We start from the raw sequence: 56,030 nt of genomic DNA on the forward strand, positions 1-56,030 counted from the left end.
CCAGGTCGATCAGTGTCTTGAGCTTGCGCAGATCCATGGGACTCCATTGCCGGTTGTCCGGCCCTTCGGAAATTAAGTTGCCTGGAGAAAGGTGCGAACGACGCGGTTCGACTTCTTACGTCGACCTACGTCGGCCTACTCCGGCGTTCGGGCGTCAACTGCCGTCGACGGGGGCCGGATTCTAACCGTGAACTCCTGCACGCCACGCATCCAGATCGGCGCGATCGAGCCTGCCCATCTTACGCGCCGACGTCCGGCCGTCGGCTCCGAGCACCAGCGTGAACGGCAGGCCGCCGGCCGTGTTGCCCAGGCGCCGGACGAGGTCGGTGCCGGCGAGTCCGGCGACGCCGACCGGAAAGCTCACGGGCGTGGTCGCGAGGAACTTGCGCACGGCTTCGGGTCGGTCGATCGCCAGGCCTACCACCTGCCAACCGGACGCCGCGTGCTGGCGGAAGAAAGCGTCGATGAGCGGCAGTTCCTCGATGCACGGCGGGCACCACGTGGCCCAGAAATTGACCAGCAACGGCTTGCCGCGCAAGGCAGCGAGGTCGAGTTCGCCGCCTTCGGGGCGTTCGTAGCGCGTCGACCAGAACGCCGGGTCGAGGGCCTCGCCCGCGCCTTCGGACACCGTCCGCTGCCGCCACAGCGCCGTACCCGCGCCCAGGCCGGCGGCCGCCACGGCGACACCGCCGGCGGCGAGCCATCGGCGGCGCGAACCGCCGTCGCCAATCACCGGACGGCCGGTCGCCGTCATGCGACGCCGTCCTGCTCGACGAGCTTCCGCAGCGCGGCGATGTCGCCGCGCGGCGTGCGGCCCTGGGCATCGGGCTTGAGCGCCCCGCGCAGGTCGTCGAAGTCGTAGACCAGCAGGTGCACGCCGATCTCCTCGCCCAGCGCGCGGCTGGGCGCATGCACGCTGAGCGCCTCGACCTTCTCGCCGTGGAAGCCCGTCACCATGCGTGGTTCGTAGTCGACGTGGTGGTCGATGAGCGCGATCTCGGCGGACTTGGAGTCGTCGCAGAACAGCTGGATGTAGACGTCCGACAGCCGCGTCGCGGTGCCGTGCCAGACGGCGCCGCCGACGTGGGGCCGGAAGACCCGCAGGCGCTCCATCCATTCCAGCGCCAGCAGGCGCAGCGCCCGCAGTTCGCGCGGCTGGGTGTCGGCGCAGAACAGCTGGATGTAGTCGCGCACCTCGGCCTCGACCTCGTCGTTGTGGGGCAGCGCGGTGCGCGCGTTCAGTCCCATCTCGCGCAGCGCGCGACGCTTGGCGGGGCCGTATTCCAGCCCCTCCTCGACCACGAGCCGGGCCGCGACGGCGGCGATTTCGCGCTTGGGCGTGTCCATCCGGCCATTCTGCCCTGCGCGGCGCTTCGCGCAGGGATTACCCCAGGGCGCGTCCCTAGAATCGACCGATGCACATTCACATCCTCGGCATCTGCGGCACCTTCATGGGCGGCCTCGCCGCCCTGGCGCGCGAGGCCGGCCACCGCGTGACCGGCTGCGACGCCGGCGTCTATCCGCCGATGAGCGACCAGCTGCGCGCGCTCGGCATCGAACTGATCGAGGGCTTCGGCGCCGACCAGCTGGCCCTGCGCCCCGACGTCTTCGTCGTCGGCAACGTCGTCTCCCGCGCCCGGCTGGCCGACGGCACGCCCAAGTTTCCGCTCATGGAAGCCATCCTCGACGCCGGCGCCGCCTACACCAGCGGCCCGCAATGGCTGGCCGAGCACGTGCTGCAGGGCCGCCACGTGCTGGCCGTGGCCGGCACCCACGGCAAGACCACCACCACGTCGATGCTGGCCTGGATCCTGGAGCGCACCGGCCGGGCGCCGGGCTTCCTGGTCGGCGGCGTGCCGCTGGACTTCGGCGTCTCCGCGCGCCTGGGCGGCTCGCCCTGCTTCGTCATCGAGGCCGACGAGTACGACACCGCCTTCTTCGACAAGCGCAGCAAGTTCGTCCACTACCGCCCGCGCACCGCCATCCTGAACAACCTGGAGTTCGACCACGCCGACATCTTCGACGACCTCGCGGCGATCGAGCGCCAGTTCCACCACCTCGTGCGCACCGTGCCGTCGAGCGGCCGGGTGGTCGTCAACGGCACCGAGGACAGCCTGCGTCGCGTGCTGTCGCAGGGCTGCTGGAGCAAGGTGGTGCGCTTCGGCGGCGAGGACGACGGCGGCGACGCGGACGGCCCCCGGTGGCAGGCCAGAGGCGCGCACGACGACTTCGACGTCGTGCGAGCGGGCGAGACGCTCGGCCACGTCGCCTGGTCGCTGTCGGGCGAGCACAACCGCATGAACGCGCTGGCCGCGATCGCCGCGGCCGAGCACGTCGGCGTGGCGCCGGCCGAGGCCGCCGCGGCGCTCGGCGGCTTCCGCAACGTGCGCCGGCGCATGGAGCTGCGCGGCACGGTCGCGCGTGGGACGGGGGAGATCACGGTGTACGACGACTTCGCGCACCACCCGAGCGCCATCCGCACCACGCTCGACGGCCTGCGCCGCAAGCTCGACGACGCGGGCCGGCGTGCCGACCGCATCCTGGCGGTGTTCGAGCCGCGCAGCAACACCATGAAGCTCGGCGCCATGGCGGCGCAACTGCCCTGGAGCCTGGCGGCAGCCGACCTGGCGTTCTGCCACGCCGCCGGGCTCGACTGGAACGCGGCCGCCGCGCTGGCGCCGCTGGGCGCGCGCGCCCGGGTGGACGTGACCCTCGCGCCGCTCGTCGAGGGGGTCGTGGCCGCCGCGCGACCGGGCGACCACATCGTCTGCATGAGCAACGGCGGCTTCGGCGGCGTGCACGACCGGCTGCTGGCGACGCTCCGGGCACCGGCCTGACGCCGCGCGGTTTCAGCCGCGACGCGACTTCACCGCCTGCGACAGCACGTCCAGCGCGCTCACCGAATCGTCCCAGCCCAGGCAGGCGTCGGTGATGCTCTTGCCGTATTCGAGACCACCGATCGAGTCGCGGCCCGGCGTGAACTTCTGCGCACCGGCGTTCAGGTGGCTCTCCAGCATCACGCCGAAGACGTTGCGGCTGCCGCTGGCGATCTGCGCGGCGACGTCGGCCGCCACCTCCAGCTGCTTCTGGTGCTGCTTGGAGCTGTTGGCGTGGCTGCAGTCGACCATCAGGCGGCACGGCAGCTTGGCGGCTTCGAGGTCGGCGCAGGCCGCGCCGACGCTCTGGGCGTCGTAGTTGGGCGCCTTGCCGCCGCGCAGGATGACGTGGCAATCGGGATTGCCGTTGGTCTGCACGATGGCGACCTGGCCGTTCTTGTGCACCGACAGGAAGTGGTGACCGCGCGCCGCCGCCTGGATGGCGTCGGTGGCGATGCGGATGTTGCCGTCGGTGCCGTTCTTGAAGCCGATCGGCGCCGAGATGCCCGAGGCCAGCTCGCGGTGCACCTGGCTCTCGGTGGTGCGCGCGCCGATCGCGCCCCAGGAGATCAGGTCGCCGATGTACTGCGGCGAGATCACGTCGAGGAACTCGCTGCCCGCGGGCAGGCCCATGCGGTTGATGTCGATGAGCAGCTGGCGCGCCATGCGCAGGCCCTCGTCGATGCGGTAGCTCTCGTCGAGGTACGGGTCGTTGATGAGGCCCTTCCAGCCGACGGTGGTGCGCGGCTTCTCGAAGTACACGCGCATCACGATCTCCAGCGAGTCGGCGTACTTCTCGCGTTCGGCCTTCAGGCGCCGGGCGTAGTCGAGCGCGGCGGCCGGGTCGTGGATCGAGCACGGTCCCATGATCACCAGCAGCCGGTCGTCGGTGCCGGCCATGATGTCGTGGATGCGGCGGCGCGTCCCGGTGATCAGCGTCTCGGCCGGCGTGCCCCGGATCGGGAAGAAGCGGATGAGGTGTTCGGGAGGCGGGAGCACGTTGATGTCCTTGATGCGTTCGTCGTCGGTCTGGCTGGTTTTCTCGACGTGCGCATACCAGCTGTCGCTGGTCGGGGCGGAAGGATGGGTCATCGCGGGGCTCCTGGAAGGTGGGAATCGAAAGGACATGAAAAAACCGCCGGGGCGTGAGCGCCGGCGGTTTTCAGAGGGGGTGTGCGTCGTGTCGTTACGCGCTCGTCTCTGGGCCGCCGGGGGTCCGGAACCAGAAGTACGAAAAGAAGAAAGCGGCGCGCAGCGACATGGAAAGGCAATGTAGCACAGGGTTTTGCCGACGGGACGTCTCGGAAACCCTGTCGGAGCCGTCTCAGGCGGTGCCGCCGACGGTCAGGCCGTCGATGCGCAGAGTCGGCTGGCCGACGCCCACGGGCACGCTCTGGCCTTCCTTGCCGCAGGTGCCCACGCCCGGATCGAGCGCCATGTCGTTGCCGATGAGCGTCACGCGCGTCAGGGCGTCCGGGCCGTTGCCGACGATGGTCGCGCCCTTGACCGGATAGAGGATCTTGCCGTTCTCGACCCAGTACGCCTCGCTCGCCGAGAAGACGAACTTGCCACTGGTGATGTCGACTTGGCCGCCGCCGAAGTTGGTGGCGTAGAGGCCGCGCTCGATGCTGGCGACGATCTCCTGCGGGTCCTTGTCGCCGCCGAGCATGTAGGTGTTGGTCATGCGCGGCATCGGCACGTGGGCGTAGCTCTCGCGGCGGCCGTTGCCGGTGGGCTTAACGCCGCTCAGGCGCGCGTTGAGCGAGTCCTGGATGTAGCCCTTGAGGATGCCGTCCTCGATCAGCACGTTGCGCTGGCTGGCGTTGCCTTCGTCGTCGACGTTGAGCGAGCCGCGGCGGTCGGCGATGGTGCCGTCGTCGAGCACCGTGACGCCCTTGGCCGCGACGCGCTCGCCGATGCGGCCGGAGAACGCGCTCGAGCCCTTGCGGTTGAAGTCGCCCTCCAGGCCGTGGCCGATGGCCTCGTGCAGCAGGATGCCGGGCCAGCCCGGGCCGAGCACGACGGTCATCTCGCCGGCCGGCGCCGGCCGCGCCTCGAGGTTGGTCAGTGCCGCCTTGACGGCCTGGTCGACGTAGTCGGCGATGTGTTCGTCGTCGAAATAGGCCAGGCCGAAGCGCCCGCCGCCGCCGCCCGAGCCGATCTCGCGCCGGACCTTGCCGGCGATGGTCTGCTCGGCGATCACCGTCACCGACAGGCGCACCAGCGGACGCACGTCGGCGGCCAGGGTGCCGTCGGCGCGCGCGACCAGCACGACGTCGTACTCGCTCGCCAGGCCGGCCATGACCTGGGCGATGCGCGGGTCGCGGCTGCGGGCGAGCTGCTCGACCTTCTCCAGCAATTGCACCTTGGACGTGCTGTCGAGCGTGGCGATGGGATCGAGGCCGTCGTAGAGCGAGCGGCTCGAGGCGATCTTGCGGCCGGGGACCTTCGCACGGCCGCCGCGCGCGGTCGCGGCGATGGAGCGCACGGTGCGCGCCGCGTCCAGGAGCGAGGCCTCGGAGATGTCGTCGGAGTAGGCGAAGGCGGTCTTCTCGCCGCTGACGGCGCGCACGCCCACGCCCTGGTCGATGCTGAAGCTGCCGGTCTTGACGATGCCCTCCTCCAGGCTCCAGCCCTCGCTGCGCGTGTACTGGAAGTAGAGGTCGGCGTCGTCGATCTGGTGGGCCTTGATCTCGGCCAGCGCCCGGCCGAGGTGCGACTCGTCGAGGCCGAAGGGCGTGAGCAGGAGCTGTTGCGCCGTGGCGAGGCGCTCGATGGTGGGTTCGCGGGAGATCATTCTGGATTATTGCTCCCCCCAGGCTGCGGCGCACTGCGTGTCGCCTTCGCCCACCCCCTACCGGGGGCAATGGCAGTGGCCCGGCGAAGCCGGTTCCACGCCATTCACGAACGAGCCGCGGCGCGTTGCGCCGGGCTGCGCGCGACCGGGCGTAGCGCGTGATGCTCAGGTCTGCATCAGGCGGCGGGCGCGGGAGATGGACATCAGGATGCCGAGGGCGAGGCCGAGGGTGACCATGGCGGTGCCGCCGTAGCTGATGAAGGGCAGCGGGACGCCGACGACGGGGAGGATGCCGCTGACCATGCCCATGTTCACGAAGGCGTAGGTGAAGAAGATCATGGTGACCGAGCCGGCCAGCAGGCGCGAGAACAGGGTCGGCGCGGACAGGGCGATGGCCAGGCCGCGGAAGATCAGGAAGGTGAAGGCGGCGATGAGGAACAGGTTGCCGGCCAGGCCGAACTCCTCGCCGTAGGCGGCGAAGATGAAGTCGGTGGTGCGCTCGGGGATGAATTCCAGGTGCGTCTGGGTGCCCTGCATGAAGCCCTTGCCGCCGACCCCGCCCGAGCCGATGGCGATCATGCCCTGGATGATGTGGAAGCCCTTGCCCAGCGGGTCCTTGGTCGGGTCGAGCAGGGTGCACACGCGCTGCTTCTGGTAGTCGTGCAACACGCGCCAGTCGACGCCGTCGGCGCACAGCTGGGACTCGAAGCCGACGATCAGCGCCACCGCCACCAGGCCGATGGCCACCGGCGGCACGATCAGCTTCCAGCTCAGGCCGGCGAAGAAGATCACCGACAGGCCGGCGGCCATCACCAGCAGCGAGGTGCCCAGGTCGGGCTGCTTCATGATGAGCCCGACCGGGATCATCAGCAGCACCAGCGCCACGGCGAAGTCGAACGGGCGCACCTGCCCCTCGCGCCGCTGGAACCACCACGCCAGCATCAGCGGCGTGGCGATCTTCAGGATCTCGCTCGGCTGGATCACCATGCCGACGTTGATCCAGCGCGTGGCGCCCTTCTTGGTGATGCCGAAGAGCGCCACCGCGATCAGCAGGCCGACGCCCGCCAGGTACAGCGGCACCGCGAACACCATGAGCCGCTGGGGCGGCACCTGCGCCACGACGAACAGGATGAAGCCCGCGATCAGCATGTTGCGGCCGTGGTCGATGAAGCGCGAGCCGTGGTCGAAGCCCGACGAGTACATCGTCAGCAATCCGGCGCAGGCCAGCAGGATCACCGCGAAGGCCAGCAGGCCGTCGAAGCCCTGGAAGATGGGGGCGATGCGCCGTGCGAGGGAGGGTTGCTGGAAGACGGCGGACATGGGCGCGGATTATCGCGGCGCATGCCGCCGGATCAGGCCAGATCGACCTGGACGACCGTGCGCCCGGGCCGGCTTTGGACGGCGAGCGCCGCGCCGATGGCCTCGGCGCGCAGCGCGAGGGCGCGCGGCGCGCGCGTCGCGTCGAAGCCGACGCCGTCGTCGATCACGCGGATGCACACCGCGCCGCCCGCCGCCCCCGCCTCGATGCGCAGCACCCGGGCGCGCGCATGCTGCAGCACGTTCGACAGGGCCTCGAACAGCAGGAACTGCAGCTGGCGCAGCGCCGGCGCGTCGAGCCGCGCCAGCGGCGGCAGTTCGTCCACCGCCCATTCGAGCATCAGGCCCGAGCCGGCCAGGCGCGGCTCGAAGCGGTGGCGCAGCCCGGCCAGCAGCCCCTGCACGTCGCCCGGCGGCAACTGGAGGGCGTCGATCGACAGCTTGAGGTGGTCCATGGCATCGCGCAGGGTGTGCAGCACCTCGTCCGCGCGGACCGGGACGGACTGCATCTGACGGATCGCCGTGCTGATGTGCGAGCCGACGCTGTCGTGCATGTCGCGCAGGATGCGCTCGCGCTCCCGGGTGCGTTCCTGGGCGCGCGCGGCCGTCTCCAGTTGCTCGTAGGCCGCCGCCAGTTCGCGTTCGCGCTCGGCCACGCGCACGGCGAGGGTGCGCAGCAGTTGACGCGACTGGGCGCTGGCGGTCCGGAAGCGCATCAGCACGATGCCCAGCAGCGCGAGGCCGAACAGCAGCGAGGTGTAGCGCACCCAGGTCGTCTCGCCGTAGGCGTCGCTCATGCGGATGACGAGCCAGTCGCGCACCGCCACCGCCAGCGTCAGCGCCAGGACCGACGCCACCAGCGCGCGCGCGGCCGTCGGCCGCCGCAGCGTCGCGCCGACGAAGAACAGGACGTAGCCCGTCACCGCGACGATCTCCACGCCCAGCCAGCCGGTCAGCCAGAAGGGCTCGCCCCGCGTCAGCGCCACGTGGCAGGCGAGCACCGCCACGGTGAAGATCGTCGCCACCGCGCGCCGCAGCCACCGCATGGCGGGCCGGTCCTGCCAGCCGGCGAGGTGCTGGCAGAACATCACGCACGCCGCGGCCCAGCCGGAATAGCAGACCGTCATCAGCACGCCCCACGCGATCCAGGGCAGGGGCGGCTCGACGATGGCGCCGTCGGCCACCCGCAGCGCCCAGCAGAACTCCGCCAGCGCCGCCCACAGGTAGAGCGACTCGCGCCGTGGCCGGTCCGCGCCGGCCACCATGCCGGTGCCGGCGGTGTCGACCTGGGTGAGCCACAGCCCCAGCGCGATCGTGCCGACCACCAGGCTGAAGGCCGACAGCAGCACCGAGCCCGTGAACCGCCAGGCATAGGCCGGCGCGAACAGGCGCTCGCGCACCGGCGCGGCCGGCCCGAGCACGGGCACCGCCAGCCCGGCGCGTCGGCCGGAATCGGCGCGGATGCGGACCTGCAGCACGTTGGCGCCCGCGTGCAGCAGCCGGGGCGGCACCGGCACGTAGATCGGCGCCTTGGCGTAGTCGGCCCCGTGGGCCCGGGCCAGATCGCCGTAGGTCTGCAGCACGCTGCCGTTGACGGCCACGTCGAACGCGCTGCCCACGCGCGGAATGAACAGGCCCCAGGGCTCCGTCGGCGCTTCGGCCAGGGTGAACGGCAGCGTGAAGCGCGCCTCGCCGGGCCGGCCGGCGTGCATGCGGTCCCAGTGGTAGGGCAGCGTCGCGGGCGCCTCGCGCGCGACGCCGTCGACCGTGCTCGCGACGCGACCGGCCTGCAGCGCGTGCAGGACCGGAACCGAGGCGTCCGGACCGTCCGGGGCGTCGGCTCGGACGGCGACGAGGCACAGCGCCACGGCCAGGAGCACGAGGGCACGTCGCATCGCCCCTGTGCCTGCCGCCGCGCGCATGGCTCAGTCCGGATGCCGCAGCAGCCCGAGCCGCGTCGCCTCGAACACGGCCTCGTTCTTCGAATGCACGGCCAGCTTGCCGTAGAGGTTCTTGATGTGCGTCTGCACCGTGTTCACGCTCAGGTTCTTCAGCCGGGCGATCTCCGCGTAGGAGAAACCGCGGGCGATCAGGTCGAGCACCTCCTGCTCGCGCGCCGACAGGAATCCCGGCCCCTCGGGCTTCGACGGCAGCGGACCGCGCGACGACAGCGTCGCGCCGCCCCGCGCGCCGGCGGTGGTCGCCGCCAGGCTCAGGCTGCGGAACTTGGTCAGCACGCAGCGCGCGATCATGGGCGAGATGGGCGACGCGCCGGCCTTGACGTCGAGGATCGTGCGGGCGATGTCCGCGGGCGGCGCGTCCTTGTACAGGTAGCCGACGGCGCCGGCCTCGATGCTCGCCAGCACGCTGGCGGCGTCGCCGTGGACCGAGATCACCAGCGGATCGCAGCACGGGAAGCGGGCCACCGTCGCGCGGATCACGTCGAGACCGCTGCCGTCGGGCAACCCGAGGTCCGCCAGCAGGACGTCCGGCGCCTCCGTGGCCGCGGCCAGCCAGGCCAGCGCCTCGCTCACCGTGCCGAGGCCGGCCAGCCAGCGCAACCCGGGTTGCGCGCGCACGTTGCGCTCGAAGGCGTCGCGGGTCCGCACGTCGTCCTCCACCACCAGCACCGCGCAGGGCTTTGCACTCTCCGTGAATACCTCGGTATGCATGGGGCTGGAGCATAAGCTTTCGATGCACAGGCCACATCAGGCGATGCGCCACAGCGTCTGCGCCGTCCGTCGGCGCCGCTAGCATGCCGGCATGCCCACGACCCATCTGCTCTACCTCCACGGTTTTCGTTCCTCGCCACGGTCGACCAAGGCGCGCCTGGTCGCCGACCGGGTGGCCCGGCGCCATCCGGAGGCGCACTGGTGGTGCCCGCAGCTGCCGCCCTCCCCGCGCGAGGCGATGGCGCTGCTCATGGACGGCATCGCGGCCTGGCCGCGCGACACCATGGCGGTCGTCGGCTCCTCGCTGGGCGGCTTCTACGCGACCCACGTCGCGGCGCGGACCGGCTGCCCGGCCGTGCTGCTCAATCCGGCCGTCGATCCGGCGCGCGACCTGGCGCGCCACATCGGCGACCAGACCGCCTGGCACGACCCGGCGCAGCACTTCCATTTCCAGCCGGCGTTCATCGACGAGCTGCGCGCCCTGGAGGTCGGCGCGCTGGCCCGGCCGGAGCGCGTCCTCGCCATCGTCGCCAAGGGCGACGAAGTGCTCGACTGGCGCGAGATGGCCGGGCGCTATCCGGGCAGCCGGCTGCGATTGCTCGAAGGCGGCGACCACGCGCTGTCGGACTTCGAGGCACGGCACCTGGACGACGTGCTCGCCTTCCTCGACCCCGTCTGACCTCCGCGAGGGCACCGGAATGGGCATGGGAGAATCCGGCCCATGTTTGTATTGTTCGAAGAAGCCGGCAAGTACCTCGGCGGACGTGTCATCTCGGAGGCCGAGGCCTCGGCCCAGGTCGAGCTCGACAGCGGCAAGCGGGTCAAGGCCAAGAGCGCGCACATCGTGCTGCGCTTCGACAAGCCGGCCCCGGCCGAGCTGATCGCGCAGGCGCGCGAACTGGCCGCCACCCTGGACCTCGACCTCGCCTGGGAGTTCGCGCCCGAGGGCGAGTTCGCCTTCGCCGAGCTGGCCGCGGAGTACTTCCAGGCCGGCCCGACGCTGGTGCAGCAAGCCGCCGCGCTTTTCGCGCTGTTCGACGCCCCGCACTACTTCCGCCGCGCCGGCAAGGGCCGCTTCAAGAAGGCGCCGGCCGAGATCGTGCAGCAGGCGCTCGCGGCCATCGAGAAGAAGAAGCAGGTGCAGGCGCGGATCGACGAGTGGGCGGCGCAGCTAGTGGCCGGCGACTGCCCGGCGCCGGTGCGCGAGCAGCTCTACAAGATCCTCTTCAAGCCCGACAAGAACGCGCCCGAGTACCGGGCCGTGGTCGAGGCCTCGCGCACCGCGCAGCGCGCGCCGCTCGAACTGCTCGAGCGCGCCGGCGCCATCGACTCGCCCTACCAGTTCCACTGGCGGCGCTTCCTGTTCGAGAATTTCCCCAAGGGCACCGGCTTCCCGGCGCTGGCGGCCCCGGCGATCGCCGACGACCTGCCGCTCGCCGAGGGCGTGGCGGCCTTCTCCATCGACGACTCGCAGACCACCGAGATCGACGACGCCCTGTCGGTGCAGGGCCTGGGCAGCGGCACGGTCACGGTGGGCGTCCACATCGCCGCGCCCGGCCTGGCGCTGGTGCCGGGCGGCGCCATCGACCAGGTGGCGCGCGCGCGCATGTCGACGGTCTACATGCCGGGCCACAAGATCACCATGCTGCCCGACGAGGTCGTGCAGACCTACACCCTGCTGGAAGGCGGCGACCGCCCGGCGGTGTCGCTCTACGCGCGCTTCGACGGGGCCACGCTGGAACTGCAGGGCACCGAGACGAAGCTCGAACGCGTGCCGATCGTCGCCAACCTGCGCCACGACCGGCTCGACGGCGTCATCACGCAGGACTGGCTGGAGGACGCGGGCCTCGCCAATCCCGACACGCCCGACGAAGTCGCCGCCCTGCGCGCTCCGCTGTCGTTCCTGTTCCGGCTCGCGCGCCAGCTCAAGGCGCAGCGCGAGGTGGCGCGCGGCAAGCCGGAGAACTTCAACCGGCCCGACTACAACTTCCGCCTCGCCGGCGACGGCGGCGAGCCGGTGGGCGACGAACCGGTGAGCATCACCACGCGCCAGCGTGGATCGCCGCTCGACCTGATCGTTGCCGAGGCCATGATCCTGGCCAACAGCAGCTGGGGCGCCTGGCTCGGCGAACTCGGCGTGCCGGGCCTCTACCGCAGCCAGGCCAGCCTGGCGCCCGGCATCAAGGTGCGCATGGGCACGCGCTCGCTGCCGCACGCCGGCCTGGGCGTGAAGAGCTACGCCTGGAGCACCTCGCCGCTGCGCCGCTACACCGACCTGGTCAACCAGTGGCAGATCATCGCGGCGACCCGCCACGGCAGGACCGCCGCATTGGCCGCGCCCTTCAAGCCCAAGGACGCCGACCTGTTCTCGATCCTGTCGGGCTTCGACGCCGCCTACGCCACCTACAACGCCTACCAGGGCGGCATGGAACGTTTCTGGACGCTGAAGTACCTGCAGCAGCAGGGCATCACCGAGCTGGAGGCGAGCGTGATCAAGGACCTGCCCAACGGCGCGCTGGTGCGCGCCGAGACCCTGCCGCTGGTGTTCCCGGTGGCCGGCCAGCAGCCGCGCGGCGCCCGCCTGCGGGTGAAGCTGGGCGAGATCGACGAGATCGCGCTCGACGTGCACGGCACCGTGCTCGAACGCCTCGACGTGCCCGATGCCGATGCCGCGGCCGGGACCCCGGAGGACGCCGGCGACGACGAGGACGTGGTGGCCGGCCCGATCGCCATCGCCGTGGACATGACCGACGCGGAAGCGCCGGCCGCCGGCACGCCGGCCTGAGATCGCGGGTTCCGGTCCCGCGCAACGCCGACACTCCGCCCGACCCGGCCGCCAACCCCACCCGCCTCGTCCGGTCGCCATGAAGCCGAAACGCCCCGGTGTCCTGCCCGTCGCGCTCGGCGTGTCGGTGGCGCTGCACGCGGCGGTGCTGGCGGTGCATTTCGCCGATCCGCCGGCGACCGCGCGGCGCTTCGACGACGCACCGCTCGAGGTGGTCCTCGTCAACGCCCGGCCCCGGGACGCGACCGACCCGCCCGAGCGGCCCGAGGCCCTCGCCCAGCACGCGCTGACCGGCGGCGGCACGGCCGCCGAGCGCGGCCGATCGACCAGTCCCTTGCCGCGCTCGGCCTTCGCCGCCGAGGGCGACGCGGCCGAGGACGCGCGCCGCCAGGCCGAGGCGGCGCCCGCCGAGACACGCGCCATGCTGAGCCGGACGGCGCCGGCCGAGCAGGCCACCGCCACGCCGCCGACGCCGCCTCGGCCCGAGGCGGCGTCGGTCGAACTCCAGGCCACCCTCGCGCCCGAGGACCGGCAGCAGCAGCTGGTCGACCAGCTCGCCGAGATCGAGCGGCGCCTGAACCGCGACAACGCGCAGCCGCGCAAGCGCTATGTCAGCCCGGCGACGCGCGAGGCCGTCTACGCCGCCTACGTCGACCGCCTGCGCCGGCGCATCGAGGCGCGCGGGACGCAGAACTTCCCCGAGCTCGCCGGGCGCAAGCTCTACGGCGAGCTGACCATGCTGGTCACCGTCGACGCCGAGGGCCGGCTGCTGGGCGCCGAGATCCTGCAGGGCTCGGGCATCGACGTGCTCGACCGCCGGGCCCAGGCCATCGTGACCGGCATCGGCGGCTTCGGCCGCTTCTCCGAGGCGATGCGGGCGCAGGCCGACCAGATCGTGCTGCCCTCGCGCTTCCAGTTCGGCCGCGACGAGACCCTCAAGACGAGCCGCTAGGATCGTGCCCCCCAACCCAAGGAACCTCCCGCCATGGACCTCTACTGCGTGATGGGCAACCCGGTCGAGCACAGCCGCTCGCCGTGGATCCAGGCCCGCTTCGCCGAACTCACCGGTCAGACATTCGACTACCGCCGCCGCCTGGTGCCGCTGGGCGGCTTCGCCAAGGCGGTCGCGGCCTTCCGGGCCGATCCGGCCGGCACGGCGCGCGGCTGCAACGTCACCGTGCCCTTCAAGTTTGACGCCGCCGAGGTCGCCGCCGGCCACCTGACCCCGCGCGCGGCATTGGCCGGCGCGGTCAACACGCTGGTCTTCGACGATCCGGCCACGGGCGGCGCGATCGGCGGCGACAACACCGACGGCGCCGGTCTGGTCAACGACATCGTGCGCAACGCCGGCGTGGCGCTGGCCGGTCGCGACGTGCTGCTCATCGGCGCCGGCGGGGCCGCGGCCGGCGTGCTGGGTCCCCTGATCGAGGCCGGCGCGCGGCGCGTGGCGGTGGCCAACCGCACGCTCGACAAGGCGATCGCGCTGGTGCGGCGGCACACCGATCTCGCGCACGCGCACGGCACGCAGCTCGAGGCCTGCGAGCTGCAGGCGGTGCCGGGCGACTTCGACATCGTCGTCAACGCCACCGCCACCAGCCTCGCGGGTGCCGACGTGCCGGTGGCGGCGCGCGTGCTGCGCCCCGGCGCGCTGGCCATCGACATGATGTACGGCCCCGCCGCGGCCGGCTTCATGGCCTGGGCCGAGGCCCACGGCGCGGTGCCGCGCGACGGCCTGGGCATGCTGGTCGAGCAGGCGGCCGAGGCCTTCGAGCGCTGGCGCGGCGTGCGTCCGCCGGCGGCGCAGGTGCTCGCCGAGCTGCGCGAGGTGCTGCGCGCCGCCACTCCCGTGCCGCCTCCGGCCGTGCCGGCGCACGAACGTTGAACGCCCTGCGCGCCATCGTGCGCTGGCTCGCCTGTCTGGCCGTGGCCGGGCTGGCGCTGCAGCTCTTCTTCATCGGCCGCATCGCGCTCATGACCGTCGTCGATCCGCAGTCGACCACGTTCCAGCGCTCGGAAGCCTGGAAGATCGCGACCCGGGGTCGTGCCAACGCCGATGCCGGCGGTACCGCTTCCGCGCGGCGCGGCGACGCGGCGCCGGCCTGGGCGCAGGAGTGGGTGCCCTACGACCGCATCGCCGACACGCTCAAGCGCGCCGTCGTCGCCAGCGAGGATGCCGAGTTCGTCTACCACCGCGGCGTCGAGTGGGAGGCCATCGAACGCGCGCGGGCGCACAACGCGCGCGCCGAGGAGATCGCCGCCCGCCGTGCCGCGCAGGTGCGCGCGCGCGGCAAGGAGCCGGCTGCGCCGAAGGTGCATGGCGGCTCGACCATCACGCAGCAGCTGGCCAAGAACCTGCTGCTGTCGGGCGAGCGCACGCTGCTGCGCAAGGCGCAGGAGGTGATGCTGGCGACCACGCTGGAGATGCTGCTGAGCAAGCGTCGCATCCTGGAGATCTACCTCAACAGCGTCGAGTGGGGCGAAGGCGTGTTCGGCGCCGAGGCGGCGGCCCGGCACTATTTCGGCAAGCCCGCGGCGCGCCTGAGCGCCAGCGAGGCGGCCCGGCTGGCCGTGATGCTGCCGAGTCCGAAGTCGTTCGAGCGCCGGCCGAATTCGCCCTACCTCAACGGCCGTGCCGCCACCATCGTGGCGCGCATGCCGGCGGTCGAACTGCCTTGAATCGTCGGCGTGGCCGCCGTGCCACCGCCGCCTCCAGCGCCAGCACCGCGACGCCGCCGAGCCCGTAGGCCAGGACGTCCATCCAATCCGGCGTGCTGCCCAGCAGGATGCGCAGCACCGGATGGCCGATGCGCAGGTGCCAGAGCCGGGCCAGGTACTGCGACAGCTCCAGCGCGCAGCCCACGCCGACGGCGGCCAGCGCGAGCGGCCACGGCCGCGCGCCGATCACGGCCTTGACGCAGAGGTACAGCCACACGACCGCCAGGACGTCGCCGAAGAAGCCGCGCAGCCAGCCCGTGCGCGCGCCGGCGGTCGCGAGCAGCACCAGCAGCGCGAAGACGACCAGCGCCCCGAATGCGGCCCGCGCGTCGAAACGCCAGCGGCAGGCGCCGGGCCGCGCGATGCCGGACGGAAGAACATCTTTCATGGTGTCCATGATCGTCGGTGGAGGCGGTGCGGGACCGTGCGGCCGGAGACCTCGGACGACCGTGCGTCGGCGCGATGGCGACCGGATCTCCCCGCGGATCCGCGTTCGGCCGACCACGCTCCGACGTGCGTTCGAGGTGTATCTAGCGGAACGCGCACCGTCGTCCCATCGGGGAAATCGAGTACGTCATGAGAGGGATCGGCGTTACTCATTTCCCCTAAAGTCTTCGCTCGATAACAAGACACAGAGACGAGGTGGAATCATGTACAGGAAATCGCTGTTGGCCAGCACCCTCATCGCCGCGCTGGCGCCCGCCGCCTGGGCGCAGTCCACGGTCCAGCTCTACGGCATCGTGGACGCGGCGATCCGTCACACCACGAACGAGGGCGCCAACGGCGACGGCAAGCTCACGCAGATGATCGGTGGCGGCATGTCGCAGAGCCGCTGGGGCATCAACCTCACCGAGGACCTGGGCGGCGGCCTGAAGGCGCTCGCCAACCTCGAGAACCGTTTCCTCACCGACACCGGCAACCCGGCGACGACCAACTACTTCCAGCAGTCGTGGGTCGGCCTGCAGAGCGCGAGCTTCGGCCGCCTGACGCTCGGTCGCCAGTACAACGTGCTGTTCGACGTCGTCACCACCACGTACGCGTCGTTCCCCTACTCGCCCTACTTCGAGGCCTTCAAGCCCGAGATCGGTTTCTCGCTGAGCGCGCGCGCGAGCAACATGATCAAGTACGTGATCGACTACGGCCCGCTGCGCGCCGGCGTGCAGTACTCGCCCGGCGAGGACGCCCCCACCGGCGGCCGTACCGCCGGCGCCTACCTGCGCTACGCGAGCGGCGGCCTGGCCCTCGGCGGCGCGTTCCAGAACTACGTCTTCGGCTCGGGCCGCAAGATCGAGGCCTGGACCCTCGGCGGCTCCTACCGCGTCAACCAGTGGTACTTCAACGCCGGCCTCGGCCAGAACAAGCTCGACGGCGGGCTGCTGACCTCGCCGGTCGACCTGGCGATCCTGTCGTCGCTCTGGAGCGGCACCTCCCCGGCCAACGGCAACTTCGGCGGCCCGGCCTTCCTGGCGGCCGACAAACGCCAGATCGCCAAGCTGGGCGTGGGCTACCAGATCACGCCCCAGCTCAACCTGGGCGCCCACCTGTTCCGCACCAAGCAGTCCGGCCCCACCCTCGCGGGCGACGCCCGGGCCACCTTCTTCGTCATGGCGGCCGACTACGCGCTGTCCAAGCGCACCGACGCGTATGTCGAGCTCGACACCACGCGGCTGAAAGGCGACGCCAACCTCAACGGCACGACGACCGCCGGCGGCCCCCGCAGCCGCAACGGCTACACGATCGGCCTGCGCCACCGCTTCTGAATCGGCGCACCCGGACGCAGCGCGGCACAGCGCGCTGGAGGGCGTCGACTACAGTCGCAGTCCCTCCACTTCCCTCCCGGCGACCCGCGCGCTCCCGGCGCGCTCGGTCCGTTTCCCGATCCATGCGCATCCTCGGCATCGACCCCGGCCTGCAGACCACCGGCTTCGGCGTGGTCGACGTCGAGGGCGCCTCCCTGCGCTACGTGGCCAGCGGCACCATCACCACCCGCAACATGACCCTGGGCGACCTGCCCGCGCGCCTGAAGGTGCTGTTCGACGGCATCGGCGAGGTCACGGCGCGCTACCGGCCCGACCAAGCCGCCGTCGAGATCATCTTCGTCAACGTCAATCCGCAGTCCACGCTGCTGCTGGGCCAGGCGCGCGGCGCCTGCATCACGGCGCTGGTCACGCGCGACCTGCCGGTGGCCGAGTACACGGCGCTGCAGATGAAGCGCGCCGTCGCCGGCCACGGCCAGGCCGCCAAGGCGCAGGTGCAAGAAATGGTGAAGCGGCTGCTCGACCTGCCCGGCCTGCCCGGCAGCGACGCGGCCGACGCCCTGGGCATCGCCATCACGCACGCGCACGTGGGCAGTTCGATGGCCCGGCTGAGCGAAGCGGCGGGCCTGGCGCGCAGCACCTCGGGGATGTACCGCAGCGGCCGCACGCGCTGAGGCGCTCCCGGACTCAGGCCACGCGCTCGGCGATCAGCACCGCGAAGAAGCCGAAGGCGGCCAGCAGGGTCCACTTCAGCGTGATCCAGCCGAAGCGGCGGTACCGAGGTTGCCCGGTGCCGGCATAGAACGCGAAGGACACGCCCGCGATCAGCAGCAACAGCAGGATCGCCCAGCGGAACAGCAGCATGGCGCGGTGGTCGCGGGCGCCGCCCTACCAGGCGCGCGCGACCTCGGCGAAGCCGCGCGGGGCGCGCCGCTCGTCGTCGAAGGTGACGATCTCGTAGGCGTCGGGGTGCGCGAGCAGTTCGCGCAGCAGCTTGTTGTTCATCGCATGGCCGGAGCGGAACGCGCTGTAGGAGGCCAGCAGCGGCCGGCCGACCACGTACAGGTCGCCCATGGCGTCGAGGATCTTGTGCTTGACGAACTCGTCGTCGTAGCGCAATCCACCGGCGTTGAGCACCTTGGTGTCGTCCATGACGATGGCGTTGTCGAGCCCGCCGCCGAGCGCCAGGCCGCGGCTGCGCATGTACTCGACCTCCTTCGTGAAGCCGAAGGTGCGCGCGCGCGCGATGTCGCGGCTGTACGAGCCCAGGCCGAGGTCGAACTCGAAACGCTGGCCGGTGGAGTCGACCACGCGGTGGTCGAAGTCGATCTCGAAACTCAGCTTGAAGCCGTGGTGCGGCTCCAGCCGCGCCCACTTGGCGTCGGCGTCCTGGCCCTCGCGCACCTCGACGGGCTTCAGGACCTTGATGAAGCGCCGCGGCGCCTTCTGCAGCTCGATGCCCGCGCTCTGCAGCAGGAACACGAACGACGACGCCGAGCCGTCGAGGATGGGCACCTCGTCGGCCGTGATGTCGATGACCAGGTTGTCGATGCCCAGGCCGGCGCAGGCCGACATCAGGTGCTCGACCGTCTGCACCTTGGCACCGCTGCGCGAGACCGTCGAGGCCAGCCGCGTGTCGGTCACGGCTTCGGCCGTCATCGGGATGTCCACCGGCTCGGGCAGATCGACGCGGCGGAACACGATGCCGGTGTCGGGCGCCGAGGGCCGCAGCGTGAGTTCCACGCGCTGGCCGCTGTGGAGCCCGACGCCGACGGCGCGGGTGATGGTCTTGAGGGTTCGTTGTTGCAGCACGGCGGCGATTTTAAGAGTGGGGACGCCGCGCCGCGCCGCCGGTGCGGCTATGCCCGCCATAGGCGCGGGCACGCGCGAACGCCATCAGTCCGCCTGGCGGCGCAGGAACGCCGGGATCTCGAAGTCGTCCATGCCGCCCGAGGACAGCGCGTCGACCTTGGCCGCGGCCATGGTGCGGTTGGTGCGCCACACGCTGGGCACCGCCATGCCCTCGTAGTTGGGCTGGTGGTGATGGTGACCGGGCTGGCCCATGCTGCCGGCGGCCATCGGGAACGGGATGTTGTCGGTGCCGGTGCGGATGACCTCGAGCGCCGGTGCCTGGCGGCGCGCGTCGGTGGGACGCGACAGGCCGGTGGCGACCACGGTCACGCGCATCTCTTCGCCCAGGCTGTCGTCGTACGCGGCGCCGTAGATGACATTGGCTTCGGGCGAGGCATAGGCGCGGATGGTGTTCATCGCCAGCTTCGATTCCGACAGCTTCAGCGAGGCCTTCGACGCCGTCACCAGCACCAGCACGCCCTTGGCGCCCGAGAGGTCGATGCCTTCGAGCAGCGGGCAGGCCACGGCCTGCTCGGCGGCGATGCGGGCGCGGTCCGGGCCATTGGCCGAGGCGGTCCCCATCATGGCCTTGCCCGGCTCGCCCATGACGGTGCGCACGTCCTCGAAGTCGACGTTCACGCCGCCGTACTCGTTGATGATCTCGGAGATGCCGCCGACGGCGTTCTTGAGCACGTCGTTGGCGTGCGCGAAGGCCTCGGCCTGCGTCACGTCGTCGCCCAGCACGTCGAGCAGCTTCTCGTTGAGGATCACGATCAGCGAGTCGACGTTGGCTTCCAGCTCGGCCAGGCCCTCGTCGGCGTTGCTCATGCGCTTGCCGCCTTCCCAGTCGAAGGGCTTGGTCACCACGCCGACGGTCAGGATGCCCATCTCCTTGGCCACGCGCGCGATCACGGGGGCCGCGCCGGTGCCGGTGCCCCCGCCCATGCCAGCGGTGATGAAGAGCATGTGCGCGCCGTCGATGGCGCTGCGGATCTCGTCGATCGCCGCCTCGGCCGCCTCGCGGCCCTTGGCCGGCTTGCCGCCCGCGCCCAGGCCGTTGCTGCCCAGCTGGATCAGCTTGGGCGCGTTGCTGCGCGAGAGCGCCTGCGCGTCGGTGTTGGCGCAGGAGAACTGCACGCCCTGCACGCCGCGCTCGATCATGTGCGCGACCGCGTTGCCGCCGCCGCCGCCCACGCCGATGACCTTGATCTGCGTGCCCTGGTTGAACTCTTCCACTTCGATCATTTCGATGGCCATTTCTGACTCCTTGAATTTGCTGTTGCCGTTGTTTCTGAAAGCTGCGTCGTCTGCGGCACGGGGCCGGCGGGGTGCGCGAGAGGCGGGCCGGTGCGTCGCCATCGCTCGTTGAAGTGCAGGGGTGTGCGGCGGCGTGCGAACCCCAATGTGTGGTCGGGCATGGCTAGAAGTTCCCCACGATGAAGTCCTTGAAACGGCCGAAGGCGGTCTTGACCGACCCGTTCTTCTGCGCCACCTTGTAGCCGCGCATGCGCCCGAAGCGCGCCTCCTCCAGGAGGCCCATGACGGTGGCCGCGCGCGGCTGCGCCACCATGTCCGACAGCGCGCTCGAATACTTCGGGATGCCGCGACGCACGGGCTTGAGGAAGATGTCCTCCCCCAGTTCGACCATGCCCGGCATCACCGCGCTGCCGCCGGTGAGCACCACGCCCGACGACAGCACCTCCTCGTAGCCCGACTCGCGCACCACCTGCTGCACGAGCGAGAAGATCTCCTCGACGCGCGGCTCGATGACGCCGGCGAGCGCCTGGCGGCTGAGCATGCGCGGGCCGCGGTCGCCCAGGCCCGGCACCTCGACCTGCGTGTCCGGGTCGGCCAGCAGCTGCTTGGCGCAGCCGCTCTCGACCTTGATGTCCTCGGCGTCCTTGGTCGGCGTGCGCAGCGCCATGGCGATGTCGCTGGTGATGAGGTCGCCGGCGATCGGGATCACGGCCGTGAAGCGGATCGCGCCGTTGGTGAAGATGGCGACATCGGTGGTGCCCGCGCCGATGTCCACCAGCACCACGCCGAGCTCGCGCTCGTCCTCGGTCAGCACCGCCAGGCTCGAGGCCAGCGGGTTGAGCATCAGCTGATCGACCTCCAGGCCGCAGCGGCGCACGCACTTGATGATGTTCTCGGCCGCGCTCTGGGCCCCGGTGACGATGTGCACCTTGGCCTCCAGCCGCATGCCGCTCATGCCGATGGGCTCCTTCACGTCCTGCCCGTCGATGACGAATTCCTGCGGCTCCACCAGCAGCAGGCGCTGGTCGCTGGAGATGTTGATGGCGCGCGCCGTCTCCACCACGCGGGCGACGTCGGCGGCCGTCACTTCCTTGTCCTTGACCGCCACCATGCCGCTGGAGTTGATGCCGCGGATGTGGCTGCCGGTGATGCCGGTGTAGACGCGGCCGATCTTGCAGTCGGCCATCAGCTCGGCTTCCTTAAGGGCCTGCTGGATGCTCTGGACGGTGGCGTCGATGTTCACCACCACGCCGCGCTTGAGGCCATTGCTCGGCGCGACGCCGAGGCCGGCGAGCTTGAGCGCGCCGCCGCCGAGCACCTCGGCCACGACCACCATCACCTTGGCGGTGCCGATGTCGAGACCGACGACGAGGTCCTTGTATTCCCTGGCCATGTATGTGTGTCCTCGCTGTTCGCTTATTTCTTCTTGGGTGGCTCGGTCACGACGGTGGTGACGCCGCGCATGCGCAGCGCGTAGCCCTCGTGGTGACGCAGGTCGGCGCCCTCGATCGACGCCACAGTGCGGCCGTACTGGGCCGCCACCTGGGCCACCGTGCGCAGGAAGCGCTCGGTGCGCGCGGCGACCTCCTCGCTGCGTCCGCGTCCGAGTTCGATCAGCGCGCCGGTGTCGAGCACCACGTGCCAGCTGCCGCGGCTCGACAGGCCGAGCTCCTCGATGCCGATCTCGTAGGGCGCGAACAGCGGCACCATCATGCGGTACATGCCCAGCACCTGCCCGGCCTGCTCGGGCGGGCCGTCCAGGCGCGGCAGCTTGTCGTCGATCTCGCCCGCGTCGGCGTCGAAGATCTCGCCGAAGCCATTGACCATCTGCGCGCCGGTGTCGGCGCCCCAGTGCGCGACCGGCACGTGCTCGACCAGCGTGGCGCGCAGCTTGTTGGGGAACTCGCGCCGCACCACCGCCTGCCGCACCCACGGCACGGACTCGAAGGCCGCGCGGGCGCGCGCCAGGTCGACGGTGAAGAAGTTGCCGGTCAGCTGCGGCGCGACGCTGGCGCGCAGCGTGGCGGCGCTGTTGTGCGCGACCTCGCCGTCGACCTTGAGCGCGACGATCGGGAAGAAGGGCTGGCGCAGCACCCACCACGCGCCCGCGCCGACCAGCGTCAGCGCGAACAGCACGAACACCAGCGTCGCGGTGAAGTTCATCAGCCGGATGTCGAAGGGGGTGGGCGCGGTGGTGGCCATGGTCAGTGCGCGCCCGCCGAATCGAGCGTCGCCGCGGCGAGCACGCGCAGGCAGAGGTCCTCGTAGGCGATGCCGGCGGCGCGCGCGGACATCGGCACCAGCGAGTGGGTGGTCATGCCGGGCGAGGTGTTCATCTCCAGCAGGAAGGGCTTGCGGTCGCTGGCACGGATCATGACGTCGGCGCGGCCCCAGCCGCGGCAGCCGAGCGTGCGGAAGGCCGCCAGCGTGATGCGGCGGATCTCCGCCTCCTCGGCCTCGGGCAGGCCGCTCGGGCAGTGGTACTTCACGTCGTCGGTGAAGTACTTGTTCTGGTAGTCGTAGGCGCCCTCAGGGGCGGCGATGCGCACCACCGGCAGCGCCCGGGCCGCGGCGCCCGCGCCCAGCACGGCGCAGGTCACCTCCTCGCCCTCGATGAATTCCTCGCACAGCACGTCGGCGTCGTACTTCGCCGACAGCGCCACCGCGTCCTGCATCTCCGAGTAGCCGCGCACCTTGGTCACGCCGATGGACGAACCCTCGCGCGGCGGCTTGACGATCAACGGCAGGCCCAGCACGTCGGGCACCGCGCGCACCTGCTCGGGACCCTGCAGGTCGGCCGCCAGGCGCACGTAGCGCGGCGTGGGCAGGCCGTCGGCCAGCCAGATGCGCTTGGTCATGACCTTGTCGAGCGCCACGCTGGAGGCCATCACGCCCGAGCCGGTGTAGGGGATGCCCAGCAGTTCCAGCGCGCCCTGCACCGTGCCGTCCTCGCCGTGGCGGCCGTGCAATGCGATGAAGCAGCGCGCGAAGCCTTCGCGCTTGAGTTCGACGAGGTCGCGCTCGGCCGGATCGAAGGCGTGGGCGTCGACGCCGCGCGCGCGCAGCGCCTCCAGCACGCCGGCGCCCGACAGCAGCGAGATCGGCCGTTCGGCCGAGGTGCCGCCCTGCAGCACGGCGACCTTGCCCAGCGCGGCGACGTCGATCGCCGGCGCGGCCAGGGCGTCGATGGTGTTCGTTGTCGTCGTCACAGGACGCGTCCTTCCCGCGTGAACTGGCCCGAGGCCGGGGGCGGCGCCGCGCCGCCGAGCTCGACCACCCGGCCCGGCACGGCGCCGATGGAGCCGGCGCCCATGCACACCACGACGTCGCCGGCGCGGGCGTTGTCCAGCACCGCCTGCGCCATGGCGCCGATCTCGTCGACGAACACCGGCTCGACCTTGCCCGCCACGCGCAACGCGCGCGTCAGGGCACGGCCGTCGGCCGCCACGATCGGCGCCTCGCCGGCGGCGTAGACCTCGCCGAGCAGCACGGCGTCGGCCGTGCCCAGCACCTTGACGAAGTCCTCGAAGCAGTCGCGCGTGCGGGTGTAGCGATGCGGCTGGAAGGCCAGCACCAGCCGGCGGCCCGGAAAGGCCCCGCGCGCCGCGGCGATGGTCGCGGCCATCTCCACCGGATGGTGGCCGTAGTCCTCGATCAGGGTGAAGCCGCCGAAGTCGCCCGCGTTGGCCACGGCCACGTCGCCGTAGCTCTGGAAGCGCCGGCCGACGCCCTTGAAGTCGGCCAGGCCCTGCAGCACCGCCGCGTCGGGCACGTTGAGCTCGACCGCCACGGCGATCACCGACAGCGCGTTGAGCACGTTGTGCTCGCCGGCGAGGTTGAGCACCACGTCCAGGTCGGGCAGCGTGACGCCGTTGCGGCGCTGCGCCGTGAAATGCATCTGCGCGCCGACCGCGCGCACGTTGACCGCGCGGACCTGGGCTTCCTCGTTGAAGCCGTAGCTGGTGACCGGGCAGGTCACCTGCGGCACGATCTCGCGCACGGCGTCGTCGTCGGTGCACAGGATGGCCACGCCGTAGAACGGCATGCGGTGCAGGAAGTCGACGAAGGCCTTCTTCAGGTTGCCGAAGTCGTGCCCGTAGGTCTCCATGTGGTCGGCGTCGATGTTCGTGACCACCGCCATCACCGGCAGCAGGTTCAGGAACGAGGCGTCGGACTCGTCGGCCTCCACCACGATGTAGTCGCCGCCGCCCAGCTGCGCGTTGGCGCCGGCGCTGTTGAGCCGCCCGCCGATGACGAAGGTCGGGTCGAGCCCGGCGGCGGCCAGCACGCTGGCCACCAGGCTGGTGGTGGTGGTCTTGCCGTGCGTGCCGGCGATGGCGATGCCCTGCTTCAGGCGCATCAGCTCGGCCAGCATCATGGCGCGCGGCACCACCGGGATGCGCTTCTCGCGCGCGGCGACGACTTCCGGGTTGGTGGCCTGCACGGCGGTGGAGGTGACCACCGCGTCGGCGCCCGCGATGTTCGACGCGTCGTGGCCGACATGGGTCGTGATGCCCAGTTCGGCCAGGCGCCGCAGCGTGGCGCTGTCGGACAGGTCGGAGCCGGAGATGCGGTAGTCCAGGTTGAGCAGCACCTCGGCGATGCCGCTCATGCCGGCGCCGCCGATGCCGACGAAGTGGATGTGGCGGATGGCGTGCTTCACGACGCGCGTCCCTCGCGTGCGGCCCGGCGCGCGGCGCGCCGGTCGGCCAGCTCCTCGCAGGCGCGGACCATCCGGTCGACCGCCTCGGTCTTCTTCATCGTGCGGGCGCACTGCGCCTTGTCCACCAGCGTGGAGCGTTCGGTTGTCTGTAGCAAATCGGCCAGGAGTTCGGGGGTGAGGTCGGTCTGGGCGACCAGCCAGCCGCCGCCCGCCTCGACGAGGAAGCGCGCGTTGGTGGTCTGGTGGTCGTCCACCGCCGACGGGAAAGGCACGAACAGCGCTGCTGCGCCGACGGCCGCGATCTCGGTGACGGTGCTGGCGCCCGCGCGCGCGACGATCAGGTCGGCGTCGGCATAGGCGGCGGCGGTGTCCTCGATGAAGGGGGTGAGCTCGGCCGCGACGCCGGCGGCGGCGTAGTTGGCGCGCAGCTCGTCGATCTGCTTGGCACCGCTCTGGTGGACCACGCTCGGCCGGGATTCCGGCGCGATGCGCGCGAGCGCCTGCGGCACGATCGAATTGAGCGCGCGCGCGCCCAGGCTGCCGCCGACCACCAGCAGCTTCAGCGGCCCGGTGCGGCCGGCGAAGCGCGCGGCCGGCTCGGGCTTCGTCACGAAGGCGGCGCGCAGCGGATTGCCGATCCATTCGGCGCCCTTGACGACGTCCGGGAAGGCCGTGAAGACCCGGTGGGCGACGAGCGCCAGCACCCGGTTGGCCAGTCCGGCGACCGAGTTCTGCTCGTGCAACACCAAGGGCCGGCCCACGAGCGCGCTCATCAGGCCGCCCGGGAAGGTGATGTAGCCGCCCAGGCCGACCACCACGTCGGGCTTCACGCGGCGCAGCACGCCCACGCTCTGCCAGAAGGCGCGCAGCAGCCGCACCGGCAGCAGCGCCAGGGTCAGCGCGCCCTTGCCGCGCAGCCCGCCGAACTGCACGGGCTCGAAGGCGAAGCCGCGCGGCGGCACCAGCTGCTGCTCCATGCCGCCCGGCGCGCCCAGCCAGTGCACGCGCCAGCCGCGCTCGCGCAAGGCCTCGGCCACGGCGAGGCCCGGGAAGATGTGGCCGCCGGTGCCGCCGGCCATGACGAGCGCCGTGCGGGTCACAGGCGGCCGCCGCGCATCAGCACGCGGTTCTCGTAGTCGATGCGCAGCACCACGGCCAGCGCCACCAGGTTCATCAGGATGGCCGAGCCGCCGAAACTCATCAGCGGCAGGCCCAGGCCCTTGGTCGGCAGCGCGCCCAGGTTCACGCCCATGTTGATGAACGACTGGAAGCCGATCCAGATGCCGATGCCCTGCGCCACCAGGCCGGAGAACACCCGGTCCAGCGAGATCGCCTGGCGGCCGATGTGCATCACGCGGCGCGTGAGCCACAGGAACATGCCCAGCACCAGCAGCACGCCGACCAGGCCGAACTCCTCGCCCAGCACGGCCAGCAGGAAGTCGGTGTGGGCCTCGGGCAGCCAGTGCAGCTTCTCGACGCTGCCACCCAGGCCGACGCCGAAGACCTCGCCGCGCCCGATGGCGATGAGCGAGTGCGACAACTGGTAGCCCTTGCCCAGCGCGTGTGCCTCGCTGAACGGATCGAGGTAGGCGAACAGCCGCTCGCGCCGCCATTCGCTGGTCATCACCATGACACCGAAGGCGACCAGCATCAGCGCGGCGATGACGAAGAACATGCGCGCGTTGACGCCGCCCAGGAACAGGATGCCCATGGCGATCACGGCGATGACCATGAACGCGCCCATGTCCGGCTCGGCCAGCAGCAGCATGCCGATGATCACCACGGCCGCGCCCATCGGCCAGACGGCGCGGAAGAAGTGCTCCTTGATCTCCATCTTGCGCACCATGTAGCTCGACGCGTAGAGCACCATGGCCAGCTTGGCGAGTTCGGAGGGCTGGAAGTTCATGATCCCCAGCGGCAGCCAGCGCCGCGCGCCGTTGACCACCCGCCCGACGTGCGGCACCAGCACCGCCACCAGCAGCAGGATCGACAGCACGAACAGCCAGGGCGCGACGCGCTCCCAGGTCTTCATCGGGATCTGGAACGCCAGCAGCGCCGTCACGAAGGCGATGGCGATGAACAGGGCGTGGCGCACCAGGTAGAAGGTCGGGCCGTTGCCCGCGCGGGCGAAGCGCGGGTTGTCGGCCATGGCGATGGAGGCCGAATAGACCATCACCAGCCCCCACGCCATGAGCGCGAAGGTGACCCAGACGAGCGCCTGGTCGAAACCCAGCACGCGCACCGGCGCGGCCTTGGTCTGCGCCACGTCGGCGCCGCCCAGGCGCACCGGCAGGTGCATCGGCAGGGCGTCGATGCCCGACTTGGCGGCACGGCCGAACCAGCGGCGCAGGCGGCCGGCGGGGGCGTCGGACGTCTCGGGCGCGTCGACGGGAGCATCGGCCGTGGCGGCGTTGCGGCTCATGAATGGTTCTCCTCGGTGTCCCGCTGCGACGACGCCGTCGCGGACGCGTCGGCCAGCGCCTCCACCGCCGCCACGAAGACGGCGGCGCGATGGGCGTAGTCCTTGAACATGTCGAAGCTCGCGCAGGCCGGCGACAGCAGCACCGCGTCGCCCGGCCGCGCCTGTCGCGCGGCGAGCGCCACGGCCTCGTCCATCGAGGCGGCGCGCAGCAGCGCGACGCCGGTGGCCGCCAGCGCGCGCTCGATCAGCAGCGCGTCGCGCCCGATCAGCACCACCGCGCGCGCGAAGCGCTCGACCGGGGCGGCCAGCGGCGCGAAATCCTGCCCCTTGCCCTCGCCGCCCAGGATGGCGACGACGCGGCGCTCGGCCCCCAGGCCGCCCAGCGCGGCGACGGTGGCGCCGACGTTGGTGCCCTTGCTGTCGTCGAAGTACTCGACCTCGTCGACGATGGCGACCGGCTCGACGCGGTGCGGCTCGCCCCGGTACTCGCGCAGGCCGTAGAGCACCGGCGCGAGCGCGCAGCCGGCCGCGCCGGCCAGGGCCAGCGCCGCCAGGGCGTTCTGCGCGTTGTGCTGGCCGCGGATGCGCAGCGCGTCGGCCGGCATCAGGCGCTGCAGCACGATCTCCTCCTCGGCGGCGGCGGCGCCGCGCCGGCGCTTGAGGGTCTCGTCGGCCTCGAACGCGCGCACCAGCCAGGCCATGCCGTTGACGTGCTCGATGCCGTAGTCGCCGGGGCGCCGCGGCAGCCCGGCGCCGAAGGTGACGTGGGCGCGCACCCGGGGCCGCTGCAGCCGCACGCGCACCGGCGCGGGCAGCATGGCCATCACGGCCGGGTCGTCGCGGTTGAGCACCATCAGGCCGTGCGCGCCGAAGACGCCGGCCTTGGCCGCCGCGTAGGCCGCCATGTCGCCGTGCCAGTCGAGGTGGTCCTGGCTGAGGTTGAGCACCGTGGCGGCGGTCGGCTCGAAGCCGCGCACGCCGTCGAGCTGGAAGCTGGAGAGTTCGAGCACCCAGACCTCGGGCAGCGTGCCGGCGTCGAGGTGACCGGCGAGCGTGTCGAGCAGGGTCGGGCCGATGTTGCCGGCCACGGCCACGGTCCGGCCGGCGCGCTCGACCAGCTGGCCGGTGAGCGAGGTGACGGTGGTCTTGCCGTTGGTGCCGGTGATGGCCAGCACGACCGGGCGGTAGCCGGCCGGTGCCGGGGCGGCCTCGGGCACGACGGCCGCCGTCGGAGCCTCTTCGTCGGCCGACGCGACGGGCGCGGTCACCGACAGCTCGGCGATGCGGGCGACGAAGGCGGCGGCCTCGCGCGCGGCGGAGTGCGGCGACGCGGTCGCGGCGCGGGCCGGCGCGGACGACGACGACGCGTCGGCCGCGACCGGCAGTCCGGTGGCGCCGGGGATCTCGGACGATCCGGGCGCGGCGGCCGGGGCGGGATCGGGCACCGATCCGGGCGCGACCTCGGGGCCGGGCGGATCGGCGGGCGCGGAACCGGGTGCGGCGGCGGGGCCGGTCTCGGTGCGGGGCTCGACTTCGGGCTCGGAAGGCGTGGGGGTCGGCCGGGGCGCCTCCGGAGTCGGGGCGTCGGCGTCGGCCGCCACGACCGGCCGGCCGGCATCGGCATCGGCGTCGAGTTCCGCGTCGGTGTCAGCCGGACCTTCGGCACCGGCTTCCGGCGCGGCGTCCACGCCGTCGACCTCGCGCAGGTCCCGCAGCGCCTGGGCGAAGAGGTCGAGTTCGCCGCCCACGACGAGGCCGATGGCGCGCGCCGCGTCGACGACCGGCGCGATGTCCGCGGGCGCCAGCCCGGGCGAGCGGTAGACCGCGCGCACCGGCGTGCCCTCGATCAAGGCGGCGGAGAACGCGCCGCCGACGAAGGCCGCGTCCGTCGCGTCGCGGTGCAGGGCCGCGCGTTGCGGCGGCGCCTCGCGCGTGTCGGCCACCGTCACGTGCGCGCCGTGGCGCGCGCACCAGCGCGCCATCGCCAGGCCGGAGGCGCCCAGGCCCAGGATCAGCACGTGGAGGTCGTGGAGGTGCTTCATGGCGTCAGCGCAGCTTCAGGGTAGCGAGGCCCACGAGGCACAGCAGCATCGTGATGATCCAGAAGCGCACGACCACCTGGGTCTCGCGCCAGCCGCTCTTCTCGAAGTGGTGGTGCAGCGGCGCCATCTTCAGGATGCGCCGGCCCTGGCCGAAGCGCTTCTTGGTGTACTTGAAGTACGTGACCTGCGTCATGACCGAGATCGCCTCGACCACGAAGATGCCGCCCATCACGAAGAACACGATCTCCTGGCGCACGATGACCGCGATGGTGCCCAGCGCGCCGCCGAGCGCCAGCGCGCCCACGTCGCCCATGAAGACCTGCGCCGGGTGGGTGTTGAACCACAGGAAGGCCAGTCCCGCGCCGGCCATCGCCGAGCAGAACACCAGCAGTTCGCCCGAGCCCGGGATGTGCGGAAACAGCAGGTAGCGCGAGTAGACCGCGCTGCCCGTGACGTAGGCGAACACGCCCAGCGCCGAACCGACCATCACCACCGGCATGATCGCCAGCCCGTCGAGGCCGTCGGTCAGGTTCACGGCGTTGCTGGAACCCACGATCACCAGGTAGGTCAGGATCACGAAGCCGATGCCGCCCAGCGGATAGCTGATCTCCTTGAACAGCGGCACCAGCAGGTTGATCTTGGGCGAGAACTCCAGCGCGAAGCCCGAGCGCACCCACGTGGCGAAGAGTTCCAGCACGCGCCAGTTGGAGCTCTCGGAGATGCTGAAGAGCAGGTAGAAGCCCGCCACCAGGCCGACGAGCGACTGCCACATGTACTTCTCGCGCGAGCGCATGCCCTCGGGGTCCTTGCGCACCACCTTGCGCCAGTCGTCGACCCAGCCGATGGCGCCGAAGCCCAGCGTCACCCACAGCACGATCCAGACGAAGCGGTTGGCCAGGTCGAACCACAGCACGGTGGAGAACGCGATGGCGAAGAGGATCAGCACGCCCCCCATGGTGGGCGTGCCGCTCTTGGAGAGGTGCGTCTCCATGCCGTAGCCGCGCACCGGCTGGCCGATCTTGAGCAGCGTCAGGCGCCGGATCACGAACGGACCGGCGGCCAGGCCGAGCAGCAGCGCGGTCAGCGCCGACATGAGGGCGCGGAAGGTGAGGTACTGGAAGATCCGCAGGAACCCGAACTCGGGGGACAGCGTCTGCAACCATTGGGCCAGGCTCAGCAGCATGCGGTCTCGCGCGGTGCATGACGATTCCTCATGGCCGGCCTCCCTGTTGCCCACTTGCCGTGGCGGCGGTGGCCGCCGACGCGGCGATGGCCTGCGCCACCCGCTCCATCCTCATGAAGCGCGAACCCTTGACCAGCACGCTGGCCGTCCCGGGCAGGCGCGCCAGCACGGCGGCGTTGAGCGGCTCGACGGCGTCGAAGTGCCGGCCGTCGATGCCGCCGGCGGCGGCGAAGGCCGCGACGCTGCCGGCCGATTCGTCGCCCAATGCGAACAGCGTCTCGACGCCGCGCTCGCGCGCCCAGGCGCCGACCTCGGCATGGAAGCGCGCGCCCTGGTCGCCGACCTCGCCCATGTCGCCCAGCACCAGCAGGCGCGGGCCCGGCAGCGCGGCCAGCACGTCGATGGCGGCGCGCACCGAATCGGGATTGGCGTTGTAGGTGTCGTCCACCAGCGTCAGCGTGCGGCCGTCGGCGCGCGCGATCTCGCTGGCGCGCGAGCGGCCCTTGACCGGCTCGAAGGCGGCGAGCCCCTGCGCGATGTGGTCGAGCGACACGCCCGAGGCCAGCGCGCAGGCGGCCGCCGCGAGCGCGTTGAGCACGTTGTGATGACCGGCGATGCGCAGCGTGGTGGCCAGCGCGCCGACCGGCGTGCGCGCCGCGACGCGCCAGGCGCCGCCCTGCCACTCGGCATGCTCCAGGGCGACGTCGGCATCGGCCTGGACGCCGAAGGTCAGGCAGCGACGCGCGGCGCCCTCGTGCGCCAGCGAGCGCCACAGCGGCGTGAATTCGTCGTCGTGCGGGAACACGGCGGTGCCGTCGGCCGGCAGCGCCGGGAACACGGCGCCGTTCTCGTGCGCCACGGCCTCGACCGTGGCCATGAATTCCTGGTGCTCGCGCTGCGCGTTGTTGACCAGGGCGATGGTCGGACGGGCGATGGCGGCCAGCCGCGCGATCTCGCCCGGGTGGTTCATGCCCAGTTCCACCACGCCCAGGCGGTGCGCCGCGCGCAGGCGCAGCAGTGTCAGCGGCACGCCGATCTCGTTGTTGAAGTTGCCCTCGGTCGCGAAGGCGCGCTCGCCGCAGGCCGCGCGGTGGATCGACGCGATCATCTGCGTGACGGTGGTCTTGCCGTTGCTGCCGGCCACCGCCACCAGCGGCAGCGCGAACCGCGCGCGCCAGCCGGCGGCCAGCGCGCCGAGCGCGGCCAGCGTGTCGGGCACCTCCAGGCCGGGAAGGCCGGCGGCCTCGAGGCCGCCGTGGGCGATCGCCGCGACGGCGCCGCGCGCGCGCGCATCGGCCAGGAAGGCGTTGGCGTCGTGACGCTCGCCCTTGAGGGCGACGAACAGGTCGCCCGCGGCCAGCGTGCGGGTGTCGGTATGGACGCGCGAAAAGGGCGTCGCGGCGTCGCCGACGATCCGCGCGCCCGGAATCCACTGCAGCGCCCCACCCAGCGTGGTCATGGCGCTCATCGATGTGCTCTCTTCTTCAACGACGAAACTCTCTCTCTGGTTCATGCGACGCTCCCGCGCGCGAAGGCTTCGAGCGCGTGCGCCCGGTCGGAAAACGCAATGCGTTCGCCCGCGATCTCCTGCCAGGCCTCGTGGCCCTTGCCGGCCACGAGCACGACGTCGCGCGGCGCGGCCTCGGCCAGCGTGCGGGCGATGGCGGCGGCGCGGTCGGACTCGACCCAGGCCGCCTCGGGGCGCGCCAGGCCGAGCAGGATCTGCCCGAGGATCGCGGCGGGCTTCTCGCTGCGCGGGTTGTCGCTGGTGAGGACGAGGCGGTCGGCGCCGCGCTCGGCGACGGCGCCCATGAGGGGCCGCTTGACGGCGTCGCGGTCGCCGCCGCAGCCGAAGACGCACCACAGCGCGCCGCCGCGCGCGTCCGCGAGTGGGCGCAGGCCGGCGAGCGCCTTGTCCAGCGCGTCGGGCGTGTGGGCGTAGTCGACCACCACCAGCGGCCGGCCGGGCGCCTCCACGCGCTCCATGCGGCCGGGCACGCTGTCGAGCCAGCGGCAGGCGTCCGCCGCCTGCGCTAGGCTCAGGCCGAGGGCGCGCAGCGTGCCGATCACGCCCAGCAGGTTGGCGACGTTGTAGTCGCCGATGAGCGCCGTCTCCAGGCGCACCGGGCCCGGCGCCGGTTCGCCGGCGACGGGCGTCTCGCGGACCTCGAAGCCCAGGCCCTGCGCGCCGTAGCCGACCGCATGGGCCGACAGGCGCGCCGGCGCGCCGGTGGCCGAGACGGTCCAGACGTCGAGCGCGCCGGTGCCGCGGTCGATCAGCTCGCCCACCAGCGCGGCGCCGTGCACGTCGTCGATGTTGACCACCGCCGCGCGCAGGCCCGGCCAGCGGAACAGCTCGGCCTTCGCCTCCCAGTAGGCGTCCATGCTGCCGTGGTAGTCGAGGTGGTCCTGGGTGAAGTTGGTGAACACCGCCACCGCGATGCGCGTGCCGTCCAGGCGCCGCTCGGCGATGCCGATGGAGGACGCCTCGATCGCGCAGGCTCCGAAGCCGCGGTCGGCGAAGTCGCGCAGGGCGCGCTGCAATGCGACCGGGTCGGGCGTGGTGAGGCCGGTGGAGACCAGCGTCGGCGGCACGCCGATGCCCAGCGTGCCGATCACGCCGCAGGGCGTGGGCAGCAGCACGCCGGCGTCGGCGGCCTGCGTGCCCGACAGCGCCTGGGCCAGCCACCAGGCGGTCGAGGTCTTGCCGTTGGTGCCGGTCACCGCGATGACGTCGAGCTGGGCCGAGGGCACCAGGTGGAAGGCGGCGGCGACCGGGCCGGTCGCGGCCTTGAGTCCGAGGTAGGCGGCGACGCGCTCGTCGCCGGGCGCGACGCCGAAACCGGTCTCGAAGACCTCGACCCCGTCGCGCTCGACCAGGCAGGCCACCGCGCCGCGCGCCAGTGCCGCCGCGACGTGGACGCGCCCGTCGGTGGCCGCGCCCGGCCAAGCGACGAAGCCGTCGCCCGCGCCGACCGCGCGGCTGTCGGCCTGCAGGGTGCCGCGCACGCGGTCCTGCAGCCAGCGGGCGGCGTCGTGCGGGTTGTCGAAGGTCTTCATGAGGGTCATGCGGTGGTCGTCCGGGCTCAGAAGCTCTCGTCCACGCCCTGCGTCACGACCAGCGGCTTGACCGCCAGATCGGGCGCGACGTTCATCGTGCGCAGGGTCTGCTGCACCACCTCGCTGAAGACCGGCGCGGCGGCCAGGCCGCCGAAGTACACGCCGTCGCTCGGCTCGTCGATCATCACGCCGACGATGATGCGCGGCTTGTCGATCGGCGCCATGCCGGTGAACCAGGCGCGGTACTTGTTGCTCGCGTAGCCGCGGCCGACCTGCTTGTGAGCCGTGCCCGACTTGCCGCCCACCGAGTAGCCCACCGTCTGCGCGAGCGGGCCGGTGCCGCCGGGCGCGGCGGCCATCTGCAGCATCTTGCGCACCGCGCGCGCGTTCTCGGCCGAGAACACCGGCACGCCGACGGCCGGCTCGGGGCTGCGCAGGATGGTCAGCGGGATCAGCCGCCCGTCGTGCGCGAACGAGGTGTACGAGTGCGCCATCTGGAACAGCGACGCCGACAGGCCGTAGCCGTAGGCCATGGTCGCCTGCTCGACCGGCTTCCAGTTCTTCCACGGCCGCACCCGGCCGGTGACGGCGCCGGGGAACTGGATCTGCGGCTTCTGGCCGTAGCCCAGCGCCGTGTAGGTGTCCCACATCTCGTGCGGCGTCATCTTCTGCGCGATCTTGAGCGCGCCGACGTTGCTCGACTTCTGGATCACGCCCTCGACGCTCAGGGTGCCGTAGTTGTGCGTGTCGCTGATGGTGAAGCCGCCGAGCTGGTAGCGCCCGGGGCCGGTGTCGATCAGGGTCGACGGCCGGATGCGGCCGGCCTCCAGCGCCATGGCGACGGTGATCGGCTTCATGGTCGAGCCGGGCTCGAAGGTGTCGGTCAGCGCGCGGTTGCGCAGCTGCTCGCCGGTGAGGTTCTGGCGCTTGTCGGGCACGTAGCTCGGGTAGTTGGCCAGCGCCAGCACCTCGCCGGTGACGGCGTCGAGCACCACCACGCTGCCCGCCTTGGCGCGGCGCGTGGTCACGGCGTCGCGCAGCTTCTGATAGGCGAAGAACTGCACCTTGCTGTCGATGCTCAGCTGGATGTCCTTGCCGTCGAGCGGCGGCACGGTCTCGCCCACGCCCTCGACGACGCGCCCGAGCCGGTCCTTGAGGACGCGGCGCGAGCCCGCGCGACCGGCGAGGTCGCGGTCGAACTGCAGCTCGATGCCTTCCTGGCCGTGGTCCTCGACGTTGGTGAAGCCCACCACGTGCGCGGCGGACTCGCCGTTGGGGTACTGGCGCTTGTATTCCTTGCGCTGGTAGATGCCCTTGATGTTGAGGTCGGCGATCTGCTTGGCGATGGGCGCGTCGACCTGGCGCTTGATCCAGACGAAGGTCTTGTCCTCGTCCTCGAGCTTCTTGTCGAAGTCCTTCTGCGGCATCTCCAGCAGCTTGGCGACCAGCTTCAGCTTGGTCTTGACGTCCGGGTCGTCGCGCTCGATGTCCTCCGGAATGGCCCAGATGCTCGGGGCGATCACGCTGGAGGCCAGCAGCAGGCCGTTGCGGTCGAAGATGCGACCCCGGCTGGCCGGCATCTCGAGCGTGCGCGCAAAGCGCACCGCGCCCTGGCGCTGGAAGAAGTCGTTGCCGATGACCTGCACGTAGGCCGCGCGGCCGGCCAGCACCACGAAGCCTAGCGCGATGGCCGCGACGATGAACCGGCTGCGCCAGACCGGCGTCTTGCTCGCGAGCAAGGGGCTGGTCGTGTACTGGACGCTGGGACCGCGGCGCGCCATCAGCCGGCCCTCCGCGCGGAGGTCGCGACCGCCGGCCGGGCCCCGGCCGGCATCGCGGGCGCGGCCTGCGGGATCGGCGGGATGACCGTGCCGTCCTGGCGCACGTACTGGGTGATGGCGGGCGTCGTGGTGCGCATCTTCAGTTGCTCCTTGGCCAGTTTCTCGACCCGCAGCGGCGTGGCCTGCGCCTGCTTCTCGACCTGCAGCCGCTCGCCGTCGACCTCCAGCCGTCGCCCCTCGGTGGTGAGGCGGTCGAGCTCGGTGAACAGCAGGCGCGAGCGGTACTCGGTGTGCACGAGGTAGAGCGCCGAGGCGAGCACGGCGATCAGCAGGAGGACGTTGAGGCGGACCATGGACGTCAGGCCTCCCCGGTGCGCTCGGCCACGCGCAGGATCGCGCTGCGCGAGCGCGGGTTGGCCGCCACCTCGTCGGCGGACGGCCGGATGCGCGAGAGCGAGCGCAACCGCATCGCCTGCGGCGCGGCGAAGGGGGCGCGGCGGTCGTACACCTCCTTGGAGTGCCGGGCGATGAACTGCTTGACGATGCGGTCCTCCAGCGAATGGAAGCTGATCACCGCCAGCCGGCCGCCCGGCGCCAGCACCTTCAGGCTCGCTTCGAGTGCCTGTTGCAGCTCTTCAAGCTCGGCGTTGATGAAAATCCGAAGAGCCTGAAATGTGCGCGTTGCAGGGTTCTGGCCCGGCTCGCGGGTTTTGACCGTGCCAGCCACGAGCTCGGCCAGCTCGGCGGTGGTTGAAACTGGGCCCCGCTCCTGTCGGCGAGCATCAATCGCCTTTGCAATCTGAACAGCAAACCGTTCTTCCCCATAGTCACGAATCACCTCTGCAATCTGCTGTGTCTCGGCCGTCGCCAGCCAGGCGGCCACGCTCTCGCCGCGCGTGGTGTCCATGCGCATGTCGAGCGGACCGTCGAAACGAAAAGAAAAACCCCGTGCGGGGTTGTCGATCTGCGGCGAGCTGATGCCCAGGTCCATCAGCAGTCCGGCCACGCTGGCCGGCTCCAGTTCCCCGAGGTTGGCGAAGCCCTGGTGGCGGATCGAGAAGCGGCGGTCCTCGATGCGGGCCGCCGCGGCCACGGCCTCGGCATCCTTGTCGAAGGCGATCAGCCGACCGGCCGGCGCCAGGCGCTCCAGGAGACGGCGCGCGTGCCCGCCGCGCCCGAAGGTGGCGTCGACGAAGGTGCCTTCGAGCGCCTGCGCGGGACGCTCGGCCACGAGCGCCTCGACCGCCTCGTCGAGGAGCACGGTCGTGTGGGTCCATGGGATGGTGGTGTCCAACGCGAGTTCTCTCTGCCGCGTCAGAACGCGAGATCGTTGAAGGCGGCGGACTCGGCCAGCCCTGCGGCCAGGGCCTGGGCTTCCTTCTCGTCGTGCGTCGCCTTGTCCCACAGCTCGAAGTGGCTGCCCATGCCAAGGAGCAGCGTGTCGCGCTCGATGCGGGCGGCCGCACGCAGTTCGGGCGACACCAGGATGCGGCCGGTGGCGTCCATCTGCACGTCCATCGCGTTGCCGATGAACAGGCGCTTGAGCCACTGGTCCTTCAGGGGCATCGTGGCGACGCGTTCGCGGAACTGCTCCCAGGCCGGACGCGGAAAGATCATCAGGCAGCCGTGGGGATGACGCGTGATCGTGAGCTGGCCGTCGGCCGTGGCGGCCAGCACGTCGCGATGCCGGGTCGGCACCGACAGGCGCCCCTTTGCATCCAGACTCAGCGATGAAGCGCCTTGAAACACGGCCACGAAACCCTTTTGGTAGGACAGGCCGCGCGCCTCGACGAGACGGCATCCGGCACTTGTTCCCACTTATTTGCACTTTTTTCCACTGTATCAGGAAACCACCTGCCCGCGAGATGGGTCGATGGCTTTTTTGATAATGGAATCAAGGACTTAGCGGCGTTTCTAAACCTTAGTGGAAAGCGAATTCCATTGCTGGGGGAAGCACTTAGCTCCTGCAGTGAAAGTGATGCGTGAACCGGCCCTGTCGCAGGGGTACATCACAGGATAAAGCGCGACAGGTCTTCGTTGTTGCTCAAGGCTTCAAGTCGCTGATCGACGTAGGCGGCGTCGATGGTAACGGTTCGGCCGTCGAGGTGGGCGGCGTCGAAGCTGACCTCGTCGAGCAGTCGCTCCATCACGGTCGACAGCCGGCGCGCGCCGATGTTCTCGGTGCGCTCGTTGACCTCGAACGCGATGCTCGCGAGGCGGGTGATGCCCTCGGGCTCGAACGCCAGCGTGACGCCTTCCGTGGCCAGCAGCGCTTCGTACTGCTTGACCAGCGAGGCCTGGGTCTGCATCAGGATGGCCTCGAAATCGGACACCGACAATGACTGGAGTTCGACACGGATCGGGAAGCGCCCCTGCAGTTCCGGGATCAGGTCGCTCGGCTTGCTCAGATGGAAGGCGCCGCTGGCGATGAACAGGATGTGGTCGGTGCGCACCACGCCGTACTTGGTGCTGACCGTGGTGCCCTCGACCAGCGGCAACAGGTCGCGCTGCACGCCCTGGCGCGAGACGTCCGAGCCCTGGGCCTCCGAGCGCGTGGCCACCTTGTCGATCTCGTCGATGAAGACGATGCCGTTCTGCTCGGCGTTGTGGATGGCCTGGGCGCGGATCTCCTCCTCGTTGACCAGCTTGGCCGCCTCCTCCTCGACGAGCAGGCGCATCGCCTCGGCGATCTTGAGCTTGCGCGTCTTGCGCTTGGCCTGGCCCATCTGGCCGAACATGCCGCGCAACTGCTCGGTCATCTCCTCCATGCCGGCCGGACCCATGATCTCCAGCGGCATGCGGTTCTCGGCCAGATCGAGCTCGATCTCCTTGTCGTCGAGCTGGTGCTCGCGCAGCTTCTTGCGGAAGGCCTGGCGGGTCGGATTGCCGCCGTCGCCGGACGCGGCCGGCGCGCCGCCGCCGTCGCCCAGGCGGGCCGGCGGCAGCAGCACGTCGAGGACGCGCTCCTCGGCGGCGTCCCGGGCGCGCTCGCGCACCTTGGCGCTCTCCTTCTCGCGCGTCTGCTTGACGGCGATCTCGGCCAGGTCGCGGACGATCGAGTCGACGTCCTTGCCGACGTAGCCGACCTCGGTGAACTTGGTCGCCTCGACCTTGATGAAGGGCGCATCGGCCAGCCGCGCCAGCCGGCGCGCGATCTCGGTCTTGCCCACGCCGGTGGGGCCGATCATGAGGATGTTCTTGGGCGTGATCTCCACGCGCAGCTTCTCCTCGACCTGCTGGCGGCGCCAGCGGTTGCGCAGGGCGATGGCCACGGCGCGCTTGGCCTGTGGTTGTCCGACGATGTGGCGGTCGAGTTCGGAGACGATCTCCTGGGGCGTCATGGACATGGTCAGAGCGTCTCCACGGTGTGGTTCATGTTGGTGTAGATGCACAGGTCGCCGGCGATCTCCAGCGACTGCTTGACGATCTGCTGCGCCGTCAGGTCGCTGTGCAGCAGCAGGGCCTTGGCCGCCGCCTGGGCGTAGGCGCCGCCCGATCCGATAGCGACGATGCCGTCCTCGGGTTCGAGCACGTCGCCGTTGCCGGTGATGATCAGCGAGGTGGTGGCGTCGGCCACGGCCAGCATCGCCTCCAGGCGGCGCAGCACGCGGTCGGTGCGCCAGTCCTTGGTCAGTTCGACGGCCGCGCGCGCGAGCTGGCCCTGATGCTTCTCGAGCTTGGCCTCGAAGCGCTCGAACAGCGTGAAGGCGTCGGCCGTGGCGCCGGCGAAGCCCGCCAGCACCTTGCCGTGATGCAGCCGGCGCACCTTGCGCGCCGTGCCCTTGATGACGATGTTGCCGAGCGTGACCTGGCCGTCGCCGCCGATGGCGACCTGGTCGCCGCCAGGGGTCTTGCGGCGCACGCTGACGATGGTGGTTCCGTGAAATTGTTCCATCGCAGCCACATTGGGATGGGGCGACGCAATGCAAGGCCGCCGGAACCCGAGCCCGGCGCGCGACGCCGACCGTCGCTCCCGCCGTTGCTAGCGCAGGGCGATGTCGGCGTGATCGGCGACGCCGACCACGCGCAGGAACGCCGCCGCCAGCCGGTGCACGCCGACGAGCCGGACGCGCCGGCCATGGGCCTCGTGGACGGCGGCCCAGTTGAGCAGGGCACTGGCGGCCACGAAATCCAGGCGCACCAGCGCGTCGCACGCGACGCTGGCCGGCGCACCGGCGACGGTGGTGCCCGCCGTGCGCGCCAGCTCGGCGTCGAGCCGCGTCCAGACGTCCGGGGACTCGCCGACGAGTTCGCCCGCCAGCACGGGGCGCGCGGCCTCGGCGTCGAGCAGCGGCGACCCGTGCCCGCCCGGCGCCGCGCCGCCGGCCTCGTCGGCGGCCGCACCGGCGTCGAGATCGAAATCGAGGTCCATCTCCAGCGACGCATAACGCCCGCGCGGCTCCTGCCACTCGGGCGGCGCCGTCTCGTAGGTGATGCAATAGTGCAACGCGGCCAGTTCGAAGGCATCGACGGCATGCGTCACGCGCAGGACCGCCAGCCGCAGCTGCCACCAGGCCTGCGGCACCTCCCGGTCGCCCAGCGGGGTGACGCGCTCGAGCACGGCGTCGAGCCGGCCGGCGCCATGGAAGCGCAGATCGACCGGCGAATCGGCCCAGTGGGCCATCAGCACCCGCAGCGGCCCCGCCGCGTCGGCGTCGATCGCCGTCAGTGCGCGCCAGTCGAGCGTCCAGGAGGGGCCGGCGGCCGACAGGGCGCGCGTGAGCTGGGCCAGGTCGGCGCGACCCAGGCGCGACGGGCTGTGCCAGTCGGCCGGCGGCACGTCGTCGACCGCCACGTCGGACAGGGACTGCGCGATGGCGATGTCGGCCGCGCGCACCGGCAGCGAGACCCATTCGGGGGCCTTGTGCCGCAGGCGCTGCGCATAGCGCGCGGCCGCGGTCTCGAACCGGCCGGAGTCGCCGGTGGCGCGATACAGGTCCAGCAGGGCGAGCCAGGTGTCGGCATGGTCGGCCAGCGCCCCGTCGTCGTCCAGAGCCTGCAGCAGGACCGCCTCGGCACCGGCGTCGTCGCCGTTCGCGAAGCGCAGCGCGGCCTCGTCCAGCGCGCCGTCGTAGATCGCCGAAACGCCCGGCACGGCATCGGCCTGCGGCACGACGGCCCTCTCGGTGGCCGACGGACCCGTTTCCCGCCCCGGTTCGGCGGGCTGGGTCGGTGGCGATGGCGGCTGCGGCGTCGACGGCAGGGCCGGAGGCTGGTGGTCCGGCTGGATGCCGGGGGTGGTGTCGGCGTAGGCGCGCGCGCGCTGGGCGGCCAGCACCTCCGGATGCACCACCGACTCGCTGCCGTCGCCCGCCTTCGGATCGCTCTTCCACCAGTGCCGCGACATCTGCGCCTCGATCTCGTCGATCTTGCGCAGCGTCTGGGCCCGCTCCTCGGTGCGGCCGGGCGCGGTGCCGGCGCTCAGGGAGGACAGCGGATCGAGGTCGGTGGCGGCGCCGCCACCGCGCTGGCGCAGGCGCCGCAGGGCATCGAACTCGCGCCGACGCACCGAATCGTTGCGCTGGCGCCGCTCGATCATCTCCCGGACCATCTCGCGGCTGTACTGGGGCTCCCCGGCCACGGGCTCGCGCACGTCCAGGTCGGCCCAGTCCTTGAGCGGGTTGCGCACGAATTTCGCCACCTTGGACAGCAGGCGGCCGGGTTCTTCCTTGGGCATGCGGTGTCCTGCGACGTCGGGAATGGAGGGCGGGCGGAGCTGTGGCGAAGCGGTCGGAGGCCCGGTCCTCAGTCTCCGAACATCTTCTGCTTGAGTTCGCGCCGCTGCTGGGCCTCGAGCGACAGCGTGGCCGTCGGACGCGCCAGCAGGCGGCCGACGCCGATGGGCTCGCCCGTCTCGTCGCAGTAGCCGTAGTCGCCGGCGTCGATGCGCTGGATCGACTGCTCGATCTTCTTGAGCAGCTTGCGCTCCCGGTCGCGGGTGCGCAGCTCGAGGGCGTGCTCCTCCTCGATGGTCGCGCGGTCGGCCGGATCGGGCACGACGACGGTGTCCTCGCGCAGGTGCTCGGTGGTCTCGCCGGCGTTCTCCAGGATGCCGCGCTTGAGCTCGACCAGCTTCAGGCGGAAGAACGCCATCTGCTTGTCGTTCATGTACTCCGAGTCCGGCATGGCGATGACCTCGGCGTCCTCGAGCTCCTCGACCGACTTGGTCTTCCAGTTGTTGGCGAGCTTGGGGTCCTTCTTGACCGCCATCGGCGGCGGCGGCACCAGCGCCGTCGAGGACGTCTGCGTGAAGCTCGACTTGGCGGCCGTCGAGGCGACCGACTGCGCCATCGAGGGCACGGTCAGCTGCGACAGGCGCGAGACGCGTCCACCGCGGGCGGCGGGCGCCGCGGGAGCGGCGGCGGTGGGTGTCGCCGGGGGCGTCGGGGTGGCGGCAGCCGGTTTTTTCATGGGAGCGGTGATGCGGATGGGACGGCGCGGGCGCCGGCGGGTTGAAGGGACGCGGCAGCCGCACGGGCTGCCTGGGAGGAATCCGGAGCCCGTGCCGTCATCGACGTACGGACGACCGCGGGGACGTTCGCGACGAGGTGGCTCATGGTGGCTGGCTCCTTCGGAAGACGGCTGGGACACGGGCGCCGCGTGCCGGAGACCCGTGTCGCCCGCTGGGCGGACCCTCGCAGCCCGATGGGGCGGCTGCGCGACAGGCGCGAGATTGTATATAAAAGTCTCTTCCGGGGCGGCGCTTTCGACACCCCTGTCAGACCAGGCTCTGCGTCAGTCCCTGCTCCAGGATTTCCCGCGGCAGGTCGATGCCGATGAACACCATGCGGCTCTGGCGCGCCTCGTCCGCGCCCCACGCGGGCCCCAGGTCGCTGCCCATCAGCTGGTGCACGCCCTGGAAGATCACCTTGCGGTCGGTGCCCTGCATGTTCAGCACGCCCTTGTAGCGCAGCATGCGCGGGCCGTAGATGTTGACGACGGCGCCCAGGAAGTCCTCCAGCTTGGCCGGATCGAAGGCGCGGTCGGCCTTGTAGACGAAGCTCTTGACGTCGTCGTCGTGGCGATGGTGGTGGCCGGCGTGGTCGTGGCCGTGGGCGTGCGAGGGATGGTCGCAGGCCTCGCCGGGCGCGTGGTCGTGGCCCGCATGGTCGTCGTGGTCGTGCGCGTCGTCCTTGAGGAAGTCCGGGTCGATGTCGAGCTTGGCGTTGAGGTTGAAGCCGCGCAGGTCGAACACGCTCGCCAGCGGCACTTCGCCGAAGTGCACCTTCTGCTGCGGCGCGCGCGGGTTCATGTGCTTCAGGCGATGGATCAGCGCCTCGGTCTCCTCGGCCGAGACCAGCTCGCTCTTGCTGATGAAGATCTGGTCGGCGAAGCCCACCTGGCGGCGCGCCTCCTGGCGGTCGTCGAGCTGCTGCGGCGCGTGCTTGGCGTCGACCAGCGTCAGGATGGAGTCCAGCAGGTAGCTCTCGGCGATCTCGTCGTCCATGAAGAAGGTCTGCGCCACCGGGCCGGGGTCGGCCAGGCCGGTGGTCTCGATGACCACGCGGTCGAAGTCGAGCAGGCCCTTGCGCTTCTTGGCCGCGAGCAGCTGCAGCGCCTCGCGCAGGTCCTCGCGGATGGTGCAGCAGACGCAGCCGTTGCTCATCTGCACGATCTGCTCCTTCGACTCGGTCACGAGGATGTCGCTGTCGATGTTCTCCTCGCCGAACTCGTTCTCGATCACGGCGATCTTCTGGCCGTGCGCCTCGGTGAGGATGCGCTTGAGCAGCGTGGTCTTCCCGGAGCCGAGGAAGCCGGTGAGGATGGTGGCGGGAATGAGGGCCATGCGGTTGCCTTGAAACGGAAACGGAGGGAACCCGGCAGTTTATCGATCGGCGCCGGCCAGTGCCGGCCGGGGGCATCCTCCTGACGACGGATGCGGGGCGACCGGCGCGACGGCGTCCGCGTTCGACGCCGGGCCGGGCCGTCAGTCCGGAGCGCCGCCCTCTTCCGGTGCCTCGGGCCGGGCCGCCGGCGCCGCCCCGCCCCGCTCGGGCATCGCCCTGGCGCGCGGATGCGCCGCGTCGTAGGCCTTGGCCAGATGCTGGAAGTCCAGCCGCGTGTAGACCTGGGTGGTCGTGATGTTGGCGTGGCCGAGCAGTTCCTGCACGGCGCGCAGGTCGCTGCTCGACTGCAGCACGTGGCTCGCGAACGAGTGCCGCAGCATGTGCGGATGGACCGTGGCGGCCAGGCCGGCCCGGGCGCTGCGCGCCTTGAGCATCTTCCATACCGCGTGCGCCGAGAAGCGCGCGCCGTTGCGCCCGACGAACAGCGCCCGGGCATCGGCCGGATCGCGCGGCCGCGCCGCCGCCGCAGCCCCGGTCGCGGCGCCGTCGTCGCGCACCGCCAGCCAGGCCGCCAGCGCCTCGGCGGCCTTGCCGCCCACCGGCACGACGCGCGGCTTGTTGCCCTTGCCGATCACGTGCGCGTCGCGCGCGTCGAGGTCGATCCAGCCGCGCGCCTCGCGGCTCGCGCGCACGTCCAGATCGACCAGCTCGGCCACGCGCAGGCCGCAGCCGTAGAGCAGCTCGACGATGGCGCGGTCGCGCGCCTCGGTCCACGGGTCGGCCTCGGCGTCGCGCAGCTCGGCCAGCTGCACGGCGTCGTCGACCGACAGCGCCTTGGGCAACGGCCGCCCCGCCTTGGGCGCGCGCACGTCCTGCACCGGATTGAGCTCGACCAGCCGCTCGTGGCCCAGCCAGCGGTAGAAGCTGCGCCAGCACGACAGCACCAGGGCGATGCCGCGCGGCTCTCGCCCGGCGCCGTGCATCTGCGCCATCCAGCGCCGCACGTGGACGGTCTGGACCCGTTCCAGCGCGAGGCCGGCCTCGGCCACGCGCGCGGCCAGCGCGTCCAGGTGCTCGGCGTAGATGTCGACCGTGCGCGCGGCCAGCCGCCGTTCGACGCGCACGTGCGTCAGGTAGCGCTCGATCAGGACCGGACGCGGGACGGGGTCGGCGATCGCCGCCGTGGCGCTCGGGCGGGCCATGTCAGTGCTGCAGGCGCGACAGCGCGGCCGAGGCCGATTCCGCGATGCGCGTGAGGAAATGCAGGCCGACGTCGGCGTGGAAGCGCTGCGCGTCGGGCGAGCCCAGCACCAGCAGCCCGAAGGCCGGTTCGCCCGCGCCGGCGCGCAGCGGCAGCAGCGCGATCGACTGCGCGGCCGGCGGATCGGGCAGCCAGCCGACCGCCTCGAAGCCCGCGTTGACGCCGCAGTAGGGCTGCACCAGCGAGTTCGCGAAGGCGCGCGCGGCGCTGCTCGCGCCCTGGGCGAAGGGCTCGCGCGCATGGACGCCGTGGCAGTCCCAGACCTTGATCGCCACCTGCGCGACCCCGAAGATCCCGCGCAGGTCGGCCGCGATGCATTCGGGCAGCTCGCGCGGCTCGCGCAGCGCCAGCAGGCCGCGCGTCCAGGCGTGCAGGCGGTCGGCGGTCGCGGTGTTGTCGGTGCCGTGGCGCACCATGTCCATCACGCGGGTCTCCAGCACCTTGATCTTCTCGCGCAGCATCTGCGCCTGGCGCTCCTGCAGGCTGATGGCGCGCGCGCCGTGCGGGCTGCTGAGCTGTACCTGGGCCAGCAGCTCGGCGTGGCGCTCGAAGAAGTCGGGCGTGTTGGCGAGGTAGGCGACGATGTCGTCCTCGGTGATCGGCGACAGGCCGGCGGGGGGGCGGCGCGCGGTGGTCATGGCGATCCGGGCAGGTCGGGCACCTCGATCTCGCCCTCGAAGACGGTGACCGCCGGGCCGGTCATGAGGACCGGATGGCCGAGGCCGGCCCATTCGATGGTCAGCACGCCGCCGCGCGTGTCGACGTCGACCCGGGCGTCGAGCCGGCCGAGCCGGATGCCCGCGACCACCGCCGCGCAGGCGCCGGTGCCGCAGGCCAGCGTCTCGCCCGCGCCGCGCTCGAAGACGCGCAGCCGCACGTGCGCGCGGTCGACGATCTGCAGGAAGCCGGCGTTGACGCGCTGCGGAAAGCGCGGGTGGTGCTCGACGAGCGGGCCCTGCCGCGCCACGGGGGCGGTGTCGACATCCTCGACGAGCTGCACCGCGTGCGGGTTGCCCATCGACACGATCGCCAGCGGCACGGTGGCGTCCTCGGGCCGGGTCGACAGTGCCAGGTGCCAGGTCTGCCAGTCGCCGTCGGGGTGCGGGTCGAGGCCGGCGGCGTCGAAGGGCACGCGCTCGGGCTCGAAGACCGGCGCGCCCATGTCGACGGTGACGCGGCCGTCGGCCGCCAGGCGCGGCTCGATCACGCCGCCGAGCGTCTGCACGCGCACCGCCGCCTTGTCGGTCAGGCCGCGCTCGCGCACGAAGCGCAGGAAGCAGCGCGCGCCGTTGCCGCACTGCTCGACCTCGCCGCCGTCGGCGTTGTGGATCACGTAGCGGAAGTCGATCTCCGGTGGCGCATCGGCCGGCGGCGGGCGCACGGTGAGGATCTGGTCGGCGCCGACGCCGAAGTGGCGGTCGGCCAGGAAGCGGTAGTGCGCGGCCGAGAGGCCCAGCGGCGCGCGGGTCTCGTCGAGCACGACGAAGTCGTTGCCCGCGCCCTGCATCTTGGTGAAGCGGATTCGCATCGGGAGATTATGGGTGGGGGTCGCGGCGCCGCCGGGCCATGACCCCGCTAGACCCAGCCGGCCTTGCGGAAACGCCAGTACAGCAGGCCCGACAACCCGGCGATCAGCCCCAGCGCGGCGACGTAGCCGTAGCGCCACTTCAGTTCCGGCATGACCTCGAAGTTCATGCCCCAGATGCCCGCCAGCGCGGTGCACACGGCGAAGATCGCCGCCCAGGCGGCCAGGCGCTTGGTGACCTCGCCGTCCTCGATGGTGACCATCGACAGGTTGACGTGGATCGCGGTGCCGATGGTGTCGCGGATCGCCTCGACCGAGCCGTTGATGCGCGTGAGGTGGTCGACGACGTCGCGGAAGTACTCCTGCGAGCCCGTGCACACCGGCGGCACGCGCGCCCCGTGCAGCTTGTTGGCCGCTTCGAGCAGCGGCGCCACCGCGTGCTTGAGCACCGTCACGCGCTGCTTGAGGTCGTAGAGCTGGCGGATGCTGTCGCGCGCGCGGCTCTGGCCCTGCCCGGTGGTGAAGATGCGCTCCTCGATCTCGTCGAGCTCGGCCTCGAAGGCGTCGATGACGGGAAAGTAGCGGTCGACCACCGCGTCCATCAGGGCGTAGAGCACGAAGCCCGGGCCGTTGCCCAGCAGCGCCGGCTCGCGCTCGCAGCGCTCGCGCACCTCGACGAAGCCGTGCGTGCTGCGGCTGCGCACCGACACCAGGTAGTTGCGTCCGACGAAGACGTCGAGCTCGCCCACCTGCACGGTCGTCTGCGCGCCGCCGGTGTCGGCCTCCAGCAGGTGCAGCACGACGAAGAGCGAGTCGCCGTACTCCTCGATCTTGGGTCGCTGGTGGCCGTTCTGCGCGTCCTCCACCGCCAGCGGGTGCAGGCCGAAGGCGCGCTGCAGTTCGGCCAGTTCGTCGGGCGCGGCGTCGGCGAGCGCCACCCAGACGAAGCGCCCGGGCAGCGCCAGGTGCTCGCCGATGCGCGCCACGGGGATGTCGGCGTGCTTGGCTCCGTGCTCGTAGACGACGCAGTTGATCAGCATGGGCGGGCCTGTCTCGAAGCGGTGGCGTGCCGGAATCCGGCGAAGGCGCGGATGTTGCCATGCCGATAATCCCTCGATGGTCCGCCCCGCCCAACAACTCCATCCGCACCGCGAGCCCGCGCCGGTGCGCCCGGCCGCCACGCTGCTGCTGCTGCGCGACACGCCCGCCGGCATCGAGGTGCTGATGACGCGGCGCTCCGACCGCGCCAGCTTCGCCCCCGGCGCCTACGTCTTCCCGGGCGGACGCGTCGACGATGGCGATGCCGCCGCGCACGCCCTCGCCGACCGGCGTCCGACCCAGGGCGCGCGGCAGATCACGCAGGCCATCGCCGCCCTGCGCGAGACCTTCGAGGAACTGGGCGTGCTGCTCGGGCGCCGCGCCGCCGACGGCGCGCCGGTGACGGCCGCCACGATCGCCGCGATGGACCGCGCCACGGCCGCCGGCACCGCGCCCTTCGCCGACCAGTGCGCCGCCCACGGGCTGCGGCTGGCGGTCGACGCCGTGTTCGTCCTCGCCCACTGGATCACCGACCGCGACCTGCCCAAGCGCTTCGACGTGCCCTTCCTGGTGGCGCGCATGCCCGAGGGGCAGGAACCCTCGGCCGACGAGACCGAGCAGTTCGAGCCGGTCTGGGTGCGCCCGGCCGAGGCGCTGGAGCGCCACCGCGCCGGCGGCTTCTTCATGATCTTCCCGACCCTGCGCACGCTGGAGCGCCTGGCCGCCTACGCCACGATCGACGCCGTGCTCGCCGCCTGCGGCACGGAGCAGCCGCTGTTCACCAGCTGCCCGCGCGCCGGCCTGCTCGGCGGACGCGAGGCGCGCTGCATGGAGCACGAGCCGGCCTACGGCGAGCTGGCGCTCGTCTGCCCCGACGGCCAGATCGTCCACGCGCTCGACTGGCAGCACGAGGCCACCGTGCCGCTGCTGCGCGGCCTGCGGCGCCTGACCGCGCCCAACCCCGGCGCCATGACCGGCCCCGGCACCAACGCCTACCTGGTGGGCGACGCGGCCTGCGGCTTCGTCGCCATCGACCCCGGCCCGGCCGACGCGGCGCATGTCGAGCGCCTGCACCGCGCCGCCGGCGGCGACGTCCGCGCCATCGTCTGCACGCATTCGCACCCCGACCACTCGCCCGGCGCGGCGCTGCTGCAGGCGCTGTGCGCCGGACGACCGCCGATCCTGGGCCTGCCCTCGGCGCCGACCGCGCGGGCCGCCTCGCACTTCGTGCCCGACCGCGCCCTGGCCGACGGCGAGCGCCTGGTGCTGCACGACGCCGACGGCGCCGCGCGCTACACCTTGCGCGTCGTCCACACACCCGGCCACGCCGCCAACCACCTGTGCCTGGTGCAGGAGGAGGACGGCCTGCTGTTCTCCGGCGACCACGTGCTCAACGGCAGCACCACGGTGGTCGATCCGCCCGACGGCGACATGACGGCCTACCTCGATTCCCTCGACGCGCTCGACATCGCCTGCGCCGCCGGCCACGTCGACTTCATCCTGCCCGCGCACGGCCACGTGCTGGGCGCCGCGCGCGACGCCATCGCGGCGCTGAAGATGCACCGCCTGCGGCGCGAGGCGCGCGTGCTCGCCGCCATGCGCGCGCGGCCGGACGGCAGCCCCGACGACTGGCTCCCCGTGGCCTACGCCGACGTGCCCGAGCGGCTGTGGCCGGTCGCGGCGCGCTCGCTGGCCGCGCACGTCGAGCGCATCCGCCGGCTGGCGCTCGCCTGAGCGGCGTCCCGCCGCCCGCCCCGTCGCCCCTTGTCTTCCCCCTTTTCCCTCACGCCCCCCGGACCCGCCCGCCATGACCGAACCCTTTCCCCGCCGCACGCGCATCGCCGGCCCGCGCCCCCCCGCCGGCACCGAGGGCGAGGGCATCCGCTTGGCCAAGGAGGTGGCGGCCCGGCGCGACTGCTCGCGGCGCGAGGCCGAACTGCTGATCGAGAACGGCGCCGTGCGCGTCGACGGCCGGGTCGTCGAGGTGCCGGGGGCGCGCGTGCGCGCGGACCAGCGCATCGAGATCGACCTCGCCGCGCGGCCCGAGCCGGTGCAGGCCGTCACGCTGCTGCTGCACAAGCCCCCGGGCATCGCCTTCGACGCCCCGGTCGGACGGCTGGTGTTCCCCGAGCGGCGTGGCGACGCCGATGGCGACGGCTTCCGCCGCCCGACGCTGCAGCGCCATTTCGTCGGCCAGCGCTGCCTGACGCCGCTGGAGACCGGGGCCGGCGGCCTGATCGCCTTCACGCAGGACCCGCGCATCGAGCGCAAGCTGGTCGAGGACGCGGGCCTGATCGAGAACGAGGTGATGGTCGACGTCGCCGGCGCGGTGGACCCACGGGCGCTGCACCGGCTCAACCAGTCGCCGGTGGTGGACGGCCGCGCGATGCTGCCGGCGCGCGTGAGCATCGGCCGCCAGAGCGAGGACGGCGAGCGCACCGGCCTGCGCTTCGCCATCAAGGGATCGTGGCCGGGGCAGATCGCCCAGATGTGCGACAGCGTCGACCTGCGCATCCTGGCGATGAAGCGCATCCGCGTCGGCCGCGTGCCGCTCGCCGGGCTGGCGCCGGGACAGTGGCGCTATCTCCTGCCCCACGAACGGTTCTGAGCGGGGCGGACGGACGGGGCATCGGCTGGCAGGCAGGGGCGGCGTGCCGGACCACCATGTCGGTGACACGTCAACCCATCACCGATCCATCGAACCATGCGCCTGCTGCTCGCCATCTTCCTGCCCTTCGTCGCCTTCTTCACCATCGGGCGGCCGATCGCCGGGATCATCTGCCTGATCCTGCAGGTCACGCTCATCGGCTGGCTGCCAGCGGCCATCTGGGCGGTCTACGCGCTGAGCCAGTACCGCACCGACAAGAAGATCGAGAAGGCCTTCGGGCGCCCGCGCTGAGATCGCGCGCGACGGCCGCGGGCCGAAGAAGAAAAGTGTGAAGCGAGCCGATAAGCCGGATTCTGTGCACCGGCGCCGTCTTGCGACGACGCCGGCGTGACCGCCATTACTCTGGGCCGCCGGTCGCCCGGACGGCTCGATGCCACCTACCCGCCAGCTCAGCGGAACCACCTCGATACTGGCCTACTTGGTGTTGCTGCGCGCAGAGATTGCCCGTTTCACCCGGCTCGGGGTCGCCCCGTCGCCGACTCGTCTCTGTTGCTCTGATCCTCACCTCGCGGTGGAGAGCCGTTAGCTCCTGCGCTGTCCTGTGCAGTCCGGACGTTCCTCCAGTGCGCTCTTTCGAGACTTGCACCAGCGGCGGTCTGGCCCGCTTCACGGGGCGGATTATGTCGCCACAATCGTCCGACCCCGCCGCCCGCCGGCGATATTCCTCTTCCAAGGAGACACGACCATGAAAGCCAGCAGCATCCTCGAGACCATCGGCCGCACCCCGCACATCCATGTCGCCCGGCTCTTCGCCGGCGTGGCCAAGGACGCGCAGCGGGTCTGGATCAAGTCCGAGCGGTCCAATCCCGGCGGCTCGATCAAGGACCGCATCGCGCTGGCGATGGTCGAGGACGCCGAGCGCTCGGGCGCCCTCGCGCCCGGCGGCACGATCGTCGAGCCGACCTCGGGCAACACCGGCATCGGCCTGGCGATGGTCGCCGCCGTCAAGGGCTACAAGCTGGTGCTGGTGATGCCCGACAGCATGTCGGTCGAGCGCCGCCGCCTGATGCTGGCCTACGGCGCGAGCTTCGACCTGACGCCGCGCGAGAAGGGCATGAAGGGCTCGATCGCGCGCGCCCAGGAGATCGTCGCGGCCACGCCCGGCGCCTGGATGCCGCAGCAGTTCGAGAACCCGGCCAACGTCGAGGTCCACGTGCGCACCACGGCCGAGGAGATCGCCGCCGACTTCCCCGACGGCCTCGACGCGCTGATCACCGGCGTGGGCACCGGCGGCCACATCACCGGCGTCGCGCGGGTGCTCAAGGCGAAGTGGCCGCAGCTGCGGGTGTTCGCGGTCGAGCCCTCGGCCTCGCCCGTGATCTCCGGCGGCAGCCCGGCGCCGCATCCGATCCAGGGCATCGGCGCGGGCTTCGTGCCGGCCAACCTCGACGTCGCGCTGCTCGACGGCGTCATCCAGGTCGAGGCCGAGGCCGCGCGCGAGATGGCGCGGCGCTCGGCCCGCGAGGAAGGGATGCTGGTGGGCATCTCCTCGGGCGCGACGCTGGCGGCCATCGCCCAGAAGCTGCCGGAGCTGCCGGCCGACGCCGTCGTGCTGGGCTTCAACTACGACACCGGCGAGCGCTACCTGTCGGTCGAGGGCTTCCTGCCGGCCGCCTGAGGCCGGCGGCGGCTTTCGGCGAAAATCGCCGCTCCGGAGCGCCGGGCCCCGTCCACGACGGGACCCGGCGCTTCCTTCTTCCCCATCGCCCGCTTGATAGACACAAGCCCCGCCATGCTCAGACTCTCGGAAATCAAGCTCCCGCTCGATCCGCCCGCCGACGCGCTCGACCGCGCCGTGCAGGGCCTGCTCGGCGTCGACGCCGGCGCCATCGCGCACATCCACGTCCACAAGCGCAGCTTCGACGCCCGCAAGGCCGACCTGCTGCAGGTCCACATCGTCGACGTGACGCTCGCCGGGCCGGACCCGGCCGCCCTGGAGGACGTGCTGCTCGCGCGCCTGGCCGGCAACCCGCGCGTGACGCGCTCGCCCGACATGCGCTACCTGCCGCCGGCGCGGGCGCCGGCCGACCTGCCGCTGCGCCCGGTGGTGGTGGGCTTCGGGCCGTGCGGCATCTTCAGCGCCCTGCTGCTGGCGCAGATGGGCTTCCGCCCGATCGTGCTGGAGCGCGGCAGGACCGTGCGCCAGCGCACCCGCGACACCTGGGGCCTGTGGCGCAAGGGCGTGCTCGACGCCGAGTCGAACGTGCAGTTCGGCGAGGGCGGCGCCGGGACGTTCTCCGACGGCAAGCTGTGGAGCCAGATCCGCGACCCGCGCTTCCTCGGGCGCAAGGTGATGGAGGAGTTCGTGAAAGCCGGCGCGCCGCCGGAGATCCTCTACGTCGCGCACCCGCACATCGGCACCTTCAAGCTGGTCAAGGTGGTCGAGCACATGCGCGAGCAGATCATCGCGCTGGGCGGCGAGGTCCGCTTCGAGCAGCGCGTGACCGACCTGCGCATCGAGGACGGCCGTCTGCGCGGCCTCACGGTGCGCGACCAGCGCACCGGCACCGACAGCGAGCTGCGCTGCGACCACGTCGTGCTGGCGCTCGGCCACAGTTCGCGCGACACCTTCGAGATGCTGCACGCGCGCGGCGTGCGGATCGACGCCAAGCCGTTCTCGATCGGCTTCCGCGTCGAGCACCCGCAGGGCGTGATCGACCGCGCGCGCTGGGGCCGCCACGCCGGCCATCCGCTGCTGGGCGCGGCCGACTACAAGCTGGTGCATCACGCGGCCAACGGCCGCGCGGTCTACAGCTTCTGCATGTGCCCGGGCGGCACGGTGGTCGCGGCCACCAGCGAGCCGGGACGCGTGGTCACCAACGGCATGAGCCAGTACTCGCGCAACGAGCGCAACGCCAACGCCGGCATCGTGGTGGGCATCGAGCCGAGCGACTTCCCCGGCTGGGAGCACGGCGCCACGGGCTCGCCGCTCGCGGGCATGGCGCTGCAGCGGCAGCTCGAATCCGACGCCTTCGTGCTGGGCGGCGGCGACTACCGCGCGCCGGCGCAGCTGGTGGGCGACTTCGTCGCCGGCCGGCCCTCGACGGCGCTGGGCGAGGTGGTGCCCTCGTACACCCCCGGCGTGACGCCGACCGACCTGCACGCGGCCTTGCCGGCCTATGCCATCGAGGCCATGCGCGAGGCCTTCCCGGTCTTCGGCCGCAAGATCCGCGGCTTCGACATGCACGACGCGGTGCTCACCGGCGTGGAGACGCGCACGTCGTCGCCGATCCGCATCGCGCGCGGCGAGGACGACTGCCAGAGCCCCAACGTGCGCGGCCTGTTCCCCGCCGGCGAGGGCGCGAGCTACGCCGGCGGCATCCTGTCGGCGGGCGTGGACGGCATCCGCGTGGCCGAAGCCGTGGCGCGCGCCATCCTGCGCGACGCCGGGCGCGCGGTCGGCTCGGTCGCCACGCCGACCCCGACCGAGCCGCCGTCGGCGAACGCGGACGCGATCGCGATGCCCTGAGCCCCGGCGCGCGGCGCCCGCTCCTTCCTTCCACCCACCGCCACCCCCTTTTCCAGGAACGCCATGTCCGACGCCCCGCAAGCCCCCGCCGACTTCCACTTCTACGAGCCCGCCCGGGGCCACGGCCTGCCGCACGACCCGTTCAACGCGATGGTCGGCCCGCGTCCGATCGGCTGGATCTCCTCGCGCGACGCGACGGGCCGGCTGAACCTGGCGCCCTACAGCTTCTTCAACGCCTTCAACTACACGCCGCCGATCGTCGGTTTCGCCAGCATCGGCACCAAGGACACCCTGCGCAACATCCGCGAGACGCGCGAGTTCGGCTGGAACCTGGCGACGCGACCCCTGGCCGAGCGCATGAACGCGAGCTGCGCGGCCGTGCCGCCGGAGGTCGACGAGTTCGAGCTCGCCGGCCTGACGCCGGTCGCCTCGCACACCATCGCCGTGCCGCGCGTGGCCGAGAGCCCGGTGTCCTTCGAATGCCGGCTGACGCAGATCGTGCAGCTCCAAGGTGTCGATGAAGCGCCGGTGGAAACCTGGCTGGTGCTGGGCGAGGTGGTGGGCGTGCACATCGCGCGAACGCTGCTCAAGGACGGCATCTACGACACCGCCGCGGCCGAGCCGATCCTGCGCGCGGGCGGCCCGGCCGACTACTTCGCCATCACGCCCGACAATCGGTTCCGCATGTTCCGCCCGCGCTGACCCGCCCCGCCGACCCCGCGACCGTCTCCTTCCCTTTTCCTTTTCTCCGAATCCGCCGACGCGCTCGACGTCCTCCGGGACCGACGCTGCGGGACTCCCCGCGTCGCGCCCCGCGCGCGCCCCTCTCCCTTCCCACCACCGCATTCCGATGACCGACGCTCCCGACGCCACCTCCTCCCCCTCGCCGCAGGCACCGGCCGCCGCCGAGCCCGCGCCGCGCCCGACCGCGTCGCTCCCCGAAGGCCGGACCGGCGCATCCGACGCCGCCGGCGCCGCCGTCGACCGCACCGAAGGCGCCGGCGATGGCGCCGATGCAGGTACGGGCACCGGCGGAAACGACGGCGGCAACGCTGAAGCCGGCGCCGCGACCGGCGCTCCGCGCGCGCGGCGCTCGCGCGGCGGACGCGGCCGACGCCGCTCCGGGCAAGCCGGCCCGAAGGCCGCCGGCACCGCCGACGACGACGTCGGCACTGTCGACGCGGATGAAGCCGAAGGCGCCGGAGACGACCACGCCGCCGAGCACCCAGGCGATCGCGCGGCGCCCGCGCCCGCCGATGCCGGCGCGCCCTTCGGACCGCGCCGCGACGGTGGCCCGCGCCGCCGCCCCGACGCCGCCCGGCCGCCGCGCCGGCCCGCGCAGGCGCAGGCGCAATCGCCGAAGGGCCAGGCGCAGCAGCAGCAGTCCTCGCGCAACAAGGTCCACCCGGTGCTCCAGCGCCTGTTCGAGCTCTACCCGTCGATGTTCGGCGCCCGCTTCCTGCCGCTCAAGCTGGGCGTCTACCAGGACCTGCTGGAGCGTCATGGCGACGAGTTCAAGGCCGAGGACCTGAAGATCGCGCTCGGCCTGCACGCGCGCTCCACGCGCTACCTCGACGCCGTCGCGGCCGGCCATCCGCGCCACGACCTCGAGGCCAAGCCCGTGGAACCGGTGGCGCCCGAGCACATCCACCACGCCATCCTGGAGGTGTTCCGCCGCCGCCAGTCGCGCACGCCCGACGACCTGAGCGCCGCCCTGCGCGACCGCATCATCGCGGCCATCGAGGCCTCCGGCGTCGGCCGCGACGCCTATGCCGAGCGCGTGCGCGCCCGCGACGTCAAGGGCAACGCCGCCCTCGACGACGCCCTCGCCGAGCTCGGCCGCCAGGGCGCCAAGCGCGAGGCCCTGCTGCGCGCCTTCGAGACCACCGGCAAGACCGAGGCGGAGTTCGCCGACATGTACGGCATGGAGCCGCGCGAGGTCACCCGCACGCTGCAGCGCGCGCGCAAGGACCAGGCGGACGCGCAGGCCTTCGCCGAGGCCCAGGCGGCGGCCGCCGAAGCGGCGGCGATGGCCGGGCCGGCCACCCGCGACGACGCGGCGGTCGACGACGCATCGGTCGATGGCGGATCGGGCGAGTCCGGCGAGCATCCGGCGTACGGCGATGGCACCGAAACCGAGCCCGAGCCCGAAGCCGAAGCCGAAGCCGAAGCCGACAACGATGCCGACGGCGAGGTCGGTCCCGAAGTCGAGCCGCAGGCCGCGACGGAACCCTTCCCGCCCGTGGCGCCGAAGCCGGCGGACTGAGCGGCATCGCCGCGTCGCCTGCGCGCATCCGGGCGCGGGCGCCTCGCGGCCCGTGCCGGCGACCTGTCGGCCCTCCGGATCGACGATGCCCCGCACGCGCGGGGCATTTTTCGTTGGGGCGGACGAACGGACCGGACGTCTCGGACCGCGCGGCGGAAAGCGCATCGACGCCGCGGCATTCGCCCGGACGATGCCGCGTCCCGCGCTTCGCGACGCGGGACGGCGGCTGGCGCCGCCCTCGCGCATCCCGTCGCATGCCGGTGGCGATGGCGCCCGGGCATCGGCACAGTCCGCCGGGTCGGTCGGGCTTCCATCGTCGTTCGAGCCCGCCGACGCTTCCAAGGAGTCCCGCCATGCTGCTGCAAATCGTCCTCCACACCCCTCGATGGGTGTTCGCCCTCTTCCTGCTGCTGCTGTGGCTGGGCGCCCGGCAACTCGTCGCCCACGACCCGGGCCTGGGCCGCGTCACGCTGATGCCCCTGGCCATGGGCGCGCTGTCGGTCCTCGGCCTGGTGTCGGTCTTCGGCGACTCGCCCGTCGCGCTGGCCGGCTGGGCCGTCGCGGCCCTGGCCGCGCTGACGCTGGTGCTGCGGCGCCCGCTGCCCGTCACGACCCGCTACGACGCCGCGCGGCGCCGCTTCCACGTCGCCGGCAGCGCGGTGCCCCTGATGCTGATGACGGGCCTCTTCCTGATCAAGTACGCGGTCGGCGTCGCCCTGGCGCTGCATCCCGAGCTGCGCCGGCAGGCCGCCTTCGGCCTCGCGGTGCCGCTGCTCTACGGCGCGTTCAGCGGCGTCTTCGCGGCCCGCGCGCTGCGGATGTGGCGGCTGGCTTTGGC

Annotated in this window: 51 protein-coding genes and 1 other RNA gene (2 of these 52 cut by a window edge); 16 read left to right on the forward strand and 36 right to left on the reverse strand. The window is 72.0% G+C overall.

Features of this window, described 5'->3' with window-relative positions; translation table 11 throughout:
* The 3 genes from accB to ABID77_RS09410 all read right to left on the reverse strand — a co-directional run.
* Positions 1-37 carry the 5' portion of an acetyl-CoA carboxylase biotin carboxyl carrier protein gene (accB, locus tag ABID77_RS09400; protein ID WP_429594227.1) on the reverse strand. The gene continues 422 nt to the left of window position 1, outside the view, so 37 of the gene's 459 nt are visible here — the first part of the coding sequence; the start codon lies at positions 35-37; the stop codon falls past the left edge of the window.
* A gap of 144 nt (positions 38-181) precedes the next feature.
* Positions 182-754 (reverse strand): TlpA family protein disulfide reductase, encoded by a 573-nt coding sequence (locus ABID77_RS09405; protein WP_429594230.1) that lies wholly within the window; start codon positions 752-754, stop codon positions 182-184.
* Positions 751-1,347 (reverse strand): hypothetical protein, encoded by a 597-nt coding sequence (locus ABID77_RS09410; protein WP_429594233.1) that lies wholly within the window; start codon positions 1,345-1,347, stop codon positions 751-753. The genes ABID77_RS09405 and ABID77_RS09410 overlap by 4 nt, the downstream gene beginning before the upstream one ends.
* Before the next feature lie 68 nt (positions 1,348-1,415).
* On the opposite strand from ABID77_RS09410, the gene mpl reads away from it, so the two are divergent.
* The gene (gene mpl, locus ABID77_RS09415; protein WP_429594235.1) at positions 1,416-2,837 is read left to right on the forward strand and encodes a UDP-N-acetylmuramate:L-alanyl-gamma-D-glutamyl-meso-diaminopimelate ligase; all 1,422 of its coding nucleotides are present in this window, start codon (positions 1,416-1,418) and stop codon (positions 2,835-2,837) included.
* A gap of 12 nt (positions 2,838-2,849) precedes the next feature.
* Here the strand turns inward: mpl and ABID77_RS09420 are convergent, their stop codons facing one another.
* The 5 genes from ABID77_RS09420 to ABID77_RS09440 all read right to left on the reverse strand — a co-directional run bounded on the left by ABID77_RS09420 (position 2,850) and on the right by ABID77_RS09440 (position 9,662).
* The gene (locus tag ABID77_RS09420; RefSeq protein WP_429594238.1) at positions 2,850-3,968 is read right to left on the reverse strand and encodes a 3-deoxy-7-phosphoheptulonate synthase; all 1,119 of its coding nucleotides are present in this window, start codon (positions 3,966-3,968) and stop codon (positions 2,850-2,852) included.
* A gap of 232 nt (positions 3,969-4,200) precedes the next feature.
* Positions 4,201-5,673, reverse strand: coding sequence for a metalloprotease TldD (tldD, locus tag ABID77_RS09425; RefSeq protein ID WP_429594241.1), 1,473 nt, complete (start codon positions 5,671-5,673; stop codon positions 4,201-4,203).
* 165 nt (positions 5,674-5,838) lie between these two features.
* Positions 5,839-6,993 (reverse strand): rod shape-determining protein RodA, encoded by a 1,155-nt coding sequence (rodA, locus tag ABID77_RS09430; RefSeq protein WP_429594243.1) that lies wholly within the window; start codon positions 6,991-6,993, stop codon positions 5,839-5,841.
* Positions 6,994-7,025: 32 nt separating this feature from the next.
* A complete protein-coding gene (locus ABID77_RS09435) occupies positions 7,026-8,885 on the reverse strand; it encodes a sensor histidine kinase (protein WP_429594246.1) in 1,860 nt (619 codons plus the stop codon).
* Positions 8,886-8,915: 30 nt separating this feature from the next.
* On the reverse strand, positions 8,916-9,662 hold the full coding sequence (locus ABID77_RS09440) for a LuxR C-terminal-related transcriptional regulator (protein WP_429594248.1): 747 nt from the start codon (positions 9,660-9,662) through the stop codon (positions 8,916-8,918).
* Positions 9,663-9,753: 91 nt separating this feature from the next.
* Between ABID77_RS09440 and ABID77_RS09445 the strand changes: the two genes are divergently transcribed.
* The 5 genes from ABID77_RS09445 (at position 9,754) to mtgA (ending at position 15,123) form a co-directional block, all read left to right on the forward strand.
* Entirely contained in the window at positions 9,754-10,341 is a 588-nt protein-coding gene (locus ABID77_RS09445) for a YqiA/YcfP family alpha/beta fold hydrolase (RefSeq protein WP_429594251.1), read from the forward strand.
* A gap of 42 nt (positions 10,342-10,383) precedes the next feature.
* Positions 10,384-12,447 (forward strand): ribonuclease catalytic domain-containing protein, encoded by a 2,064-nt coding sequence (locus tag ABID77_RS09450; RefSeq protein ID WP_429594253.1) that lies wholly within the window; start codon positions 10,384-10,386, stop codon positions 12,445-12,447.
* Between the two features lie 79 nt (positions 12,448-12,526).
* Entirely contained in the window at positions 12,527-13,399 is an 873-nt protein-coding gene (locus ABID77_RS09455) for an energy transducer TonB (RefSeq protein WP_429594256.1), read from the forward strand.
* Positions 13,400-13,432: 33 nt separating this feature from the next.
* Positions 13,433-14,329, forward strand: coding sequence for a shikimate dehydrogenase (gene aroE, locus ABID77_RS09460; protein ID WP_429594258.1), 897 nt, complete (start codon positions 13,433-13,435; stop codon positions 14,327-14,329).
* A gap of 5 nt (positions 14,330-14,334) precedes the next feature.
* Positions 14,335-15,123: a monofunctional biosynthetic peptidoglycan transglycosylase gene (mtgA, locus tag ABID77_RS09465; protein ID WP_429594766.1), complete on the forward strand. Its 789-nt coding sequence runs from the start codon at positions 14,335-14,337 to the stop codon at positions 15,121-15,123.
* On the opposite strand, the gene ABID77_RS09470 is transcribed toward mtgA, so the two are convergent.
* Complete coding sequence (locus ABID77_RS09470; RefSeq protein ID WP_429594261.1) at positions 15,068-15,550, reverse strand: DUF2809 domain-containing protein; 483 nt, start codon at positions 15,548-15,550, stop codon at positions 15,068-15,070. The genes mtgA and ABID77_RS09470 overlap by 56 nt on opposite strands.
* 262 nt (positions 15,551-15,812) lie before the next feature.
* On the opposite strand from ABID77_RS09470, the gene ABID77_RS09475 reads away from it, so the two are divergent.
* Positions 15,813-16,922: a porin gene (locus ABID77_RS09475; RefSeq protein WP_429594264.1), complete on the forward strand. Its 1,110-nt coding sequence runs from the start codon at positions 15,813-15,815 to the stop codon at positions 16,920-16,922.
* 122 nt (positions 16,923-17,044) lie between these two features.
* On the forward strand, positions 17,045-17,593 hold the full coding sequence (gene ruvC, locus ABID77_RS09480) for a crossover junction endodeoxyribonuclease RuvC (protein ID WP_429594267.1): 549 nt from the start codon (positions 17,045-17,047) through the stop codon (positions 17,591-17,593).
* A 13-nt stretch (positions 17,594-17,606) separates the two neighbouring features.
* Here the strand turns inward: ruvC and ABID77_RS09485 are convergent, their stop codons facing one another.
* The 26 genes from ABID77_RS09485 to ABID77_RS09610 all read right to left on the reverse strand — a co-directional run bounded on the left by ABID77_RS09485 (position 17,607) and on the right by ABID77_RS09610 (position 46,791).
* Positions 17,607-17,783: a hypothetical protein gene (locus tag ABID77_RS09485; RefSeq protein ID WP_429594270.1), complete on the reverse strand. Its 177-nt coding sequence runs from the start codon at positions 17,781-17,783 to the stop codon at positions 17,607-17,609.
* A 24-nt stretch (positions 17,784-17,807) separates the two neighbouring features.
* A complete protein-coding gene (lpxC, locus tag ABID77_RS09490; RefSeq protein ID WP_429594273.1) occupies positions 17,808-18,731 on the reverse strand; it encodes a UDP-3-O-acyl-N-acetylglucosamine deacetylase in 924 nt (307 codons plus the stop codon).
* Between the two features lie 84 nt (positions 18,732-18,815).
* Complete coding sequence (gene ftsZ / locus ABID77_RS09495) at positions 18,816-20,027, reverse strand: cell division protein FtsZ (RefSeq protein ID WP_429594276.1); 1,212 nt, start codon at positions 20,025-20,027, stop codon at positions 18,816-18,818.
* Positions 20,028-20,190: 163 nt separating this feature from the next.
* Positions 20,191-21,420 (reverse strand): cell division protein FtsA, encoded by a 1,230-nt coding sequence (gene ftsA, locus ABID77_RS09500; RefSeq protein ID WP_429594278.1) that lies wholly within the window; start codon positions 21,418-21,420, stop codon positions 20,191-20,193.
* 23 nt (positions 21,421-21,443) lie between these two features.
* Positions 21,444-22,229 carry a cell division protein FtsQ/DivIB gene (locus ABID77_RS09505; RefSeq protein WP_429594281.1) on the reverse strand — a complete coding sequence of 262 codons (786 nt, stop codon included), beginning with the start codon at positions 22,227-22,229 and terminating at the stop codon, positions 21,444-21,446.
* A 2-nt stretch (positions 22,230-22,231) separates the two neighbouring features.
* A complete protein-coding gene (locus ABID77_RS09510) occupies positions 22,232-23,191 on the reverse strand; it encodes a D-alanine--D-alanine ligase (RefSeq protein ID WP_429594768.1) in 960 nt (319 codons plus the stop codon).
* A gap of 41 nt (positions 23,192-23,232) precedes the next feature.
* On the reverse strand, positions 23,233-24,690 hold the full coding sequence (gene murC, locus ABID77_RS09515) for a UDP-N-acetylmuramate--L-alanine ligase (RefSeq protein ID WP_429594284.1): 1,458 nt from the start codon (positions 24,688-24,690) through the stop codon (positions 23,233-23,235).
* Positions 24,687-25,769: an undecaprenyldiphospho-muramoylpentapeptide beta-N-acetylglucosaminyltransferase gene (murG, locus tag ABID77_RS09520; protein WP_429594771.1), complete on the reverse strand. Its 1,083-nt coding sequence runs from the start codon at positions 25,767-25,769 to the stop codon at positions 24,687-24,689. Before murG ends, murC begins: the two co-directional genes overlap by 4 nt.
* Positions 25,770-25,786: 17 nt before the next feature.
* Positions 25,787-26,989 (reverse strand): putative lipid II flippase FtsW, encoded by a 1,203-nt coding sequence (gene ftsW / locus ABID77_RS09525; RefSeq protein ID WP_429594773.1) that lies wholly within the window; start codon positions 26,987-26,989, stop codon positions 25,787-25,789.
* 119 nt (positions 26,990-27,108) lie between these two features.
* Positions 27,109-29,154 carry a UDP-N-acetylmuramoyl-L-alanine--D-glutamate ligase gene (gene murD, locus ABID77_RS09530; protein ID WP_429594287.1) on the reverse strand — a complete coding sequence of 682 codons (2,046 nt, stop codon included), beginning with the start codon at positions 29,152-29,154 and terminating at the stop codon, positions 27,109-27,111.
* Positions 29,155-29,158: 4 nt separating this feature from the next.
* Positions 29,159-30,337 (reverse strand): phospho-N-acetylmuramoyl-pentapeptide-transferase, encoded by a 1,179-nt coding sequence (gene mraY / locus ABID77_RS09535; RefSeq protein ID WP_429594290.1) that lies wholly within the window; start codon positions 30,335-30,337, stop codon positions 29,159-29,161.
* A gap of 28 nt (positions 30,338-30,365) precedes the next feature.
* Positions 30,366-31,805: a UDP-N-acetylmuramoyl-tripeptide--D-alanyl-D-alanine ligase gene (locus ABID77_RS09540; protein ID WP_429594293.1), complete on the reverse strand. Its 1,440-nt coding sequence runs from the start codon at positions 31,803-31,805 to the stop codon at positions 30,366-30,368.
* A 41-nt stretch (positions 31,806-31,846) separates the two neighbouring features.
* The gene (locus tag ABID77_RS09545; RefSeq protein ID WP_429594776.1) at positions 31,847-33,397 is read right to left on the reverse strand and encodes a UDP-N-acetylmuramoyl-L-alanyl-D-glutamate--2,6-diaminopimelate ligase; all 1,551 of its coding nucleotides are present in this window, start codon (positions 33,395-33,397) and stop codon (positions 31,847-31,849) included.
* Positions 33,398-33,423: 26 nt separating this feature from the next.
* On the reverse strand, positions 33,424-35,178 hold the full coding sequence (locus ABID77_RS09550) for a peptidoglycan D,D-transpeptidase FtsI family protein (RefSeq protein ID WP_429594296.1): 1,755 nt from the start codon (positions 35,176-35,178) through the stop codon (positions 33,424-33,426).
* Positions 35,178-35,531 carry a cell division protein FtsL gene (gene ftsL, locus ABID77_RS09555; protein ID WP_429594299.1) on the reverse strand — a complete coding sequence of 118 codons (354 nt, stop codon included), beginning with the start codon at positions 35,529-35,531 and terminating at the stop codon, positions 35,178-35,180. Before ftsL ends, ABID77_RS09550 begins: the two co-directional genes overlap by 1 nt.
* 5 nt (positions 35,532-35,536) lie before the next feature.
* Positions 35,537-36,472: a 16S rRNA (cytosine(1402)-N(4))-methyltransferase RsmH gene (gene rsmH, locus ABID77_RS09560; protein WP_429594303.1), complete on the reverse strand. Its 936-nt coding sequence runs from the start codon at positions 36,470-36,472 to the stop codon at positions 35,537-35,539.
* A gap of 20 nt (positions 36,473-36,492) precedes the next feature.
* Positions 36,493-36,927, reverse strand: coding sequence for a division/cell wall cluster transcriptional repressor MraZ (gene mraZ, locus ABID77_RS09565; RefSeq protein ID WP_429594779.1), 435 nt, complete (start codon positions 36,925-36,927; stop codon positions 36,493-36,495).
* Positions 36,928-37,187: 260 nt separating this feature from the next.
* Positions 37,188-38,525 (reverse strand): ATP-dependent protease ATPase subunit HslU, encoded by a 1,338-nt coding sequence (gene hslU, locus ABID77_RS09570; protein WP_429594306.1) that lies wholly within the window; start codon positions 38,523-38,525, stop codon positions 37,188-37,190.
* A gap of 2 nt (positions 38,526-38,527) precedes the next feature.
* The gene (gene hslV, locus ABID77_RS09575) at positions 38,528-39,073 is read right to left on the reverse strand and encodes an ATP-dependent protease subunit HslV (RefSeq protein WP_429594309.1); all 546 of its coding nucleotides are present in this window, start codon (positions 39,071-39,073) and stop codon (positions 38,528-38,530) included.
* 87 nt (positions 39,074-39,160) lie between these two features.
* Complete coding sequence (locus ABID77_RS09580; RefSeq protein ID WP_429594312.1) at positions 39,161-40,855, reverse strand: STAS domain-containing protein; 1,695 nt, start codon at positions 40,853-40,855, stop codon at positions 39,161-39,163.
* Positions 40,856-40,923: 68 nt separating this feature from the next.
* Positions 40,924-41,589, reverse strand: a complete 666-nt coding sequence (dksA, locus tag ABID77_RS09585) for an RNA polymerase-binding protein DksA (protein WP_429594315.1) — start codon at positions 41,587-41,589, stop codon at positions 40,924-40,926.
* A gap of 307 nt (positions 41,590-41,896) precedes the next feature.
* Positions 41,897-42,964, reverse strand: coding sequence for a CobW family GTP-binding protein (locus ABID77_RS09590; RefSeq protein WP_429594318.1), 1,068 nt, complete (start codon positions 42,962-42,964; stop codon positions 41,897-41,899).
* 141 nt (positions 42,965-43,105) lie between these two features.
* Positions 43,106-44,167, reverse strand: coding sequence for a tyrosine recombinase XerC (locus tag ABID77_RS09595; protein ID WP_429594321.1), 1,062 nt, complete (start codon positions 44,165-44,167; stop codon positions 43,106-43,108).
* Between the two features lies 1 nt (position 44,168).
* Entirely contained in the window at positions 44,169-44,864 is a 696-nt protein-coding gene (locus tag ABID77_RS09600; RefSeq protein ID WP_429594323.1) for a DUF484 family protein, read from the reverse strand.
* Positions 44,861-45,754, reverse strand: coding sequence for a diaminopimelate epimerase (gene dapF / locus ABID77_RS09605; RefSeq protein WP_429594326.1), 894 nt, complete (start codon positions 45,752-45,754; stop codon positions 44,861-44,863). Before dapF ends, ABID77_RS09600 begins: the two co-directional genes overlap by 4 nt.
* A gap of 47 nt (positions 45,755-45,801) precedes the next feature.
* Positions 45,802-46,791: a magnesium and cobalt transport protein CorA gene (locus ABID77_RS09610; RefSeq protein ID WP_429594329.1), complete on the reverse strand. Its 990-nt coding sequence runs from the start codon at positions 46,789-46,791 to the stop codon at positions 45,802-45,804.
* Between the two features lie 76 nt (positions 46,792-46,867).
* Between ABID77_RS09610 and ABID77_RS09615 the strand changes: the two genes are divergently transcribed.
* The 3 genes from ABID77_RS09615 to ABID77_RS09625 all read left to right on the forward strand — a co-directional run bounded on the left by ABID77_RS09615 (position 46,868) and on the right by ABID77_RS09625 (position 49,688).
* On the forward strand, positions 46,868-48,523 hold the full coding sequence (locus ABID77_RS09615) for an MBL fold metallo-hydrolase (RefSeq protein ID WP_429594332.1): 1,656 nt from the start codon (positions 46,868-46,870) through the stop codon (positions 48,521-48,523).
* A 73-nt stretch (positions 48,524-48,596) separates the two neighbouring features.
* Positions 48,597-49,397, forward strand: coding sequence for an RNA pseudouridine synthase (locus ABID77_RS09620; RefSeq protein WP_429594334.1), 801 nt, complete (start codon positions 48,597-48,599; stop codon positions 49,395-49,397).
* A gap of 96 nt (positions 49,398-49,493) precedes the next feature.
* A complete protein-coding gene (locus ABID77_RS09625; protein ID WP_429594337.1) occupies positions 49,494-49,688 on the forward strand; it encodes a YqaE/Pmp3 family membrane protein in 195 nt (64 codons plus the stop codon).
* 35 nt (positions 49,689-49,723) lie between these two features.
* Here the strand turns inward: ABID77_RS09625 and rnpB are convergent.
* An RNA gene (gene rnpB, locus ABID77_RS09630) (RNase P RNA component class A) lies at positions 49,724-50,065 on the reverse strand.
* 77 nt (positions 50,066-50,142) lie between these two features.
* Here rnpB and cysK point away from each other — a divergent pair.
* The 5 genes from cysK to ABID77_RS09655 all read left to right on the forward strand — a co-directional run.
* A complete protein-coding gene (gene cysK, locus ABID77_RS09635) occupies positions 50,143-51,075 on the forward strand; it encodes a cysteine synthase A (protein ID WP_429594340.1) in 933 nt (310 codons plus the stop codon).
* A gap of 114 nt (positions 51,076-51,189) precedes the next feature.
* The gene (locus ABID77_RS09640; protein ID WP_429594342.1) at positions 51,190-52,926 is read left to right on the forward strand and encodes an NAD(P)/FAD-dependent oxidoreductase; all 1,737 of its coding nucleotides are present in this window, start codon (positions 51,190-51,192) and stop codon (positions 52,924-52,926) included.
* A 63-nt stretch (positions 52,927-52,989) separates the two neighbouring features.
* On the forward strand, positions 52,990-53,628 hold the full coding sequence (locus tag ABID77_RS09645) for a flavin reductase family protein (protein WP_429594345.1): 639 nt from the start codon (positions 52,990-52,992) through the stop codon (positions 53,626-53,628).
* A gap of 148 nt (positions 53,629-53,776) precedes the next feature.
* The gene (locus tag ABID77_RS09650; protein WP_429594348.1) at positions 53,777-55,192 is read left to right on the forward strand and encodes a ProQ/FINO family protein; all 1,416 of its coding nucleotides are present in this window, start codon (positions 53,777-53,779) and stop codon (positions 55,190-55,192) included.
* Positions 55,193-55,545: 353 nt separating this feature from the next.
* Positions 55,546-56,030: the 5' portion of a DUF6622 family protein gene (locus ABID77_RS09655; protein ID WP_429594351.1), read on the forward strand. It continues 43 nt past the right edge of the window; only the first 485 of its 528 coding nucleotides appear in the window; its start codon is at positions 55,546-55,548; the stop codon falls past the right edge of the window.

Source organism: Variovorax sp. PvP013 (assembly GCF_050435945.1).
GTDB lineage: Bacteria > Pseudomonadota > Gammaproteobacteria > Burkholderiales > Burkholderiaceae_C > Variovorax.

What these genes read in the sequence shown, in the direction of transcription:
- tldD (WP_429594241.1), bottom strand. Translation starts at nt 5,673, where the DNA reads ATGATCTCCCGCGAACCCACCATCGAGCGCCTCGCCACGGCGCAACAG.
- ABID77_RS09475 (WP_429594264.1), top strand. Translation starts at nt 15,813, where the DNA reads ATGTACAGGAAATCGCTGTTGGCCAGCACCCTCATCGCCGCGCTGGCG.
- ABID77_RS09445 (WP_429594251.1), top strand. Translation starts at nt 9,754, where the DNA reads ATGCCCACGACCCATCTGCTCTACCTCCACGGTTTTCGTTCCTCGCCA.
- ABID77_RS09455 (WP_429594256.1), top strand. Translation starts at nt 12,527, where the DNA reads ATGAAGCCGAAACGCCCCGGTGTCCTGCCCGTCGCGCTCGGCGTGTCG.
- hslV (WP_429594309.1), bottom strand. Translation starts at nt 39,073, where the DNA reads ATGGAACAATTTCACGGAACCACCATCGTCAGCGTGCGCCGCAAGACC.
- ABID77_RS09550 (WP_429594296.1), bottom strand. Translation starts at nt 35,178, where the DNA reads ATGGCGCGCCGCGGTCCCAGCGTCCAGTACACGACCAGCCCCTTGCTC.
- hslU (WP_429594306.1), bottom strand. Translation starts at nt 38,525, where the DNA reads ATGTCCATGACGCCCCAGGAGATCGTCTCCGAACTCGACCGCCACATC.
- aroE (WP_429594258.1), top strand. Translation starts at nt 13,433, where the DNA reads ATGGACCTCTACTGCGTGATGGGCAACCCGGTCGAGCACAGCCGCTCG.
- ABID77_RS09640 (WP_429594342.1), top strand. Translation starts at nt 51,190, where the DNA reads ATGCTCAGACTCTCGGAAATCAAGCTCCCGCTCGATCCGCCCGCCGAC.
- dapF (WP_429594326.1), bottom strand. Translation starts at nt 45,754, where the DNA reads ATGCGAATCCGCTTCACCAAGATGCAGGGCGCGGGCAACGACTTCGTC.
- ftsL (WP_429594299.1), bottom strand. Translation starts at nt 35,531, where the DNA reads ATGGTCCGCCTCAACGTCCTCCTGCTGATCGCCGTGCTCGCCTCGGCG.
- ABID77_RS09540 (WP_429594293.1), bottom strand. Translation starts at nt 31,805, where the DNA reads ATGAGCGCCATGACCACGCTGGGTGGGGCGCTGCAGTGGATTCCGGGC.
- ABID77_RS09645 (WP_429594345.1), top strand. Translation starts at nt 52,990, where the DNA reads ATGTCCGACGCCCCGCAAGCCCCCGCCGACTTCCACTTCTACGAGCCC.
- ABID77_RS09625 (WP_429594337.1), top strand. Translation starts at nt 49,494, where the DNA reads ATGCGCCTGCTGCTCGCCATCTTCCTGCCCTTCGTCGCCTTCTTCACC.
- ABID77_RS09470 (WP_429594261.1), bottom strand. Translation starts at nt 15,550, where the DNA reads ATGAAAGATGTTCTTCCGTCCGGCATCGCGCGGCCCGGCGCCTGCCGC.
- ABID77_RS09485 (WP_429594270.1), bottom strand. Translation starts at nt 17,783, where the DNA reads ATGCTGCTGTTCCGCTGGGCGATCCTGCTGTTGCTGCTGATCGCGGGC.
- ABID77_RS09620 (WP_429594334.1), top strand. Translation starts at nt 48,597, where the DNA reads ATGACCGAACCCTTTCCCCGCCGCACGCGCATCGCCGGCCCGCGCCCC.
- cysK (WP_429594340.1), top strand. Translation starts at nt 50,143, where the DNA reads ATGAAAGCCAGCAGCATCCTCGAGACCATCGGCCGCACCCCGCACATC.
- ABID77_RS09610 (WP_429594329.1), bottom strand. Translation starts at nt 46,791, where the DNA reads ATGCTGATCAACTGCGTCGTCTACGAGCACGGAGCCAAGCACGCCGAC.
- ftsA (WP_429594278.1), bottom strand. Translation starts at nt 21,420, where the DNA reads ATGGCCAGGGAATACAAGGACCTCGTCGTCGGTCTCGACATCGGCACC.
- ABID77_RS09405 (WP_429594230.1), bottom strand. Translation starts at nt 754, where the DNA reads ATGACGGCGACCGGCCGTCCGGTGATTGGCGACGGCGGTTCGCGCCGC.
- mpl (WP_429594235.1), top strand. Translation starts at nt 1,416, where the DNA reads ATGCACATTCACATCCTCGGCATCTGCGGCACCTTCATGGGCGGCCTC.
- ruvC (WP_429594267.1), top strand. Translation starts at nt 17,045, where the DNA reads ATGCGCATCCTCGGCATCGACCCCGGCCTGCAGACCACCGGCTTCGGC.
- ABID77_RS09595 (WP_429594321.1), bottom strand. Translation starts at nt 44,167, where the DNA reads ATGGCCCGCCCGAGCGCCACGGCGGCGATCGCCGACCCCGTCCCGCGT.
- ABID77_RS09410 (WP_429594233.1), bottom strand. Translation starts at nt 1,347, where the DNA reads ATGGACACGCCCAAGCGCGAAATCGCCGCCGTCGCGGCCCGGCTCGTG.
- ftsZ (WP_429594276.1), bottom strand. Translation starts at nt 20,027, where the DNA reads ATGGCCATCGAAATGATCGAAGTGGAAGAGTTCAACCAGGGCACGCAG.
- murG (WP_429594771.1), bottom strand. Translation starts at nt 25,769, where the DNA reads ATGGCCGGCGGCACCGGCGGCCACATCTTCCCGGGCCTCGCCGTGGCC.
- ABID77_RS09505 (WP_429594281.1), bottom strand. Translation starts at nt 22,229, where the DNA reads ATGGCCACCACCGCGCCCACCCCCTTCGACATCCGGCTGATGAACTTC.
- ABID77_RS09615 (WP_429594332.1), top strand. Translation starts at nt 46,868, where the DNA reads ATGGTCCGCCCCGCCCAACAACTCCATCCGCACCGCGAGCCCGCGCCG.
- ABID77_RS09580 (WP_429594312.1), bottom strand. Translation starts at nt 40,855, where the DNA reads ATGCCCAAGGAAGAACCCGGCCGCCTGCTGTCCAAGGTGGCGAAATTC.
- dksA (WP_429594315.1), bottom strand. Translation starts at nt 41,589, where the DNA reads ATGAAAAAACCGGCTGCCGCCACCCCGACGCCCCCGGCGACACCCACC.
- ABID77_RS09590 (WP_429594318.1), bottom strand. Translation starts at nt 42,964, where the DNA reads ATGGCCCTCATTCCCGCCACCATCCTCACCGGCTTCCTCGGCTCCGGG.
- ABID77_RS09435 (WP_429594246.1), bottom strand. Translation starts at nt 8,885, where the DNA reads ATGCGACGTGCCCTCGTGCTCCTGGCCGTGGCGCTGTGCCTCGTCGCC.
- rodA (WP_429594243.1), bottom strand. Translation starts at nt 6,993, where the DNA reads ATGTCCGCCGTCTTCCAGCAACCCTCCCTCGCACGGCGCATCGCCCCC.
- mraY (WP_429594290.1), bottom strand. Translation starts at nt 30,337, where the DNA reads ATGCTGCTGAGCCTGGCCCAATGGTTGCAGACGCTGTCCCCCGAGTTC.
- ABID77_RS09450 (WP_429594253.1), top strand. Translation starts at nt 10,384, where the DNA reads ATGTTTGTATTGTTCGAAGAAGCCGGCAAGTACCTCGGCGGACGTGTC.
- ABID77_RS09600 (WP_429594323.1), bottom strand. Translation starts at nt 44,864, where the DNA reads ATGACCACCGCGCGCCGCCCCCCCGCCGGCCTGTCGCCGATCACCGAG.
- ABID77_RS09545 (WP_429594776.1), bottom strand. Translation starts at nt 33,397, where the DNA reads ATGAAGACCTTCGACAACCCGCACGACGCCGCCCGCTGGCTGCAGGAC.
- murD (WP_429594287.1), bottom strand. Translation starts at nt 29,154, where the DNA reads ATGAAGCACCTCCACGACCTCCACGTGCTGATCCTGGGCCTGGGCGCC.
- ftsW (WP_429594773.1), bottom strand. Translation starts at nt 26,989, where the DNA reads ATGCACCTGCCGGTGCGCCTGGGCGGCGCCGACGTGGCGCAGACCAAG.
- ABID77_RS09650 (WP_429594348.1), top strand. Translation starts at nt 53,777, where the DNA reads ATGACCGACGCTCCCGACGCCACCTCCTCCCCCTCGCCGCAGGCACCG.
- ABID77_RS09420 (WP_429594238.1), bottom strand. Translation starts at nt 3,968, where the DNA reads ATGACCCATCCTTCCGCCCCGACCAGCGACAGCTGGTATGCGCACGTC.
- ABID77_RS09440 (WP_429594248.1), bottom strand. Translation starts at nt 9,662, where the DNA reads ATGCATACCGAGGTATTCACGGAGAGTGCAAAGCCCTGCGCGGTGCTG.